The following is a 43,576-nucleotide window of genomic DNA, read 5'->3' on the forward strand; positions in this document are numbered from 1 at the left end:
GCGTGCTTTCCGTGGGATGGCGGGGCGGCGTCGAAGTGCGGGCACGCCGTGAACCCGTCCATGGGGGCTTGGCAGCCGTATCCATGCGGCTGACACCCCGCACTCCGACGCCGCCCCGCCTCTGACAATTCCCCGCGGCTGTGGGTGGGTGTCGACCTTGGTCGACACATCTTTCAGATATCGAATGAAATTCCGGGGTCAGATCCGTTTTCCTGCGGAAAACGGATCTGACCCCGAGAGTACTTCCAACAGATCTCGGGAAACTGTGTCCGCGGCATGGATGCGGCTGCCAAGCCCCCATGGCGGGGTTCACGGCGTCTCCCGCCATCGGCCCCACCCCCGCCATCCCGCAGGAATCCAGCTTCTGCTGTTGCTGGGCTGTGGCGTAGGGGGCAGGGCGCAGCCCTGCCAGCAACCCCATTCAGGCAGGTAAGTGCAGGTCACAGGATAAGCAGACGCCTTGTTGCGCGGCAGCTTCGGGTCCACATTCCTGACAGGAGACGGGCAATCGGCCCGTTGCCGAGACAACAGGAGCCCTGCATGTCCGCTGCCCCCGCCATTGCGATTTCCCTCGATCCGGCCACCGGCCAGGAAATCGCCCGCCATCCCTTCGTTACCGACGCCGAGCTGGAGGTGATCCTCGATCGAGGCCAGGCCGGCTTTGCCGCCTGGAGCGCGCAGTCGCTGGAGCAGCGCGCCGATGTACTGCGTGCGATGGCCGCGGTCCTGCGCCGCGACCGCGAATCGCTTGCGGCGCTGGCCACCGCCGAAATGGGCAAGGTCCATGCCGAATCGTTGGCCGAAATCGAGAAGTGCGCGGTGCTCTGCGAGTGGTATGCGGATAACGGCGCACAGTACCTGCGCGACGAGCCGACGCTGGTTCCCGATGACAAGGCCTACGTGTCCTACCTGCCACTGGGCGTGGTGCTGGGCATCATGCCGTGGAATTTCCCGTACTGGCAGGTGATGCGCGCAGCGGTGCCGATCCTGATGGGAGGCAATGGTTTCCTGCTCAAGCCGGCCGAGAACATCGTCGGTACCGCCCATCTGCTCGACGCCGCCTGGCGCGACGCGGGCCTGCCGGAAGGCACCTTCATCGCCGCCAACATCAGCCGTGAGGGCACCAGCCGTGCCATCGCCGATGACCGCATCGCAGCCGTCACCCTGACCGGCAGCGTCGGCGCAGGCCGCAGCATTGCCGCGCAGGCCGGGCAGGCATTGAAGAAGGTCGTGCTGGAACTGGGGGGCTCGGACCCCTTCATCGTGCTGGACGATGCCGACCTCGACGCGGCGGTGGATGCGGCACTCGCCTCGCGCTTCCAGAACACCGGACAGGTCTGCATCGCCGGCAAGCGCATCATCGTCGAGGACGGCGTGTACGACCGTTTCGTGGCGCAGTTCTGCGCGAAGGTGCAGGCGCTGACCGTCGGTGATGGCCGTGAACCCGGCAACCGCATCGGTCCCATGGCCCGGCAGGACCTGCTCGAGCAGCTCGATGCGCAGGTGCGTGCATCGGTAGAGGCCGGCGCGCAGCTGCTGGTCGGCGGTCATCAGCTGGATCGTCCGGGCAGCTTCTATGCCCCCACGGTGTTGGCCGGTGTCGAGCCGGGCATGCAGGCGTTCGATACCGAGACCTTCGGCCCGGTGGCTTCGATCAGCCGCGCACGCGATGCCGATCATGCGGTGGAGCTCGCCAACCAGAGCGAATTCGGCCTCAGCGGCAACCTGTGGAGCGGCGATCGCGAGCGCGCGATGCGGCTGGCACGCAGACTGCAGACCGGGGGCGTGTTCGTCAACGGCTTCTCCGCGTCCGACCCGCGCGTGCCGATCGGTGGCGTGAAGAAGAGTGGCTTCGGCCGCGAGCTGTCGCATTTCGGCATCCGCGAGTTCGTGAACGCGCAGACCGTGTGGTTCGACCGTCGTTGACGCACGGCTTGCATCCTTCCTGTAACGATCCACCACCAGTCCAGTGAAGAGGGACGGCATTCCCATGTCCAAGGGTTCAGATCTGCTTGTCGCGGCGCTCGAGAACGAGGGCGTCGAACGTATTTTCGGTATTCCCGGCGAAGAGAACCTCGATGTCGTCGAGTCGCTGCGCCATTCCAGCATCGAGCTGGTCATCACCCGCCATGAGCAGGCGGCGGTGTTCATGGCGGCCACCTACGGACGCCTGACCGGCAAGCCGGGCGTGTGCCTGGCCACGCTCGGCCCGGGTGCCCTCAACTTCACCACCGGTGCGGCCTACGCGCTGCTGGGCGCATGGCCGGTGATCATGATCACCGGGCAGAAGGGCATCGTCGCCAGCAAGCAGGCGCGCTTCCAGATCGTCGACATCGTCAGCACGATGAAGCCGCTGACCAAGCAGGCGCGGCAGATCGTATCGGCGCGCACCATCCCGACCATCGTCCGCGAGGCATTCCGTGTCGCGCAGGAAGAACGTCCGGGCCCGGTCCTGCTGGAACTGCCGGAGGACATCGCGGCCACTGAAGTCGAGGATGTGGCATTGATCCCGACGCATGCGGTGGATCGACCGATCGCCAGTCCCGAGGCGCTCGATCGCGCCGCGCAGATCATCCGCAATGCGAAGCATCCGCTGCTGATGATCGCCTCCGCGGCGTCACGGCCGCAGTCCAGCGAGGCGCTGTCAGCCTTCGTACTGCGTGCCGGCATTCCCTTCTTCACCACGCAGATGGGCAAGGGTGCGGTAGCGGGCGGATCGGGCCTGTACATGGGGACCGCCGCGCTGACCGAGCGCGACTATGTGCACATGGCCATCGACCAGGCCGACGTGATCGTCACCATCGGCCATGAAGTGACCGAGAAGCCGCCTTTCGTGATGCGACCCGGCGGACCGACCGTCATCCACATCGGCTATTCGCAGGCGGCGGTCGAGCAGGTCTACTTCCCGCAGGTGGAGGTGATCGGCGATATCGGCCGCTCGCTGACCCAGCTGGCCGACCGCATTGAAGGCCAGGTGGCCCATGCCGATGCACTGCTGCCGCTGCGGGCCACCATCCTCGACCATCTCGCCGACCGTGCCGAAGAGGCCGGGTTCACCCCGCAGCGGCTGGTCCACGACGTGCGCCGGGTGATGCCGCCCGACGGCATCGTGGCGCTGGACAATGGCATGTACAAGATATGGTTCGCGCGCAATTACCGCACCCAGGTAGCCAATACGCTGCTGCTGGACAATGCGCTTGCCACGATGGGTGCGGGCCTGCCTTCGGCGATCATGGCCTCGATCCTGTACCCGCAGCGCCGGGTGCTGGCGGTGTGTGGCGACGGCGGCTTCATGATGAACAGCCAGGAGCTGGAAACCGCGCGGCGGCTGGGGCTGAACCTGGTGGTGCTGATCCTCAACGATGGTGCCTACGGCATGATCCGCTGGAAGCAGGCGGTGGATGGCTTCGCCGACTATGGGATGACCTTCGGCAATCCTGACTTCGTCAGGTACGCCGAGGCCTATGGTTGCAAGGGCCACGAAGTGACGGCCATCGAGCAGTTCATCCCGACGCTGGAGGCGGCGTTCAACGAAGGCGGGGTGCACCTGGTGTCGGTGCCAATCGACTATTCGGAGAACGAGCGGGTGCTGGTGGATGAATTGCGGCAGGCGTTCCCCGGGAATGCCTGAGGTAGCGCCGGGCCACGCCCGGGGATTCCTGCCGACTGACCGCCGGGCATGGCCCGGCGCTACCGCCAAACGGGGTCAGATCCCTTTGCTGGGCAAAGGGATCTGACCCCTCTCCAGGCCGGGGCAGGGTGGTTTTGCTATGCTGTGCAGCCGGCCGTGCCGGGCGCAAGACTCCCCCAACTACACGATTCCCGCAGATCCATGAGCGAAGCTACCGAAACCCCTTCCGTCGACGAAAACAAGTTGATCGCCGAGCGCCGCGAGAAACTCAAAGCGCTGCGCGGGCAGGGGATCGCGTACCCGAACGACTTCCGTCGCGAGGACTTCGCCGGCCAGCTGCAGGACGAGTACAGCGACGCCGAAACCTGGACCGCCGAGGCCCTGGAAGCCAATGGCCGCCAGGTGCGCATGGCCGGACGCCTGATGGCCAAGCGCATCATGGGCAAGGCCAGCTTCGCCCAGATCCAGGACGAGTCCGGCCGCATCCAGCTGTTCCTGCAGGGCGCGGCCCTGGGCGATGACTACGCTGCTTTCAAGGGCTGGGACGTGGGTGACATCATCGCCGTCGAGGGCGGCCTGACCCGTACCCGCACCGGTGAACTGTCGGTCAAGGCCGCAACGATCCGACTGCTGACCAAGTCGCTGCGTCCGCTTCCGGACAAGTGGCATGGCCTGGCCGACGTCGAGCAGCGCTACCGCCAGCGTTACGTCGATCTGATCGTGACCCCGGAGTCGCGCGCGGTGTTCATCAAGCGCTCGAAGATCATCCGTGCCATGCGCGCGTGGCTGGACAACCGCGACTTCCTCGAAGTCGAGACGCCGATGATGCATTACATCCCCGGCGGTGCGGCGGCCAAGCCGTTCACCACCCATCACAACGCGCTGGACCTGGACCTGTACCTGCGCGTGGCGCCGGAGTTGTACCTGAAGCGCCTGACCGTCGGTGGCCTGGAGCGGGTGTACGAAATCAACCGCAATTTCCGCAATGAAGGCGTCAGCACCCGGCACAACCCGGAGTTCACCATGATGGAGCTGTACGAGGCCTACGCCACGTACAACGAGATCATGGACCTGACCGAAGGCGTGATCCGGGACGTGGCCAGGACGGTGAACGGCACTACCGAAGTGGAGTGGGACGGCGCGAAGATCGATCTCGGCCCGGCGTTCCGCCGCTGGCGGATGGACGAGGCCGTGCGGCACCACAATCCGGAGATCTCCGCTGCCGACTGCACCGACCGCGAAGCGCTGCTGCGGCACTGCGAGCGCCTGAAGATCAAGGTCAAGCCGTCCTACGGCTGGGGCAAGCTGCTGCTGGAGATCTTCGAAGCCACCGTCGAGCACACCCTGATCCAGCCCACCTTCATCACCGATCATCCGGTGGAGGTCTCGCCGCTGGCGCGTGCCAACGACAACGACCCCGGCTACACCGATCGCTTCGAGCTGTTCGTGAACGGCAAGGAGCTGGCCAACGGCTTCTCCGAGCTGAACGATCCGGAGGATCAGGCCCAGCGTTTCCAGGCCCAGGTGGCCGCCAAGGAGGGGGGCGATGACGAGGCCATGCACTACGACGCCGACTACATCCGCGCGCTGGAGTACGGCATGGCGCCGACCGGCGGCCTCGGCATCGGCGTCGACCGCCTGGTGATGCTGCTGACCGGCAGCAGCTCCATCCGCGACGTGCTGCTGTTCCCGTACATGCGTCCGGAGCACTGAGCCGGGGTTTTGTGACTCCCGTTTGTGCGCGCCGTCCCGAAACGGGACGGCGCAATTGACGTCTCTGGCACTCGGCGTATCGTAATTGCACTACCTTGACGCCGGCTATGGCTTGATCGGTGACGGGGAAGAGCGCAATGTGGAGAGCCCGCTTCACAATGTGACCACGATCATGAACCGGGACGCATGACACGGGAGTCAGTCCGATGCAGGGTGCCAGCGTGCGCAGCGGCAGCGTTTCCACGCCTGCTGATGACCAAGCGTGGTCGAGAAACCAGGCGGAGTACACGTTGAACATCGTCATCGTCGATGACCAGACCTCCGCGCGGACGATGCTGCGGCACGTCATCGAGGACATCGCGCCGGAACTGAGCGTGCATGACTTCGGCGATCCCCTGACCGCGCTGGCCTGGTGCGAATCGCACCCGGTCGACCTGCTGCTGCTCGACTACCGCATGCCGGAAATGGACGGGCTGGAATTCGCCCGCCGCTTCCGGCGCCTGCCCAAACATCGCGACATCCCCGTGATCCTGATCACCGTGGTGGGCGACGAGCCGATCCGGCAGGCCGCGCTGGAGGCAGGCGTGATCGACTTCCTGGTCAAGCCGATCCGCCCGCGCGAACTGCGGGCGCGCTGCTACAACCTGCTGCAGCTGCGCCAGCAGACCGAGAACGTGAAACAGCGCGCGCTGTCACTGGAACAGCGCCTGCTCGCCAGCATGCACGAGGTCGAGGAGCGGGAGCGCGAGACCTTGTCGCGATTGGCTCGTGCGATCGAGTTTCGTGACGCCGGCACCAGTGCCTACCTGGAGCGGATGGCCCGCGTGGCCGGGCTTATCGCCGAGCAGCTGGGCCTGCCGGAAGACGAGGTGCGGCTGATCGAGATGGCGGCGCCCCTGCACGACATGGGCAAGATCGCCATACCGGATGCGGTGCTGCTCAAGCAGGGCAAGCTCAATGAAGAGGAGCTGGCGATCATGCGCCGTCACCCGCGCATCGGCCATGAACTGCTCAGCGGCAGCCAGAACCGCTTCATCCAGGTCGGTGCGCTGATCGCGCTGCGCCACCATGAACGCTACGACGGCAGCGGTTACCCCGATGGGCTGGTAGGCGAAGCGATTCCACTGGAAGCGCGCATCGTTGCCGTCGCCGATGTCTTCGACGCCCTGATTTCCCCGCGTCCATACAAGGAAGCCTGGACGATGGAAGCAACGCTGGCCTATCTGTATGCCCAGCGTGGCCGCCTGTTCGACCCCCGCTGCGTGGATGCGCTGCTGCGGGGCCGCCAGCAACTGCTGGACATCTGCGCGCAGCACTCGACGGCCTCCACGCGACCGGGTGGATGAGATGCAGGACCTGTTCGCACGGCTGAAGCGCCGGCTGTCGCAGCGGCCCGACTCCGAGCACGGGCAGGTGATCGTGCGGATCGCGCTGATCTCGCTGATCCTGGTTTACGTACTGCTGTCCGGGGCCCGGATGCATCGCCTGGAGCAGTACCAGGGCGTGCTCGTGACCGTGCTGACCGGGCTGTCGATATCCCTGCTGCTGTTCGCCTGGTTGCTGTGGAAGCCGGGGCGCTCCGATGCGCGCAGGGTGGTCGGCATGGTCGCCGACTATGGGTTGATGACGGTCGGCATGGTGCAGATGGGCGAGCCTCTGGCCTGGGTCTATGCGGTGGTGATGTGGGTCACGGTGGGCAATGGCCTGCGCTTCGGCAACCGCTACCTGGGCGTGGCGATCGCCATGGCCCTGGTCAGCTTCGGTACCACCGTGCTGTTGACACCCTACTGGCGTGACAACCCCAGCCTGGCCGTGCCCCTGTGGCTGGGCCTGGTGGCGGTTCCGCTGTGCTGCTCCTCCCTGTTGCGACGACGGATGCGACATCCCCCCATGGACACTCCTGCCGTTGAATCCTCCCCGGCCCGGTCGCTGCTGGCCCGGGTGAAGCAACGGCTGTCCGGACGCGAGGACAGCGAGCACGCGCAGAACCTGATCCGCATCGTGATCACCGCGCTGTTCATCAGCTATCTCGGCTGGCGCTACCTGAGCGCGGGTGGCGAGACGCTGACCACGACGTGGCTGATCCTCGCCTTCGAGCTGGCCATCTCGGCGGGCCTGCTGGTGGCGATCCTGGTCGATCCCGGGGTGTCACACGTCCGCCGCGTGATCGGCATGCTGACCGACTACACCTGCATGGCCTGGATCATGACCATCCAGGGTGAGCCGGCAGCTCCGCTGTACGCGGTGATGCTGTGGGTCACGATCGGCAACGGCATGCGCTACGGCAGCACCTACCTGCGGGTGGCAACCGCAATGGGGTGCCTGGCTTTCCTGTGCACCGTGATGCTGTCGCCTTACTGGCGCAGCCACGACTACCTCGGCTGGGGCCTGCTGCTGGGCCTGGGCGCGATTCCGCTGTACTTCGATTCGCTGCTGCATGCCTTGACCCGTGCGGTGGCCGAAGCGCGCCAGGCCAACGAAGCCAAGAGCCGTTTCCTGGCGAACATGAGCCACGAATTCCGTACGCCGCTCAACGGCCTGGCCGGCATGACCGAAGTGCTGGCCACCACGCGGCTGGATGACGAGCAGCGCGAGTGCCTCAGCACCATCCAGGCGTCCACCCGCAGCCTGCTGGCGCTGGTGGAGGAGGTGCTGGACATCTCGGCGATCGAGGCCGGCAAGGTCCGGGTGGAATGGCATGAGTTCGCGCTGGCCGACGTGCTGCAGGCGATCAACCTGATCCTGACCCCGCAGACGCGTTCCAAGTCATTGGAGTATCGCGTCGACGTGGACGACAACGTTCCGCCACGGTTGTTCGGCGACGCCGGCCATCTGCAGCAGATTCTGCTGAATCTGATGGGCAATGCGGTGAAGTTCACCGACAGTGGCTTCGTCCATCTGCGTGTCAGCAGCCATGACGAGCGTGGCAGCGAGCGTGCCCGGCTGCGTTTCGAGATCCTCGACAGCGGCATCGGCGTACCCGTGGCCCTGCGCAGCCGCCTGTTCAACGCCTTCGAGCAGGCCGACGTCGGCCTGGCCCGCCGCCATGAAGGCACCGGACTGGGTACGGCGATCGCCAAGGGGCTGGTCGAATCGATGGGCGGGCAGGTCGGTTACCTGCCGAACACGCCGCGCGGCAGCGTGTTCTGGGTGGAAATCGCGCTGGACGTGGCGCCGACGCCGGACGTGCAGGGCGAGCTGCCGGAGGGCGGCAACGTCATTGCGTTCTCCAATCCATTCCTGCGCCATCGGGCCCGTGTACGCAGCCTGCGGGTGCTGGTTGCCGATGACCATGCCGCCAACCGCATGGTGCTGCAGCGGTTGCTCGAGAAGGCCGGCCACAAGGTCACATGCGTCAATGGTGGGGTCGAGGTGCTCGACGCTCTCGAGCAGGCCAATTACGACGCAGCCATCGTTGATCTGCACATGCCCGGCATGAGCGGCCTGGACCTGCTCAAGCAGCTGCGGGTGATGCAGGCCAGTGGCCTGCCGTATGTGCCGGTGATGGTGCTCAGCGCCGATGTCACCCCGGAATCCATCCTGCGCTGTGAGCAGGCAGGTGCACGTGCATTCCTGGCCAAGCCGGTCGTCGCGACGCGTCTGCTGGAGGTGTTGGCCGATGTGGCCGCCAACACGCGTACCGAGCCGGGCATCCAGTCGGTACCGGCCATGGAGGTCGGTGACGGCGTACTCGACACCGCCGTGCTGGACGAGCTGGCGTCACTGGGCATGGGCGATGGCTTCGAACGCAAGTTCATCGACCAGTGCCTGGTCGATGTGGACGCGAGCATGGCGCAGATGCAGGCCTGTGGCGAGCGGCTGGACTGGGAGGACTTCCGCGAACACGCCCACGCCCTGCGTGGCGTGGCGAGCAACCTGGGCCTGGTCCAGGTTGCTGCCGCCAGTGGCGAGATGATGCGCATGGCCGACTGGCAATTGAAGGCCGAGTGGACAATGCGCCTGTCCAGCCTGGTAGGTGCACTGCGCATCGGCAGGAAAGCGCTGGCGTCCCGCGTCGCAGGCATCCAGCAACGCGACGACGGGGAACGCACGCCCTCCTGACCGCGAGGTCTGTCAGCCCGCCTCGCCATTGCGGCGGGCCTGGGCGCGGACCAGCCGGTCCATGGTCCGCAGCGACTTCTCGCCCAGCTGCATGGCGGTGTCGACCCAGATCTCGGTGATGCGCATCATTTCGTGCAGCGGCACCATGGTGGCGATCTCGTTCACTTCGCGCATCGCCGCCCAGGCGTGCGGAATGCGCCGGCTGTCCCGGATCACCTGTTCGACCGCCGCAACGCCTTCGCCCACCGGCACGACGACATCCACCAGGCCCATGTCCTTCAACTGCCGGGCGGTGAAGAGGTTGCCCTCCAGCATGATCTTCTCGGCCAGCCGCGGGCTGACCCGCTGGCACAGGAAGGAGTAGGCGCCCATGCCCGGGAACAGGTCGAACAGCACCTCCGGCAGTCCCATCAGCACGCCTTCTTCGGCGACGATGGTATGGCAGCTAAGCGCGGCCTCGAAGCCGCCGCCCAGTGCATTGCCCTGGACCAGCGCGATGCTGTGGGCGCGTGCGCCCAGCCCGGCGTGGAACGCATGCACGCCGCGCACGCAGCGCTGCGCATAGTCGAGCAGGCGGGCACGGTCGCCCTCGCGGATCAGCCGGCAGAACAGTTCCAGGTCGCCGCCCAGGTTGAATACGTCACTATCGGAGGCCAGGACCACGTGAGGCGAGAGAACGTGGGCGGCACTGAGACGGTCTCCCAGTTCACGCTGATAGTCGACGATGTCGTCTACCAGGCGTGAGGCAAAGCACGGGCGGCCCGGCTGGTTGACCAGGTTGGCATGCATGTGGATCCAGTAGACATCCCGTTCGGTTTCCTCGGTGATGCGCAGGGTCGGGTGCTGCGACGGACGGGTGATGATGGGGCGTACTGCAGACATGGGTGTTCTCCGAGTGACCGTCCGGCCAACCGCAGAGCGGACGGAGAGATGGAATGTGAGGGAGTGGGCGGAACGTGCGGTGGCGAGTGATTCTATGCACCGCTCGTGAACCGCCTGCAAGCGGCCGCCGCCCGCGCTGGCCGCCAACGAAAAGGGCCCCGCCGTCGCCGGCGGGGCCCTGATCTGCGTCGAACCGTGGAAACCCTTACTGCGCGGGCGTATCGCGCAGCTCGCGACGGAGGATCTTGCCGACATTGGTCTTCGGCAGTTCCTTGCGGAACTCCACGATGCGCGGGTGCTTGTAACCGGTCAGATTTGCCCGGGCATGCTCCTTGACCATTTCGGCGGTCAGGTTCGGATCCTTCTTCACGATCACCACCTTGACCACTTCGCCGGACTTCTCGTCCGGCACGCCGACCGCGGCCACTTCCAGCACGCCGGGCATCATCGCGATGACGTCTTCGACCTCGTTCGGATACACATTGAAGCCGGACACCAGGATCATGTCCTTCTTGCGGTCGACGATGTAGAAGAAACCCCGTTCATCCATCTTCGCCATGTCGCCGGTATGCAGCCAGCCGTCACTGTCGATCGCCTGGGCGGTCTCTTCGGGGCGCTGCCAGTAGCCCTTCATCACCTGCGGGCCCTTGATGCACAGCTCGCCCACCTCACCCAGTGGCAGGATGTTGCCGTTGTCGTCCTTGATGCACGCATCGGTGGACGGGATCGGCAGGCCGATGGAGCCGTTGTACTCCGGCAGGGTAAGCGGGTTGATGCAGGCGGCGGGCGAGGTTTCGGTCAGGCCGTAGGCCTCGACCAACGTCACCCCGGTAACCTTCTTCCAGCGCTCGGCCACAGCGCGCTGCACCGCCATGCCGCCGCCCAGGGTGAACTTCACCGACGAGAAATCGATCTCATCGAAACCGGGCGTATTGAGCAGACCGTTGAACAGCGTGTTGACGCCGGTGATGGCGGTGAAGCGCGTGCCCTTGAGCTCCTTGACGAAGCCCTTCATGTCGCGCGGATTGGTGATCAGATGATTGCAGCCGCCGAACTTCATGAAGACCAGACCGTTCGCGGTCAACGCGAAGATGTGGTACAGCGGCAGCGCGGTGATGATCACTTCCTTGCCCGGCTCGATGCCGGAGGTCGACAGCCATGCCGAGGCCTGCTGCATGTTGGCGATCAGGTTGCGGTTGGTCAGCATCGCGCCCTTGGCCACGCCGGTGGTGCCGCCGGTGTACTGCAGGAACGCCACGTCGTCGTGGTCGATCTCGACCTCGGGCAGGGTGTGGCGGCTGCCGAGCTTGAGTGCCTGCTTGAAGCGGATGGCGCCCTTCACGTGATAGTTGGGCACCATCTTCTTGACGTACTTCAGCACGAAGTTGACGATCGCGCCCTTCGCGCCGAGCAGATCGCCCAGGCCGGTGGTGACCACCTGCCTGACCAGCGTGTCGGCGATGACCTGCTGGACGGTATCGCCGAAGTTGTCGACCACCACCAGCACCGAGGCGCCGGCGTCGACCAGCTGATGCTTGAGTTCGCGTGCGGTATACAGCGGGTTGACGTTGACCACGGTCAGGCCCGCACGCAGCACGCCGAAGGTGGCGACCGGGTACTGCAGGCAGTTGGGCATCATCAGGGCGACGCGGTCGCCCTTCTTGAGCTTGAGCTCACCCAGCAGGTAGGCCGCGAACTGGTCAACCAGCGCATCGGTCTCGCCATAGGTGAGGACCTTGCCGAAACTGGAGTAGGCGGGGCGGTCGCGGTACTTGGCGACGGAGGCGTCGAAGACGGAGGCTACCGAATGGAACTCGTTGACGTCGATCTCGGCGGGAACGCCTTTCGGATAGCTCTGCAGCCAGGGACGATCCAGACTCATATTCCCCCTCCAGGAATCGTGATTGTTGGGTCCGACCCTGAGCGTACTGACAGCGGCCGGTCATTGCAGCATACCCCGCCGTAGGGGAAACGCGAAGAGGGCATCGCGCGACGGCCTGTGCGATCGCGTCAAAGGCCGCCGGGCATGGCCCCGCGCCACCGCGCTGGCAGCGCAGGGCCAGGCCCGGCGGGTGTTTCAGGGTGCGTGCGGTGCTCAGCCCTGCCTGCGCACCGGCGCACCATTGGCCTTGTAGTAGGGCGCGGTGCTGCGGGGCAGCGGCGCACGGCCGCGGATCACGTCGGCGAGCTTTTCGGCGATCATGATGGTCGGCGCGTTGAGATTGCCGGTCACCACCTGCGGCATGATCGAGGCGTCGACGATGCGCAGGGCCTCCAGACCATGCACGCGGCCCTGGCCGTCCACCACCGCCATCGGATCATCGGCGTGGCCCATCTTGTTGGAGCAGGACGGGTGGTATGCCGTTTCAGCATGCTCACGGACGAACGCGTCGATCTGTGCATCGGTCTGCAGTGCACTGCCCGGCGAAATCTCGCGGCCGCTGTATGGAGCCAGTGCCGGCTGCGCGAAGATCTCGCGGGTGATGCGGATCGCCGCGCGGAACTCGCGCCAGTCCTGGTCGTGCGACATGTAGTTGAACAGGATGCTCGGATGCTCGCGCGGATCCTTGGAGCGGACATGGATGCGGCCCCGGCTGGGCGAGCGCATCGAGCCGACATGCATCTGGAAGCTGTGTGCCTTGATCGGATTGGACCCGTTGTAGTTGATGGCCACCGGCAGGAAGTGATACTGCAGGTTGGGCCAGTCGAACTCGGCATCGCTGCGGATGAAGCCGCCGGCTTCGAACTGGTTGCTGGCGCCGATACCGGTGCCCAGGAACAGCCATTCAGCGCCGATTGCCGGCTGGTTGTACAGCTTCAGCGCCGGCGCCAGCGAGACCGGCTTCTTGCATTCGTACTGGAGATACATCTCCAGGTGATCCTGCAGATTGGCGCCGACGCCCGGCAGGTGATGCACCAGGTCGATGTCGAGGCTGCGCAGCAGATCGGCCGGGCCCACGCCGGAGCGCTGCAGGATCTGTGGCGAGGCGATGGCGCCGCCGCACAACAGCACCTCGCGGCGGGCAGTGGCACGCTGCGGCTGGTCGTTGCGCAGCCACTGCACGCCCACCGCGCGCTTGCCGGAGAACAGGATGCGGTCGGTCAGCGCGTGGGTGACGATGGTCAGGTTCGGGCGCGGCCTGGCCAGATCCAGATAGCCGCGGGCGGTGCTGGAGCGGCGGCCCTTCGGCGTGACCGTGCGGTCCATCGGGCCGAAGCCTTCCTGCTGGTAGCCGTTGAGGTCATCGGTGCGCGGATAGCCTGCCTGCACGCCGGCTTCAACCATGGCTGCGAACAGTTCGTTGTTGCCGGCCTTGGGGGTGGTCACCCGCAGCGGGCCATCGCCCCCGTGGTAATCGTTGGGGCCGATGTCGCGGGTCTCGGCCTTGCGGAAGTAGGGCAGGCAGTCCAGATAGGTCCAGTCGTCCAGGCCGGGCATGCTCGCCCAGTTGTCGTAGTCCATCGCGTTGCCGCGGATGTAGCACATGCCGTTGATCAGCGACGAACCGCCCAGGCCTTTGCCACGGCCGCAGTCCATGCGGCGGTTGTTCATGAAGGGCTCTGGATCGGTCTTGTAGGCCCAGTTGTAGCGCTTGCCCTGCAGCGGAAACGCCAGCGCCGCCGGCATCTGGGTGCGGAAGTCGAGCCGGTAGTCCGGGCCACCCGCTTCCAGCAGCAGTACGCTCACATCGGCATCTTCGGTCAGGCGGGTGGCCAGCACGTTGCCGGCCGAACCGGCGCCGATGATGATGTAGTCGTACTCGTTATGGGTGCTCATGGTTGTTCTCCTTCGGGCCGGGACACGCTGCAAACAGGCGTCCCGGCGGAATGTCGGATCGGCGCGGTGGCCGGACGAGGGGCGCGGCTCAGAACACGCTGGCGTAGTCGCCCAGTTCGACCTGCACCGACTTGATGCGGGTGTAGTGGCCCAGGGTCGAGAGGCCGTTCTCGCGGCCGACACCGGACTCCTTGTAGCCACCCACCGGCATTTCGGCTGGCGATTCGCCCCAGGTGTTGATCCAGCAGATGCCGGCTTCCAGGCGATGGATGATGCGGTGGGCGCGGCTGATGTCCTTGCTGACCACGCCGGCGGCGAGGCCGAAGGTGGTGTCGTTGGCGCGGCGGACCACTTCATCTTCGCTGTCATAGGCAAGGATGCTCATGACCGGCCCGAAGATTTCTTCCTTGACGATGGTCATGTCGTCGCGGCAGTCGGAGAACACGGTCGGCAGCACATAGGCGCCCTGGGCCAGCGTGCCGTCGGTGGCACGGCCGCCGCCGATCAGCAGGCGCGCGCCTTCGGTCTTGCCGCTTTCGATGTAGCGCAGCACGTTCTCCATGTGCGGGAAGCTGGTCAGCGGGCCGAAGTTGGTGTCCGCGGCCATCGGATCGCCGATGCGGATGCGCTTGACGCGCTCGACCACGGCGGCCTCGAACGCGGCCAGCATGCCGCGCGGCACGAACACGCGGGTGCCATTGGTGCACACCTGGCCGGAGCTGAAGAAATTGGCCATCACCGCGATGTCGGCGGCGCGGTCGAGATCGGCGTCATCGCAGATCACCAGCGGCGATTTGCCGCCCAGTTCCATGGTCACTTCCTTCAGCGAGGAGGAGGCGGCTGCAGCCATCACCTTCTTGCCGGTGGCCACGCCGCCGGTGAAGGAGATCTTCTCGATCACCGGATGTTCGGTGAGCCAGTTGCCGATTTCGCGACCGGGGCCCTGCACGACATTGAACACGCCGGCCGGCACGCCGGCTTCGGTGTAGATCTCGGCAAGCCGGATGGCGGTCAGCGGTGTGACCTCGGACGGCTTGAACACCATCGCATTGCCGGCGGCCAGTGCCGGCGCCGACTTCCACAGGGCGATCTGGATCGGGTAGTTCCAGGCACCGATGCCGGCGACCACGCCCAGCGGTTCACGGCGGGTGTAGAAGAAGCTGGATTCGCGCAGCGGCAGCTGGATGCCTTCGATGGCGGTCGCCAGGCCGGCGTAATACTCCAGCACGTCGGCGCCGGTGACGATGTCCACCGTGGTGGTTTCCGCCAGCGCCTTGCCGGTATCGAGCGTTTCCAGGTGGGCCAGTTCGTCATTGCGCTCGCGCAGGATCTCCACGGCGCGGCGCAGGATGCGCGAGCGTTCCATGGCGGTCATTGCCGCCCATGCCTTCTGGCCTTCGGTAGCGCTTTCGACGGCGCGTTCGACGTCGGCCTGGCTGGCGACCTGCACCTCGGCGATGACCTCACCGGTGGCGGGGTTGACCGTGGCGAAGGTCTTGCCGCTGGTGGCATCGACCCGGCGGCCATGGATGTAGAGCTGTTGGACGGGCAGGGTGGTCATGGGGCGTACTCCTCGAAAGGGGGCGGGAAGCTGAAAGCGCTTATAGCGCGTCGGCCTGCAACTGGAAGTCGATGTAGCCGTAGGCGATGCGTCGGGCCTTGTCAGCATCGAAGGCGCCGCCGACCAGGCTGCCGCGCAGCCAGAGGCCATCGATCATCGCGGCCAGGCCGCGGGCGGCGAGGCGTGCCTGTGGGCGTGGCAGCACGCGGTTGAACTGGTGGCACAGGTTGGAGAACAGGCGCTGGTCGTTGGCATGCTGCAGGCGCGCCAGTTCCGGCTGGTGCATGCTCGCGGCCCAGAAGGTGAGCCAGACACGCATCGCGGTGCCATTGATCTGGCTGTCATCGAAGTTGCCATCGACGATGGCGCGCAGCTGGTCGCGGGGATCATCGCCGACCCCGGCCCGGCAGCGGGCGACCGCGTCCCGCAGTTCGCGCAGGATCTGCCGCATCGCAGCGTTGAGCAGGCCGTCCTTGTCGCCGAAGTAATGGGCGACGATACCGCTGGACAGCCCGGCCTTCCTGGCGATGGTGGCGACGGTGGCATCGGCCATGCCCATTTCGTCGATGGTCTGGAAAGTGGCCCGGATCAACTGTTCGCGACGGACCGGCTCCACGCCCTTCTTCGGCATTGTCTCTCCACGGATTGCGACCCGAGGCGTCGGGTTGGCCATCATTATGCTTTTTATTGATTGAACGTTCAATCAATAAACCCTAGGATGCGCTCGCGCCCCACGCCATGGGCCCGGTTTCCCGGTCCGGCCCCGCCCATGTGCTCCTTCGGACTGATGAGACGATCCCATGTCTTCCCAGGCTCACCCCAAGCGCTCGCCCCTGCGCTTGAACCGCTTTGTCTTCCTCAGCTCCTCGGTGTCGATCGGCATTCTCGGGCTGCTCACCGTCCTCTATCCCGATGCCAGCGAGCACTGGCTGCAATGGGCGCAGGCCGAGATCTCGGCTGCGTTCGGCGCGTGGTACATGCTGCTGGTCGTGCTGTGCCTGGGATTCGTACTGTGGCTGGCGTTCTCGCCCTATGGCCGTATCCGCCTGGGCCACAACGAGGAATCGCCCGCCTTCGGCTACGTCGCGTGGGTGTCGATGCTGTTCTCGGCGGGTATCGGTATCGCATTGCTGTACTACGGTGCCTACGAGCCGCTGGACCATTTCCTCAACCCGCCGGGCCAGCCGGGCGGCACGGTGGCGGCCGGGCGCGAGGCGATGGTGCTGACCTTCCTGCACTGGGGCCTGCATGGCTGGGCGCTGTACGCGCTGGTCGGGGTGGCGCTGGGCTATTTCGCCTATCGCCGCAACCTGCCGCTGGCATTGCGCTCGGCGCTGTATCCGATCTTCGGTGAGCGCATCCATGGCCACATCGGCGACATGGTCGATGGCTTCGGCATTCTCGCCACGCTGATCTCCATGGTCACCAATCTCGGCATCGGTGCGCTGGTGGTGCAGTCCGGCCTGGTCTATCTGTTCCACATCCCGGACACACCGCAGGTGCTGGTCGCGATCGTGCTGGTGATGATGGTGGTGGCCACCATCGGCGTGGTGGCGGGGGTCGAGAAGGGCATCGCCTGGCTGTCCAACCTCAACGTGCGCCTGTTGTGCGCGCTGTTGATGTTCGTGCTGGTTACCGGCCCGACCCTGCATCTGTTCGATGGCCTGGTGCAGAACACGGGCGACTATCTCGGCGCATTCGTGCGCAAGAGCTTCGACGTGTATCTCAACGATCCGCAGGGCCGCGCCTGGATGGGTTCCTGGACGCTGTTCTACTGGGCGTGGTGGATCGCCTGGGCGCCGTTCGTGGGCCTGTTCGTGGCACGCATCTCGCGCGGCCGCACCATCCGCGAGGTAGTGATGGGCGTGCTGTTGATACCGCTCGGCTTCACGCTGGCGTGGCTGTCGATCTTCGGCAACACCGCCATCGACCTGGTGCTCAACCATGGCCAGGCGGTGCTGGGGCAGGTGGCGCAGCACGATGCAGCGATGACCCTGTTCAAGCTGCTGGAGTACCTGCCCGGCGCACCCTATGTAGCCGGTGCCGCAGTGGTGATCGGTTTCGTACTGTTCCTGACCCCGGTCGATTCGGGCACGCTGATGATCGCCAACCTGTGCACCCGCCGTGTCGACGACGGGGTGGAGGATGGTCACGATGCGCCGATCTGGCTGCGCGTGTTCTGGGCGGTGGGCATCACCGTGGCCAGCATCGGCCTGCTGCTGGCGGGCAACTTCAGCGCGATGCAGACGGCCGTGGTCCTGTGCGGTCTACCGTTCTCGTTCACCCTGGCGTTCTACATGCTGGGCCTGCTGCGCGCATTGCGCACCGATCCGGACGCGCCGCGGCGCTGAGCGCACTGCCGGCCCTTGGCATTACAGGCGCAGGGCGGCTTCCAGCAGAGCTGTCGCCCATGGGGGCGTGCGCTGCAGCTGCTGCAGGTCATCGGCGGCCGGCCATTGCAGGTGGCCGTCCTCCATCTGCAGCAGCAGCTGTGGATCGGGCACGGCCTCGCCCGGCGCGGCGTCGGCGCTGTTGTCGTAGACCTGCAGCTGCGCCAGCACCGGCATCAGCCCGATCAGGTTCTGCTGCGCCAGCGGCCAGCGGCGGCGGATGTCGACTTCGGAAATGGGGTGGCCACCGGCCTGCACCCGTGCGCGTACCCGGGCGATGTGCTGCTCCGGGCTGGACAGTCCACAGAACCACATCAGCACGTGATGGGTGCGGCTGGCCTCACGCAGCAGGGCGGTGATCGAGTTGCCCCCCAGCGTGGTCTCGAAGGCATGGTTGCGGGCGTGATCCAGGGCGTCGCGGATACGGTTGACACCCTCCTGCCAGGCTTCGGCATTGGCCTCCATGGGGTCCAGGCCGGCCCGCTCGCGCAGCCCGCGGGCGAACGTATCGGGGTTGAACCATTCCAGGCCGGCTTCGCGCAGCACGTGGCCACCCACCGAACTCTTGCCGGCGCCATTGACGCCGGCAAGCACATACAGGAACGGGCGTGGCATCAGTGGCCCGTGCCCGCCTTGACCTGGCCCTTCAGGCGGGCAGGGCGACGCAGCAGCGCGCGTGCAGCATCACCGGCCTGGGCGTGCTGCAGCACCGCCAGGCGCTGGTCGAAGCCGGCACGCAGATCCGCCAGGGCCGGGTCCTGCCCACGCAGTTCCTCCAGCGAGCTTTCCAGCGCTTCGACCTTGGCCTGCAGCGCGCGGTACTGCTCGATGGAAACGATCACCGCCTGCGGTTCGTTGTGATTGGTGACCACCACCATGTGCTGGTCGCGCACTTCCTGCATGACCTTGCGCCAATGTTCCTTGACCGACGAGGCGGTGGTGTGGGTCAGCTCGTTGATCGGGTCGAAGCGGACGGGGGCGTGCAGCATGGCGGTGCTCCAGGGGACCTGTGCGATCACCTTACGCCTGTTTAATGCAAATTGCATGAATGGTGAAAAATATCAAAAATATGATTCATGGGCGATTCGGCCCCGGCGGTAACGCCGGGGCCGGGCTTCCGCCCGCCGGATGCCGCGCGCCGGGTCAGCGGGCAGCCAGCTGACGCAGCACGTACTGCAGCAGGCCGCCGTGGTGGGCGAGGAGGCGCGGTTGCGAACCACCGGTTCGCGCGCCTCCGCAGCGCCCCGGCGGTGACGCCGGGGCCAGGCTTCCGCCTGCCGGATGCCGCGCGCCGGGTCAGCGGGCAGCCAGCTGACGCAGCACGTACTGCAGCAGGCCGCCGTGGCGGAAGTATTCCACTTCCTTCGGTGTCAGCAGCATCACCGACACCTCGAAGCGCTTCTGCGTGCCATCGGCCCGGGTCGCGGTGACCGCGGCGCGCTTGCTGGCACCGTCTTCCAGGCCGGTGATATCGATGACTTCCGAGCCATCCAGCCCCAGCGACTGCGCGTTCTCACCATTGCGGAACTGCAGCGGCAGCACGCCCATGCCGACCAGGTTGGAGCGGTGGATGCGTTCGAAGCTCTCGGCGATGACCGCCTTCACGCCCAGCAGCAGGGTGCCCTTGGCGGCCCAGTCGCGCGACGAACCGGTGCCGTACTCCTTCCCGGCCAGCACCACCAGCGGCACCTTGTCGGCCTTGTACTTCATCGCCGCGTCGTAGATCGCCAGCTTCTCCGGCTGACCACCGCCGGCCGGGTAGTACAGGGTGTTGCCACCCTCCTCGCCGCCGAACATCAGGTTCTTGATGCGGATGTTGGCGAAGGTGCCGCGGACCATCACGTCATCATTGCCGCGGCGGCTGCCGTAGCTGTTGAAGTCGGCGGGCTGCACGCCCCGGGCCTGCAGGTAACGCCCCGCGGGCGAATCCTTCTTGATGTTGCCGGCCGGCGAGATATGGTCGGTGGTGATCGAGTCGCCGAACAGACCCATCACACGCGCGCCATGCACGTCGTCGATGCTGCCGGTCTGCATGGTCATGCCATCGAAGTACGGCGGGTTCTTGATGTAGGTGGAGTCATCGCTCCACTCGTACAGATTGCCGTCCGGCGAGGCGATGGTGTTCCAGCGCGTATCGCCCTTGAACACGTCGGCGTAGTTCTGCTTGAACATCTCCGGGCCGATGGTGGCGGCGATGACATCGCCGATTTCCTTGTTGCTCGGCCAGATGTCGCGCAGGTAGACCGGCTGGCCGTCGCTGCCGGTGCCCAGCGGCTGGGTGGTCAGATCGATGTCGGTGGTGCCGGCGATGGCGTAGGCGACCACCAGTGGCGGGCTGGCCAAGTAGTTCATCTTCACTTCGGGATGCACGCGGCCTTCGAAATTACGGTTGCCCGACAGCACGGAGGTCACCACCAGGTCACCGGCGGCGATGCCGGCACTGACCTCGGTCGGCAGCGGGCCGGAGTTGCCGATGCAGGTGGTGCAGCCGTAGCCGACCACGTAGAAGCCGATCTTCTCCAGCTCCTTCAGCACCCCGGCCTTTTCCAGATAGTCGGTGACCACGCGCGAGCCTGGGCCCAGCGAAGTCTTCACCCAGGGCTTGCGATCCAGGCCCTTGGCCGCCGCGTTGCGCGCCAGCAGGCCGGCACCGATCATCACCGCCGGGTTGGACGTGTTGGTACAGGAGGTGATCGCGGCGATGACCACCGCGCCATCCTTCAGGCGGACCTTCCGGCCTTCGATCTCGATGTCGGCGAAGCCCTTGGCCAGCTGTTCGTTGCCGACCGCGGTGCCGCCGCCCTCGTTGAGGAAGGAGGCCACATCGTCGCTGCGCTTGTCGCGGTTGCTGGTCAGGCCGACCAGGGCTTCGCGGTAGTTCTTCTGCACGTCTTCCAGCAGCACGCGGTCCTGCGGGCGCTTCGGTCCGGCCAGTGACGGCTTCACCGTGCCCATGTCCAGCTCCAGCGTGGTGCTGTACTGGGCATGGGGGCTGTCCGGTTCGTGCCACAGGCCCTGCGCCTTGGCGTAGGCCTCGACCAGTTCGATCTGTTCTTCGCTGCGACCGGACAGGCGCAGGTAGTTCAGTGATTCGGCGTCGATCGGGAAGATGCCGCAGGTGGCGCCGTATTCCGGTGCCATGTTGCCGATCGTGGCGCGGTCGGCCAGTGGCAGGTGCTGCAGGCCATCGCCATAGAATTCGACGAACTTGCCGACCACGCCCAGCTTGCGCAGCATCTGGGTGACGGTCAGCACCAGGTCGGTGGCGGTGGCGCCCTCAGGCAGCCGGCCGGTGAGCTTGAAGCCGACCACCTGCGGGATCAGCATCGACGACGGCTGGCCCAGCATGGCCGCTTCGGCTTCGATGCCGCCCACGCCCCAGCCAAGCACGCCGATGCCGTTGATCATCGTGGTGTGGCTGTCGGTACCGAACACGGTGTCCGGGTAGGCCACAGCCCTGCCATCCTTGTCCGCGGTCATCACCACGCGGGCCAGGTTCTCCAGGTTCACCTGGTGGACGATGCCGGTGTTGGGCGGCACCACCTTGAAGTTGTCGAACGCCTTCTGGCCCCAGCGCAGGAACCCGTAGCGTTCCTGGTTGCGCTGGAATTCGATCTTGCCATTGAGATCGAGCGCGTCCGGCTTGCCGAACACATCGACCTGTACCGAATGGTCGATCACCAGTTCAGAAGGGATCTGCGGGTTGATCTGTTCCGGCTTGCCGCCCAGCTTGACCACCGCATCGCGCATGGCGGCCAGATCGACGACACACGGTACGCCGGTGAAGTCCTGCAGGACCACGCGCGCGGGCATGAAGGCGATTTCGGTGTCCGGCTCGGCCGCCGGGCTCCAGCGGGCAACGGCCTCGATGTGCTCCTTGCCGACGGTGACGCCGCCGTCTTCGTGCCGGAGCAGATTCTCCAGCAGGATCTTCATCGAGTAGGGAAGGTGGGAGATGTCGAAGCGCTGGCCCAGTGTGGGCAGGCTGAAGTAGTCGTAGGTCTTGCCGCCGACGTCCAGCTGGCTGCGGGTGGAGAACGAATCGCTCATGCGGGATGACTCCTTCTTGCGGATGGCTTGCAGTGGCCCGTGCATGGACGGACCTGCTTGCGTATGCCGGGGCTCTCCGCCACCGGATCCCCGCCAGTATGGCGGAGCCGGCGCGGCCGGGAACGTCCTCGGCGCAGGACGCAAGGTTACATGGCTGTATGTAGTGCCGATGTCACGGCTTGCCCCGCCACTGGCTCATCAGCATCTGCAGGAAGCGTTCGGCCGTGGGCGAGAGCAGGGCACCACGGCGGCGCACGATGCCGATGGTGCGCGAGACCACCGGATTGCCGATCGGCCGGGTCACCAGGATGGGATGGTCGCCGTCCGGGGTAGCCATCTTCGGCAGCACCGACACGCCGATCCCGGCCTCGACCATGCCCAGGGAGGTGGACAGGTGGGTCACTTCGTAATGCCAGCTCAGCTTCAGGTTCTCACGGGCGAGGGCGCCATCGAGCAGGGTCCGGTTGCCACTGGTGCGATGCACGGTGATCAGCTGGTGCTGGGCAAGATCGGCCCATTCCACGCGGCGCTTGCGGGCCAGCGGATGATCGCGGCGGCAGGCCAGCACGAACGGGTCCTCGGCCAGTACATCGAAATCCAGGTTGGGATCGTTGGCACCCATGAAATTGATGCCGAACTCCACTTCGCCGCGTTCCACTGCCTGCAACCCCTCGGTGGCGGGAATGTCGAGGATGCGGAAGCGGACGTGCGGATGCGCGTCGTGGAAGCGTGCCATGACACTGGGCAGGAAGTAGAACGCCGCGGTGGGCAGGCAGGCGATGGTGACCGTGGCGCCGCGCGTGTCGTCGTGCCCGCGCAGCGAGAACAGCGAACCATCGAATTCCTCCAGCATGCGCCGTACCAGCGGCAGCAGGTTCTCGCCGACCGCGGTGGTGCTGACGCTGCGGGTGGTGCGTTCGAGCAGCGGTGAGCCGACGGCCTGCTCCAGCTTCTGGATCCGGCGGCTGAGCGCGGGCTGCGAGACGTGCAGGGTTTCAGCGGCGCGATGGAAGCTGCGCGTCTCGGCGACGAGCAGGAACGCGCGCAGATCAAGGATTTCGCAATTGATGCTCATACGGTATCAATCATCCAAAAATCAGCAATTCACAGATCAATCTGGCTCATGCCAGTATCGAATCACAGAGGGGTCATTCATCCCCTATACGCATCAATCTAGCACACGTATGTCGAACGATCTGCTCAGTATCCCCTGCGTCCTCATGCGTGGCGGCACGTCCAAGGGGCCGTTCTTCCTGGCCTCGGACCTGCCGGCCGACGCCGGCCTGCGTGACCAGCTGCTGCTGGAGGTGATGGGCTCGGGCCATCCGCTGCAGATCGATGGCATCGGCGGTGGCAATGCGCTGACCAGCAAGGTGGCGATCGTCAGCCCCGCCAGCCGCGCCGATGCCGATGTCGACTATCTGTTCGCGCAGGTCCGGGTCGAGCAGCGGGTGGTGGATACCACCCCCAACTGCGGCAACATGCTGGCGGCGGTCGGTCCCTTCGCGATCGAACGCGGACTGGTTCCTGCGCGCCACCCGCGCACCGAAGTGCGCATCCACAACGTCAACACCGGCAAGCTGATCGTGGCCACGGTGGAAACCCCGAACGGCCAGGTGGCCTATCGGGGCGACACGCGTATCGCGGGCGCGCCTGGCGCTGCCGCGCCGGTCCGCCTGGCCTTCCTCGATGCGGCCGGTGCACGTACCGGCCGGCTGCTGCCCAGTGGGCGGCCGCAGGATATGATCGACGGCATCGCCGTCAGCCTGGTGGATTGCGCGATGCCGATGATGATGGTGCGCGCGGCCGATATGGGTGTCCGCGGTGACGCCTCGCCGGCGGAACTGAACGCGGATCATGCGCTGCTGGCGCGGTTGGAAGCGATGCGCATCGAGGCGGGTACGCGCATGGGCATCGCAGACGCGGGCAGCAAGGTGATTCCCAAGCCAGTGCTGCTTTCCGCACCGCAGCAGGGCGGCGACCTGCAGGTGCGCTACTTCATGCCCCACCAATGCCACACCGCGCTTGCCATCACCGGCGCGGTCGGTCTGGCCACCGCCGCAGTCACGCCCGGCACCCTGGCCAACACTTTCGTCGGATGCCTGCCGATGCCGGGCAGCATTACCCTCGAACATCCGAGCGGCCTGCTGGAAGTGGGCCTGAGCCGCAGCTCGGACGATGCGCCGGTCGTTGCCAGCGTGGTCCGTACCGCGCGCCGCCTGTTCGAAGGGCGCGTGTTCGCGACTTCGCCCGCCACTGCCGAAACCCATTCCACCGAAGCCCGCCAATGGACCTCAGCGGCATGACCTGAAACCGGTCGGGGCCGCGCAGATGCGCGTGGCCAGGCCACTACAACGCAGATGCTTCACTCCTGGGAGGGATGATGTACAAGCAGTTCTTCATGGCCGCGCTGTGCGCGGCGAGCCTGGCCGTGTCCGGTTGCGGCAAACACGATGCCAGCGGGGCCTCGGCGCCCGGCGGCGACAATGCGCCGGTGCGGATCAGCGTCGGTTCCTACAACCTCAACAACCTGCCGTTCTTCATCGCCGACGCCAAGGGCTACTTCAAGGACGTCGGCCTGCAGGTGAAGACCGAGAACTTCGCGCAGGGCGGCTCCAAGGTGCTGCAGGCCCTGGTCGCCAATTCGACCGACGTGGCGGTCGGCTTCTACGACCACACCATCCAGATGCAGGCCAAGCACAAGGACGTGGTCGGCTTCGTGCTGCTGTCGCGCAACTCGGGCCTGGTGATGGCCGGCCGCGAGGATGCCAGCTTCGATCCGGCGCGCCCGCAGACCATCAAGGGCCAGAAGATCGGCATTACCGCCCCGGGTTCGTCATCGGACTTCTTCGTGCGCCACTTCCTGGCCCAGCACGACATCCCGGTGGACAGCATCTCGCTGATCGGCGTGGGTTCTGGTGCGGCGGCGGTGGCGGCGCTCGAGCAGGGCAAGATCGACCTGCTGGTCAACTACGATCCGGCCGCGACCCTGATCACCGAGCGCAAGGTCGGCAGGATCATCATTGATGCGCGCAGCGACGAGGGGGCACGCCAGGTGTACGGCGGTCTCTATCCCACCTCGGTGATGTACGCCAACCGCAGCTTCCTGGAAGCACGTCCCGAAGCAGCCGAGAAGATCGCCCGCGCCGAGCAGATGGCATTGAAGTTCATCGCCGACAACAGTGCCGAGGACATCGTCGCTGCGCTGCCGGACAGCTACGTCTCCGGCGACCGCGCCACCTACGCGCGCGCCGTGGAGAACGCCCGCGCCATCTTCACCACCGATGGCCACTTCACGCCCGCGGACCTGGAAACGCCGTTGAAGGTGCTGCGCGAGTTCAACAAGGACGTGGCCAACGCGGACATCGACCTGTCCCGGACCTACACCAATGCCTTCGTCGAGCGCGCCAGCGCCGCGACGCAGGCAACCCAACCGTAAGCGGAGATAACCCATGGCCCTCAATGCCACCGTGCGCCAGTTCAATGGCGCACCGCAGCTGGAGCCCGCACAGACCATGGTCGCCATCAACAAGGTGACCATGTCCTTCGGTGACTTCACCGCCGTGCGCGACGTCGATATCCAGGTCGGTGATGGCGAGTTCCTCGCCATCGTCGGTCCCACCGGGTGCGGCAAGAGCACCATCCTCAATTCCGTGGCGGGCCTGCTCAAGCCCAGCGCCGGTGACGTGAGCATCGACGGACGCGCCGTCAATGGCGTGCAGGCGTCCGTCGGCTACCTGTTCCAGCAGGACGCGCTGCTGCCGTGGAAGACCGCCTTCCAGAACGTGGAACTGGGCCTGAAGTTCCGCGGCGTCGATGAAGCCGAGCGCCGGCAGAAGGTCACCACCTGGTTGGCCAAGGTCGGCCTGACCGGCTTCGAGCACCGCTATCCGCACCAGCTCTCCGGCGGCCAGCGCAAGCGCGTGCAGATGGCACAGGCACTGATCGTGGAGCCCAAGGTGATCCTGATGGACGAGCCGTTCTCGGCATTGGACATCCACACCCGCCATCTGATGCAGAACGAACTGCTGCGCCTGTGGCAGGAAGACCGTCGCTCGGTGATCCTGATCACCCACGACCTGGAAGAGGCCATCGCGCTGGGCGACCGCGTGGTGGTGCTGTCCTCGGGTCCGTCAAGCCGCGTGGTGCGCAGCTTCGATGTGGACCTGGAACGCCCCCGCAACGTTGCCGAGATCAAGCTCGACGAACGTTTTACCGACCTGTACCGCGACATCTGGGCCTGCCTGCGCGGCGAAGTGGAGAAGAGCTATGCACGCCAGGACTGACCGTTTCATCCAGATCGCACTGGTCATCGCCGTGTTCGGTGGCTGGGAGGGCGGCATCGCGCTGGGCTGGATCGACCCGTTCTTCTTCCCCGCGCCCACGGCCATCGCCCAGCAGGCGTGGAACTGGTTGTCGGATACCTCGTTCTACCAGCACGTGTACATCACCCTGACCGAAACCGCGCTGGGCTACCTCATCGGTACCGGGCTGGGCGTTGCAGGCGGTGTGTGGCTGGGCCTGAGCCGGCGCTCGGCGCGCATCCTCGATCCCTTCATCAAGGGCTTCAATGCCATCCCGCGCGTGGTGCTGGCGCCGATCTTCGTGCTGTGGCTGGGCCTGGGGCTGTGGTCGAAGGTGGCACTGGCGGTGACGCTGGTGTTCTTCACCACGTTCTTCAATGCCATGCAGGGCGTGCGCGAAGTGAACCCGGTGGTGCTGGCCAATGCCCGCATTCTCGGTGCCAGCCGCAGTGACCTGCTGCGTCACGTGTACTTCCCGGCGGCGGCGAGCTGGATCCTGTCCTCGCTGCGCACCTCGGTGGGCTTTGCCGTGGTCGGCGCGATCATCGGCGAATATCTGGGTGCCTCGGCGGGCCTGGGTTACCTGATCGCGCAGGCAGAAGGCAACTTCAATGCCGTGGGCGTGTTCGCCGGCATCATCATCCTGGCCGCCTTCGTGCTGGTCATCGATGCACTGCTCGACGTGGTCGAGAACAAGCTCATCACCTGGCGTCCAAACGCCCAGGCCCAGGCCACCAGCTGAGCCTTCCTGGCGCGCCGCTGGAATGATCCGGCGGCGCGCCCTTCCGTAATTCCCCCGCATCATCGCAACGGGCCAGCGCCAGGCCAGGGGGCCGGCTGGCTGGAGAGAACACCATGCATAGCCATCCCGTGCTGCCGCGCGCAGCGCTGACGGTCGCCCTTGGCCTGCTGCTGGCCAGCGGCCATGCCGGAGCACAGTCCGCCACGGCCCCGCCGGCCCCGCTGAGCCAGGCCGAACTTGCCGCGCTGGTGCAGCAGCAGGCGCAGCAGATCCAGCAACTGCAGTCGCGACTGGATGCGCTGGAAGGCGTCGGTACGACCGCCGGCAACGCGGCGGCTGCCCCTCCTGCGCCTGCCCTGGAAACCCGTGTTGCGGCGCTGGAAACCCAGCAGTCCAAGGCGCCGAAGGTGTCGTGGTCGAAGGGCGCGCCGGAATTCAGCAGCGCTGACGGCAACGTGATCTTCCGCCCGCGCGGTCGTCTGTTCGTGGACGGCTCCAGCACCGACGGCTCGTCCAGCAGCGACCGCAACATCTCCGGTACCGAGATCCGTTCGGTGCGCCTGGGCGCGGAGGGCCGCTACGGCACGCTCGGCTGGGTGGTTGAGGGCGACTTCGCTGACAACGAGGTGGCGTGGAAGTCGGTGTATGCCACTGTGGACCACAGGCTGTTCGGCCTGCCTGCCGACCTCACCGTGGGCAACCGCCTCAACGACCGCGGCATCGATGGCTCCAGCAGCACCTCCAACACGCCGTTCCCGGACCGCAACGTGGTGGGCACGCTGATGCTGCCGCAGCGGGGCCTGTTCGGCGTCGGCCTCACCGAGCGCGTGTACGGCAAGGGCTGGCACGCCAGCCTGTCGGTGGCCGGCAACGACCTCAACAATGCCGGCGACAACAACGACAGCCAGACCTGGGCCACCCGCGTCCACTGGAACCCGATCGACAGCAAGGCCGCGACCGTGCATCTGGGGGCGTGGGCGTTCCACGAAGAGATCGCCGCAGGCTCCTCGGGCGTGCTGCGCAGCTCCGCCATTGCCGGCCACTTCAACGACCTGGTCAAGATCACACCGGGCACGCTGGTCGGCACCGATCGCAGCACCGCCTACGGTGTGGAAGCGGCGGGCTTCTTTGGCCAGGGCTGGGCCACGGGCGAGTGGGGCACGCGCAACCTGCGCGGCGCCGATGCCAGTGGCCGTTACGACCTCGATCACCAGGCCTGGGCGGTTTCCGCCGGCTGGTTCCTTGGCGGGGCCAGCCCGGCGTACTCGGGCAAGACCGGCACCTGGGGCCGGGTCAAGGTGGCCGATCCGGTCACCCGTGGCGGGCGGGGCGCATGGGAGCTGCGTGCGCGCTACGAAGACGTGGACTACTCGGAACTGCCGACCGGCGGCACCGGACATGCGTGGACGGTGGGTGCCAACTGGTATCTCAACGACTACAGCCGGGTGATGCTCGACGTGATCCGCTGGCAGACCGACAACCCCACCGGTGCGGTGCGCGGCAAGGACGAGGGCACGACGGTCAATACCCGGCTGCAGGTTGCGTTCTGAGTGAAGGCATCAAGCTGAACGGACAATGCCGGCCACGTGCCGGCATTGGCGTAAGGGGGGGCGGCTGGCGGTATGACGCCTTGAGTATGTATAATTCGTACATACCGAAGAGGGCCTACCCATGGAAGCCACTGTCGCCGAACGCGGTCAGATCACCCTGCCCAAGGCTGTGCGTGACGCCCTGGGCCTGACCAAGGGCACCCAGCTCAAGGTCGAACTGGACGGCAGCCGCATCATTCTGCGCAAGAGTGTTGACGACGCGATTTCACGGGCGCGCGGCAAGTTCGCGCTGGACGGCTTTGATTCCGCCGACGCCGCCGTACGCGCGGTGCGCGACGAGGACTAAGCCGTGATGATCGCCGTCGATTCCCCTGTGCTGGTCGAACTGCTGAGCAATGGCCCGCAGGCCGACGCCGTCGAGGCCTGCCTGCGGCAGAGCCTGGTCGGCGGCAAGGTGGTGGTGTGCGGGGCGACCCTGGCCGAAGTCTGCGCCAGCCTGCGCGGCGGGGCCGAGGTGCTGGAAGCGCTGGAAGAGATGGGCGTCCACTTCAACGCGCTGGAAGCCAAATCGGCATTGCGCGCCGGCGAGATGCATCGCCGCCACCGCCAGCGTGGTACCCAGCGCCGCAGCCTGGACGACTTCATGGTGGGGGCCCATGCACTGCTGCAGTGCGACGGACTCATCACCTGGAACGACACGTTTTACCGCGACTACTTCAAGGGCCTGAAGCTGATCGTGCCGCACGCCTGAGCCCGTTGCATTCCTTTCACTGTTCCATAACCGCATTACCCGGGAGTTGTCATGTTGGAAGCCTATCGCCACCACGTAGCCGAGCGCGCCGCGCTTGGCATCCCGCCGCTGCCGCTGACCGCCCAGCAGACGGCAGACGTCATTGAACTGTTGAAGAACCCGCCGGCGGGCGAGGCCGAGTTCCTGCTCGACCTGCTGACCCACCGTGTGCCGGCCGGCGTGGACGACGCCGCCAAGGTCAAGGCCTCGTACCTGGCCGCGATCGCGCTGGGCAGCGAGCAGAACCCGCTGATCAGCCGCGAGCGCGCCACCGAGCTGCTGGGCACCATGCTGGGCGGTTACAACGTGGCCCCGCTGGTGCAGCTGCTGGACGACGCCAGCGTCGGCACCATCGCCGCCGACGGCCTGAAGAACACCCTGCTGGTGTTCGATGCGTTCCACGACGTGCAGGACAAGGCCAAGGCCGGCAATGCCAATGCCCAGGCCGTGCTGCAGAGCTGGGCCGACGCCGAGTGGTTCACCAGCAAGCCGGAAGTGCCGCAGAGCCTGACCATCACCGTGTTCAAGGTGCCGGGCGAAACCAACACCGACGACCTGTCGCCGGCGCCGGACGCCACCACCCGTCCTGACATTCCGATGCACGCCCTGGCGATGCTGAAGAACAAGCGCGATGACGCGCCGTTCACTCCGGAAGAAGACGGCAAGCGCGGTCCGATCCAGCAGATCCTGTCGCTGAAGGACAAGGGTCACCTGGTGGCCTACGTCGGCGACGTGGTCGGCACCGGCTCTTCGCGCAAGTCGGCGACCAACAGCGTGCTGTGGTGGACCGGCGACGACATCCCCTACATCCCCAACAAGCGCGCCGGTGGCGTGTGCCTGGGCGGCAAGATTGCCCCGATCTTCTACAACACCATGGAAGATGCCGGCGCGCTGCCGATCGAGCTGGATGTCTCGAAGATGGAGCACGGCGACGTTGTCGAGCTGCGTCCGTATGACGGCAAGGCACTGAAGAACGGCGAAGTGATCGCCGAGTTCGAAGTGAAGTCCGAAGTGCTGTTCGACGAAGTGCGTGCCGGCGGCCGCATTCCGCTGATCGTTGGCCGTGGCCTGACCGGCAAGGCGCGCGAAGCGCTGGGCCTGGCCCCGACCACCCTGTTCCGCCTGCCGGTGCAGCCGGCCGACACCGGCAAGGGCTTCTCGCTGGCGCAGAAGATGGTCGGCCGCGCCTGCGGTCTGCCGGAAGGCCAGGGCATGCGCCCGGGTACCTACTGCGAACCGAAGATGACCTCGGTGGGCTCGCAGGACACCACCGGCCCGATGACCCGCGACGAGCTGAAGGACCTGGCCTGCCTGGGCTTCTCGGCCGACCTGGTCATGCAGTCGTTCTGCCACACCGCCGCGTACCCGAAGCCGGTGGACGTGAAGACCCACCACACGCTGCCGGAGTTCATCTCCACCCGCGGTGGCATCTCGCTGCGTCCGGGCGACGGCGTGATCCACAGCTGGCTCAACCGCATGCTGCTGCCCGACACCGTCGGCACCGGCGGCGACTCGCACACCCGTTTCCCAGTGGGCATTTCGTTCCCGGCCGGCTCGGGCCTGGTGGCCTTCGCCGCCGCCACCGGCGTGATGCCGCTGGACATGCCGGAATCGGTGCTGGTGCGCTTCAAGGGCCAGATGCAGCCGGGCGTGACCCTGCGTGACCTGGTCAACGCGATTCCGCTGTACGCGATCAAGTCGGGCCTGCTGACGGTTGCCAAGGCTGGCAAGAAGAACATCTTCTCCGGCCGCATCCTGGAAATCGAAGGCCTGCCGGAGCTGAAGGTCGAGCAGGCATTCGAGCTCTCCGACGCCTCGGCCGAGCGTTCGGCCGCCGGTTGCTCGGTGCGCCTGAACAAGGAACCGATCATCGAGTACCTGACCAGCAACATCACCCTGCTGAAGTGGATGATTGCCGAGGGTTACCAGGATCCGCGTTCGCTGCAGCGTCGCATCGAGAAGATGGAAGCCTGGCTGGCCAACCCGCAGCTGCTGGAGCCGGACGCGGACGCCGAGTACGCTGCCGTCATCGAGATCGACCTGGCCGACATCCACGAGCCGATCGTGGCCTGCCCGAACGATCCGGACGACGTGAAGACCCTGTCCGAAGTGGCCGGCGCCAAGATCGACGAAGTGTTCATCGGTTCGTGCATGACCAACATCGGCCACTTCCGTGCGGCCGCCAAGCTGCTGGAAGGCAAGCGCGACCTGCCGACCCGTCTGTGGGTGGCCCCGCCGACCAAGATGGATGCTTCGGAGCTGACCAAGGAAGGCGTGTACGGGACCTTCGGTGCGACCGGCGCGCGCATGGAAATGCCGGGCTGCTCGCTGTGCATGGGCAACCAGGCCCAGATCCGCGAAGGCTCCACCGCGATGTCGACCTCGACCCGCAACTTCCCGAACCGTCTGGGCCGCAACACCAACGTGTACCTGGGTTCGGCCGAGCTGGCCGCGATCTGCTCGCGTCTGGGCCGCATCCCGACCAAGGAAGAGTACATGGCCGACGTCGGCGTGATCGCCGCCAGCGGCAGCGAGATCTACCGCTACATGAACTTCGACCAGATCGAGGAGTACCAGGACGTGGCCAATACGGTCGCCGCCTGATGCGTTGAAACGAAAACCCCCGGCGAAAGCCGGGGGTTTTTTCATTTCACCATGACTCCAGTGCCGAATTTGATTGGTACGCGCCTAGACCCGATACAGCAGGTCTATCAATAAGTCAGGCGCATTCAACATATGCCGGTGCTTTCCGAAACCTGACCCGACTTCTCCGCCGCAGGCTCCTATGAGGCTCCCGGGAATCGGGTTGTTCCGAGGAGTCATCATGGCAAAACTCAAGCTCACCAAGTCCGCAGTCGATGCGGCACACCCCCAAGCGAAGGCTGTCGAACTGCGGGATACGCTGGTACCCGGCTTCTTGTGCAAGATTACCCCAGCGGGCCGCAAGGTATTCATGCTCCAGTACCGCACCAACGCGGGCGAGCGCCGCAAGCCCGCCTTGGGCCAGTATGGGGAATTGACGGTCGAACAGGCACGCTCGCTGGCGCAGGAATGGCTGGCCCAGGTGCGCCGGGGCGGCGACCCGGCTGCAGACAAGGCCACAGCGCGTAAGGCTCCCACGGTCAAGGTGTTGTGCGGCAAGTTCATGGAGGACTACTCCAAGCAGCGCAACAAGCCCAGCACGCAGGAAGGCTACCAGAGCGTCATCGACCGCAACATCATCCCGATGCTGGGCCGCATGAAGGTTCAGGACGTGAAGCGCCCGGACGTGGCGGCGATGATGAAGAAGATGGCCCACAAGCCCGCCGACGCGAACCGGACATTCAGCGTCATGCGCCGCATGTTCAATCTGGCCGAGGTGTGGGGCTATGGTCCCGACGGCACCAACCCTTGCCGCCACGTTCCGATGTTCCCCAACGGCAAGGCTACCCACCTCATCAGCGACCAGGACGTGGGAAAGCTGTTCCGCCATCTCAACAAGATCGAAGCCGAGGAGCTGGAGAACCACGTCATTCCACTGGCGATTCGCCTGCAATTCGAGTTCGCTGGACGCCTTTCCGAAATCGTCACGCTCCAATGGGATCGGGTGGATCTGGAGAACCGGCGCGTGGTGTGGCCTGACAGTAAGACCGGCGGCACGTCCAAGCCCATGAGCGAGGAAGCCTGCCGGTTTTGCCAGCAGGCCGTCCCCCACGTCGTCCAACTGCGCGAATCCTGCATCGTAAAGGTCTGCTCGCAGCCCTTCGCTCTGCTGCGATAGCGGAATCTCGGCCAGATTAATCCCGACTTCGGGATCATCGTCCCGGCACTTCGCCAGAAAGGCGCTCAGGCGCGGCGGCGTGATGCCGTCGGACAGGGCAATGCGCAGTTGGCCGCCATAACCGGCAGCGACCGCCTTGGCCCCTTCACGGGCTTGCTGCGAGGCGGTGAAGATGCGCGGCACATGCTCCTTGAAAACCTGTCCGGCATGCGACAAGTGCGTGCTGCGGGAGTTACGGATGAACCATCGCACGCCCAATTCTTCTTCCAGATCCTTGATGGCCCTAGAAAGCGGCGATTGCTCGATGTGCAGCCTCTCGGGCTGCACGGGCGAAATGGAGCTCCTCGGCCACAGCCAGGAAGCAGCGAAGATGACGTAGCTCCATTCAATAACTCCTGCCTCAGAGCGTCATTGCGTTGCCGCTGTTCGTGCGGCGGGGCCTTGGTCGGGATGAGAGAGCAATGCCCTGTTAGTCCCTCCCGCGCCCAGCGCCTTGTACAAGGCAATGCCGCCTTGCAACTGCGCCAGTTGGCTGAGGGCGAGCGCATCGCGTGCCTGGTTCAGGCTGCGCTGCGCCACCAGCACCGGCAAGTAGGCGCTCAATCCCCGCGCGTAGAGTTGGGTGGTCTGCTCCAAAGCTTGTTGGCTGTCGACCACTGCTTTCTGTAATGCGGCTTGCCGCTGGCGTTCGCTGGTCCATGTCGTCAAGGCATCTTCGACATCGCGCAGCGCCGATCGCACGTCCCGTTCGTAGACACGCCGTACGGCGTCGGCGTTGGCCTGCGCCGCTGTAACGCCGGCTTTGGTGCGGCCTGCGTCGTAAAGCGGCTGGCTTCCCTGTATCGCCGCCGACCACGCCAGGCTGGCGCCGGAGAACAGATCATGGATGACGCTGGCTGTCGTGCCTATTCCCAGAGGAATGCGGAATGTGGGAAAGCGTGCGGCCTCGGCTACGCCGATCCGCGCGGTGGCGGCGGCCAGGCGTCGTTCGTCCGCACGCAGGTCGGGGCGTTGGCGAATAACTTCCGAAGGCAGTGACAGCGGCAAGTCGGCCGGCATGGGCAATGCCGGTGCGGACGTGGCGAGGTCGGCATGCCAATCCCCGGGAAAGCCGCCCGCAAGCACGCCGATGGCATGGCTGAAACGGGAGATGTCCGCTTCCAGTAGAAGCGGTTGCGCCTCGGCCGTTTCGCGCTCAGCGCGGGCCTGAGTGACGTCGGCCAGCGTGCCCAAGCCGCCGCGGTGTGCCTGTTCGGCCAGGCGTTCGGCTTCGGCCAGCGTACGGATATTGTCTTGCGCAATGGCCAGACGCAGTTGCGCGGCGCGCAGCCCGGCGTAGTCGGATACCAATTCGGCCACGAGACTCACTTGCAGCGCGCGATGGTCTTCGGCGAGCGCCTGGATGCCGGCGTCAGCGGCTTCGACCGCGCGGCGCGTGCCGCCGAACAAGTCCAGTTCCCAACTGGCATCGAATCCCAGGTGCCAGGTTCGTGCCCGCCCGCCGGGCTGCGCGCTGAGTGCCTTGCTACTGCGCACCGCCTCGCCGGCGGCGCCGACCGAGACGTCGGGCATGGCGGCTGATGCGATCTGCACGCGTTCGGCGCGTGCCTGGCGCAGGCGTGCCAAGGCAATATCTAGGTCCTGGTTATATGTCAGTGTCTGATCGACCAGGCGGTCGAGCAACGGGTCCTGGAAGGCGCGCCACCAGGTGCGCAGGCCATCGTGGTCGCCATCGGACATGGCGGCGTTGGCCTCGATCCAGTGCGCGGGCACATCCAGTGTCGGCGTGCGGTAGTCCGGGCCCACGGTGGTGCAGCCGGCCAGGACGGCCAGCAGTGAGGCCAGCATTGCCTGCCGAAGGCGCGGCGGTGTGCAGGGGACGGGTGCATGCATGGCTTTGTCCTCACATCCAGCGGTGTAGCAGCGAAATCAGGCGGCTCTGCGGCACCGGCGTGCCTGCCGAAGGCGTGACCTCGATGCTGCCGGTCATGCCGGCGGCCAGCACGACCTCGTCCGGAACATGATCGAACTCGACGCGCACGGGAATGCGCTGCGCCAGCCGGACCCAACTGAAGCTGGGCTCCACGCTCGGCAGGCCCTGTGCGTCGGCCTGCTGGTTGCTATCGGTGATGCCGCGCCCGATGCTGGCCACCCGTCCTGGTAACACTTGGTCGAAGCCCATCAGGCGGATTTGCGCTGCTGCGCCGGGCTTGATGCCGCGCAGTTTGGTCTCCTCGAAATAGCCGGTAATCCAAAAGCTATGGGCGTCGATCAGGGCCAGGTTCGGCTGGCCCGCCACGGCGTAGTCGCCCTTGTTCAAGCGTAGGCGCGTGACGTAGCCATCTGTTGGCGCACGCAGTTCGGTGCGCGCCAGATCCAGCTTCGCCCTGTCCACGGTGACCCGCGCGCCGCGCAGTTCGGCCTGGGCGATGGCCACGGCCTGATTCGCTCGCTGGATGTCCTCAGCGGGCACCAAGCTTTCCATACCCCGGCGGCGCCGCGCCTCCTCACTCTTCTGGCGCAAGGACACCTCGGCCGCCGCCAGCTGCACCTCGGCCTGGGCCAGTGCCAGCGCGAAGCTGGCATTGTCGATGCGATAGAGCACCTCGCCGCGTTTGACGTACTGGTCGTCCGCGACCGAGACCTCGGCGACGGTGCCTGACACCTCGGGGGCGATGCGCACGATCTGCGCGCTGACACGGCCATCGCGGGTCCAGGGGGCGACGACGTAGGCGCGCCACAGCGCACTGACCAGAAAGCCGGCGGCAACCACCACCACGAGGGTGAGTCCTGCCCGCAGCAAGTGCTGGGCGGAAATTGAGCGTTCAGACATAAAGCACCAACAGGGAAACAAGGCAAAGGGAAATCGCGAACTCGAACAGGCCCGGATGCCAGATCCAGCGCAGCACGCCGCTGCGTGCTAACACGAAGCGAAGGCCCAGATAGATCGGCAGCGCCAAGCAGGCGTAGGCAAAGAACGGCGGCAGGTAGATGCCGGCGAACGAGAACTCACTGAGCATGGGCGTGGCCTCCAGAGTGGTATGGAACGCCGTTCGCATGACGCTCCAGCAGCGCGGCGATGTCGAACAACACGGCCGTCACGCGCCTCATTTCATCCATCGCAGCGTTGGATCGCACCGGCAAACGCGCCAGCGACGTCGCCGCACGGCGGGCATGACGAGCGGCGCTCACGGGATCACCGGCCCGTTGACGCATGTAGCGCAGCGAGCGCTCCACCACACGCGGCCATTCGGCGTCTGGAGAGGCGTGGCGCAGCCAGCGGCGAAGGCGTAGCACCTCTCGGCCCAGATGCAGACTGGTCAGTGCCTGGGCAATGGCACGATCCATCGCCTGCGGCTGCGCTTTGAGCAAGGCGCCGAGTTGCGTGATGCGGTGCTGCTGACGCCATTGCCAAGCCGGCGCATCCGTCGGCTCTGCCCGCAAGGTGTCAAGCGCCGAGTCCCGGATTCGCTGGCGCAAGCGTGTTAGGTCACGCGCCCCGTTGCGGGGCAGCACGATCCTGAAGCCGAGCAGCGTGAAACACGTCGCCAGGATCCAGGCCACGGCCCCGTTGAGGAACAGCGCAAAGTCGTAATGCATCGGGTTATCCGCCGCCGCCAGTGTCGTGAACGCCACCAGATAAGCCACGCCGGCCAAGGCATAGCGTGGTATCGTGGTGGCAAACACGCCGGGCAGCCAGAACAGGCTCAAGGTCACCAGCAGCAGCGGCAAGCCCGAGACATGCGGCAGCACGATGAAGGTGCACAGGAAAGCCATCACCACGGCGGTCACCGTGCCCTTGATGAATTCGACCGCACCCAGCGCGGGATTGGGCGCGGTGGACAGCAGCGCGCAGGCCGCCGCCAACCCCGCCAGCATCATGTTGCCTTCCGTCCAGCCGGTGGCGATCCAGAAGGCACCGCCCATCAGCACGGTCAACAGGGCGCGCACGCCGTTCTGAAGGGCTGCGGAGGTATCGCGGTGGAACGGCACGGACACGCGAGCCGGCGTCGGCCTGGGGTGGTGGAACCGTTCGATGCCTTCGAGCGCTTGCAGGTAATCGTCGAGCTGCTCGATCAAGCGGTCGCCCGCGATCATCAGCGTGGCTTGCTCGGAGGCGTCGTCGAGCGAGGTGACCGTGAGCGTGTCCACCAGCCGGGTGCGCAGATCGGTCAGAAGCTGGATGGCATGTGCTCTTTTGGCCGGGCCGGATTCCTGCCCCAGCGACTGGCCCACCTCCCGCCATACCTTTTCCCAGTCCGGTTGCAACCCGCTCAGTACGGCGAGACTGGCGCTGTGTCCGTGCAGGGGCGGCGCACCGCCCACCAACGCGGAAAACAGCGAGACCATGGTGTGCCGCACCGTGCCGGCACGATGGGCCAGGTCGGCGGATTCGGCCTTGCCCAGCGCCAGCAGATCATCCACGCCGTAGACCTCGGTGATGAGGGCGCGCCGTCCGGCATCGAGCGGCTTTGTATCGAGTCCGCCGCTTCCTTGAATGGCTTGGTGATGCGTCGCAAGCATGCCCGCCGTGGCGGCCGCAAGGCGGTCGAGCAGCGAGGCCAGGCGGCTGTGCACGCTGCGGCTGCTGAAAAGGGCCGAGACCAGCGCCAGGCAGACCACGCCGACCATCACGGATGCCCCGCGTCCCATTACTTGGTCGAAGGTGCGTTCGGGATGCTGCATGGCGCCGTAGGCCGCCAGGCCCACGGTATAGCCTGCCAGCGTGGCACCATAGGCCCGGAAATGACGCAGCAGGGTCATGCCCACCACGCACATCCCCAGCCACAGGCCGAAACCGAGCAGGAACAGCCAGGGCATTTGGCCAAAGACGCTCATCAGCACGAAGGCCGCCAACATGCCGACCAATGTGCCCAGCACCCGCCACACGCCCTTGCCGATCACGCCGCCCTGGACGGGGTTGATGACCAGCAGCACGCTGGACGCCGCCGCATAGGGCGCGTGCAGTTCCAGTAGATAGGCCGCCACCAAGGCCAAGCAGGCGGCCAGGATCGACCGCATCACATAGGTCGCGCGTGGGGTGCTCAGGTCGAGATAAGGCAGGCCACGCGCCAACCGCTCCCGCAACCGGGAGAGGCGTAAGGAGACGCCTGAATTCGCGTCAGGCACTTTCGCCAAATGCACGATGCAACCCTTCTCAAGTGATCAATACGCATCACTGTAGGCAGGGTCGATCATTACGAAAAGTGAATTTATTGCACTCGCATGATTGCGCGATACGCATGCATTTGCGCGAGCTGTTATGGCTTGGCGCGCTTGGCCGCTTGCGCCTGGCTCTCGTTGCAGAGCGTATGGATGGTCTGCCGCAGCCATTGATGGGCCGGGTCGCCGTCCAGGCGCGGGTGCCAGGCCTGGGTCAACAGCACCGTTTCCAGCGGTGTCGGCAAGTCGAACACGCGAATGCGCAGGCCTGCGGACAGCGCAGTACTGGCCAGATGCCGGGGCAACGGCAACAGCAGATCCGAATCCTGCAATGCGAACAGCGCCGTGTACGGATTGGGCAGCACCAGGGCGACGTGTCGGCGCAGCCCCTGCGCCTCCAGCGCGGCATCGACCGGCCCGGCGGCTTTGCCGCGCCGCGACACATTGATGTGCTCCCAGCGCGTGAGGCGCTCGGGTGTGATTTCTTCGTCGAAGACGGGATGGTTGATGCGCGCGACGCCCACGAACGTGGTGGTGAAAAGGGACTGCACGCGAATCTCAGGCCCCAGCTTGCGCGAGGCGCTGATGAACAGGTCGATGCGGCCGCTGCGCAGCGCCTCTTCGTCCACGTCGTCTTCCTCCGGCGAAAAGCGCAGCATCGCCCGCGGCATCTCCCGCGCCATCGCATCCAGGAGATGGCCCAGATGGATGCTCACGAACTCGTCGGTGGCGCGGATGTTGAAACGCCGATCCAGCGATTTCAGGTCGATCTCGGCATTGGCGGCGAACACCTGTGAGGCCTGTTCGACCGCCAGCCGCACCTGCTCGCGCAATGCCAGCGCCCTAGGCGTGGGTATGAGCTTGCGTCCGACCTGGACGAACACCGGATCGCCCAGCGCCTCCCGGATGCGGCTCAATGTGCGGCTCATTGCTGGCGCGCTCAGATGCATGCGGCGCGCGGCACCGATGACGCTGCCCTCGTCGAGCAGTGCATCCAGCGCCAGCAGGAGATTGAGGTCGGGACGCGACATGGCTGGTTCTCTAACGGTTTACCTTGACGCAATCATATATTCTTCTGGATAGCCCAAGAAGCACTCATTGGAAAGCGATCTTTCGCCCCACCAAGAAGAGATAACCGTCTAGGGAATCCACTTTCATGAACACTGAAATCAACATGGCCGTCGCAGTTGTGGGCCCCGGTGCGATCGGCACCACGATCGCGGCGATGCTGCATGAGGTTGGCCGTACGCCCTTGCTGTGTGGACGGACGCCCCGCGATCACCTGACGCTGCAGGAGGATGGCCGCTCCATGACCGTCCCCGGCCTGGTTCGGACGAGCCCAAAGCAGATCACTCGCACGGCTGATCTTGTGTTTCTGGCAGTCAAGGCCACGCAGATCGAGGCGGCGGCAGGCTGGCTGACCGCGCTTGTCGGGCAGCAAACCGTCGTGTGCGTTTTGCAGAACGGGATCGAACAGGTTGACAAAGTTCGCTCGCAAGCGTCACCCGGACACATCGTTCCCGCTGTCGTGTGGTTTCCTGCGCAGGCGCAATCCGATGGCTCGGTCCGCCTGCGCGGCGAGGCGCGCCTGACTCTGCCAGACACGGCTGCCGCGCGTGTCGTGGCCCAGGCACTGCAAGGCACGCGGTGCGCCGTGGACTTGGCCGAAAACTTCAGTACCCTGGCCTGGCGCAAGCTGTTGCAAAACGCAGTGGCGGGCCTCATGGCACTCACGCACCGTCGCTCGGGTATGTTCGTCCGCGCTGACATCGCCGGGCTGGCGCTGGCCTATTTGCGCGAATGCCTGGCCGTGGCAAACGCAGAGGGCATTGAACTCGGTGTGGAAGTGCCGCAAGAGATCCTCGGCAAATTCCAGTCGGCCCCTGCGGACATGGGCACCTCCATCCTCACGGATCGGGAAGCAGGCCGGCCGCTGGAATGGGATATCCGCAATGGCATCATCGCGCGTCTCGGCCGGGTTCATGGCGTTCCGACGCCGATCAGCGACATCCTGGTGCCGCTGCTCGCGGCTGCGAGCGACGGCCCAGGCTAAGGTGCATTGGGGCTTGCCCCGCCCCTCCGGACAGATCAGGTGTGACTTGGCGCTCCGCAATACTTCTGGGCTTGCCAGCGCGAAGCGCCTATGCAGCACCTGGCTCGAAAATCGGCAACGGCAAACAGTGGTCAGAATCAGACCTAACCATTTGACCTGAAATATCTTTCACGCCGCTGCATAGCGTCGCAAAGAACTTGACAGCGGACATTGTTCATGTGGTGCGGAGCGTGCGTTCGTCGCTACTGCCCGCGGGCGAGGGCGAGCAGGCGCTCGGCTATCCGTTCCAGCGGCACCTGTTCCTCGGCCGCGCCGAGCTTGAACGCGGCGCCGGGCATGCCCCAGACCACACTGGTGGCTTCATCCTGCACCAGCGTCGGAGCGCCTGCCTGGCGCATTTCCAGCAGGCCGCGCGCGCCGTCATCGCCCATGCCGGTGAGAATGGCGCCGATGGCATTGCCCCCGGCACTCTGGGCCACCGAACGGAACAGCACATCGACCGCAGGCTTGTGCCGGTTCACGGCTGGGCCGTCATCGACGCGGCAACGCCAGCGCGCACCATCGCGGATGATCCGCAGGTGCCTGCCGCCCGGCGGCAGATAGGCATGGCCGGGCAGCACGGCTTCGCCGTCGCTGGCCTCGCGCACGGCCATGGCCGAATGCCGGTCCAGGCGTTCGGCGAAGGCGCTGCTGAAGCTGGCCGGCAGGTGCTGGGTCATCACCACCGCCGGTGCATCGGCGGGCAGGCCTTCCAGCACCACGCGCAGGGCTTCGGTGCCACCGGCTGACGAACCGATCGCGATCAGGCGGTCGGTGGTGCGGAACTGTGGTGCCACCGGGCGCGATGCCGGTGCCGCATCCAGGGTGAGTTTCGGTGCCGCAGCCCGCAGCAGCGGCCGCACCCGCGAGCGTGCGGCCATCTTCACCTTGCCGATGATTTCTTCGGCATAGCCCTGCAGTCCGCGCGCCACATCGAGCTTCGGCTTGGAAACGAAATCCACGGCACCCAGTGCCAGCGCCTGCAGGGTCGTGTCGGCCCCGCGCTCGGTCAGCGAAGAGATCATCACCACCGGCAAGGGATGCAGGCGCATCAGGTTTTCCAGGAAGGCCAGCCCGTCCATGCGCGGCATCTCCACGTCCAGGGTGATCACGTCCGGAGCGAGGCGCTTGATCTTCTCGCGTGCCAGCAGCGGATCGGCGGCGGTGCCGACCACGTCGATGGCCGGATCGCTGGAGAGGATTTCGGTCAGCATCTGCCGCACGACGGCGGAGTCGTCCACGATCAGGACCCGGCAGGGGGCGTTGCCGGTCGGGGTCATTCGAACAGCTCCACGCCACCGGTGACCGGGGCCCTGGACAGACGGGCACGCACTGCCGATTCGGTGGCGGCCACTTCCGCTTCGTGGGCATGTGGCAGGCGCTGCACGACCACGCGGCCGGTATCGGCAAAGAACCAGATCTTGCGTGGATGGATGCCGCACAGATCTTCGGCGATGATCGGAATGTGCTCGGCCTGCAGGTACTGGCGCACGAACTCGGCGTTGCGGGTTCCTACTGGATTGCTGGTGAAACCCTTGAGCACGTTGGCGCCGCCGAACACCTTGGCTTCCAGGCGCTTGCGGTGCGCGCCGCGCTTGAGCATGTCGTTGATGAGAAGCTCCATCGCATAGCTGCCGTAGCGTGCAGGCGCGCCGTCACCGGCATTGCCTTCCGGCAGCAGGAAATGGTTCATGCCGCCTATCTTCAGCACCGGATCGCGCAGGCAGGCAGCCACGCAGGAGCCCAGCGTGGTGGTCAGCGCAGTGGTGTCGTCGACCACCAGGTACTGGGTCGGCAACAGCTTGGCGGCGAGGGTCTGGAAGCGCGCGTCCTGGTAGCGCATCACCTCGTCGGTGCGCAGCGAGGCGTTCATGCCCCGGCCCCCTGCGCGCGGCGGTACAGGGTGCGGCCACAGGGCTGAATCAGATCGGCCGCGTGCAGGTAGTTCTCCGAGTGGCCGGTGTAGAGCAGCCCGTCATCGGTGAGATGCTGCACCAGCCGGCCAAGGATGGCGCGTTGGGTCGGCTTGTCGAAATAGATCATCACGTTGCGGCAGAACAGCGCATCGAACGGGCCGCCAACGTCGTAGCGCGGGGCAAGAAGATTCAGCGGGCGGAACTCGATCAGTTCGCGCAGTGCGGGCAGCACCCGGCACTGGCCCTCGTTGGGGCCACTGCCACGCTGGAAATACCGTCGGCGGAGCTCCGGATCGAGGCTGGCGACGCGGTCGATGGCGTACACGCCACGGCCTGCGGTGGCCAGGACCTGTGTGTCGACATCGGTGGCGATGATGCGGACCGGCGGCTTCAGGCTGCCGAACGCCTCGCAAGCGGTGATCGCCATGGAGTAGGCTTCCTCGCCGGTGGACGCGGCGCAGGACCACAGCAGCAGCGGGGCGTGGCCGGAGCGCTGCCGCAGTTCCTCGCGCAGCTTGTCGAAATGGTGGGGCTCACGGAAAAAGGAGGTGAGGTTGGTGGTCAGGGCGTTGGTGAACGCCTGCCATTCGTCACCGCCCTCCTGTTCCAGATGGTCGAGGTACTGCTGGAAGCTGCGCATGCCGAGTGTGCGCAGGCGACGCGACAGGCGGCCATAGACCATGTCGCGCTTGGCGGGCGCGAGGGCGATGCCCACCCGCTGGTAGATCAGGTCGCAGACACGGCGGAAATCGCGGTCGGCGAACTCGAACTCGCGCGGACCGGTGACGATGGGGCTGGGACTATGCACGGGGGACGTGTCCATCGGCGTGGGCGGTGGCCGCAGCCACCGCGGGTTCTCAGAATTCCTGCCAGTCGCTGGCGACGACGGGGGGAGTGTGGGCGCGGCGGACCGGCGCGGCCGGCGCATGCGCGCGTGCCGTGTTGGCGGTCACCGTTGGTTCCACCCGTGCGGCCACCGCCTTCACTGCGGCGGCCACTTGGTTGTCGAGGCGGAAGATCGCCACGGCATCGGCCAGCTGCGCGGCCTGCTCCTCCATCGCCCGTGCAGCGGCGGTGGCTTCCTCCACCAGCGCGGCGTTCTGCTGGGTGGTCTCGTCCATCTGCACCACGGTCTGGTTGACCTGCTCGATGCCGGCGCTCTGTTCCTGCGAGGCCGCGGAAATCTCGGCCA

Annotated in this window: 32 protein-coding genes and 3 pseudogenes; 16 read left to right on the forward strand and 19 right to left on the reverse strand. The window is 66.0% G+C overall.

The features are described 5' to 3' along the window. Nucleotides 1-540: 540 nt before the first annotated feature. The 5 genes from IMX13_RS17740 to IMX13_RS17765 all read left to right on the forward strand — a co-directional run bounded on the left by IMX13_RS17740 (nt 541) and on the right by IMX13_RS17765 (nt 9,406). Nucleotides 541-1,926: an NAD-dependent succinate-semialdehyde dehydrogenase gene (locus IMX13_RS17740; protein WP_193396849.1), complete on the forward strand. Its 1,386-nt coding sequence runs from the start codon at nt 541-543 to the stop codon at nt 1,924-1,926. 64 nt (nt 1,927-1,990) lie between these two features. Beyond that, a complete protein-coding gene (locus IMX13_RS17745) occupies nt 1,991-3,631 on the forward strand; it encodes an acetolactate synthase large subunit (RefSeq protein ID WP_193396850.1) in 1,641 nt (546 codons plus the stop codon). 201 nt (nt 3,632-3,832) lie between these two features. Then, entirely contained in the window at nt 3,833-5,344 is a 1,512-nt protein-coding gene (gene lysS, locus IMX13_RS17750) for a lysine--tRNA ligase (RefSeq protein WP_053520221.1), read from the forward strand. 206 nt (nt 5,345-5,550) lie between these two features. Continuing rightward, nucleotides 5,551-6,690, forward strand: a complete 1,140-nt coding sequence (locus IMX13_RS17755) for a two-component system response regulator (RefSeq protein WP_053520222.1) — start codon at nt 5,551-5,553, stop codon at nt 6,688-6,690. A gap of 1 nt (nt 6,691) precedes the next feature. Then, a complete protein-coding gene (locus IMX13_RS17765; protein ID WP_227255503.1) occupies nt 6,692-9,406 on the forward strand; it encodes a response regulator in 2,715 nt (904 codons plus the stop codon). 12 nt (nt 9,407-9,418) lie between these two features. Here the strand turns inward: IMX13_RS17765 and IMX13_RS17770 are convergent, their stop codons facing one another. From IMX13_RS17770 to betI, 5 genes are all read right to left on the reverse strand, one after another. Then, nucleotides 9,419-10,288 carry a crotonase/enoyl-CoA hydratase family protein gene (locus IMX13_RS17770; RefSeq protein WP_053520223.1) on the reverse strand — a complete coding sequence of 290 codons (870 nt, stop codon included), beginning with the start codon at nt 10,286-10,288 and terminating at the stop codon, nt 9,419-9,421. Between the two features lie 205 nt (nt 10,289-10,493). Continuing rightward, entirely contained in the window at nt 10,494-12,170 is a 1,677-nt protein-coding gene (locus tag IMX13_RS17775; RefSeq protein ID WP_193396851.1) for a long-chain fatty acid--CoA ligase, read from the reverse strand. Nucleotides 12,171-12,383: 213 nt separating this feature from the next. After that, a complete protein-coding gene (betA, locus tag IMX13_RS17780) occupies nt 12,384-14,066 on the reverse strand; it encodes a choline dehydrogenase (protein WP_053520386.1) in 1,683 nt (560 codons plus the stop codon). Nucleotides 14,067-14,154: 88 nt separating this feature from the next. After that, complete coding sequence (gene betB / locus IMX13_RS17785; RefSeq protein WP_193396852.1) at nt 14,155-15,627, reverse strand: betaine-aldehyde dehydrogenase; 1,473 nt, start codon at nt 15,625-15,627, stop codon at nt 14,155-14,157. 40 nt (nt 15,628-15,667) lie between these two features. Then, nucleotides 15,668-16,258 (reverse strand): transcriptional regulator BetI, encoded by a 591-nt coding sequence (gene betI / locus IMX13_RS17790; RefSeq protein WP_053520388.1) that lies wholly within the window; start codon nt 16,256-16,258, stop codon nt 15,668-15,670. Nucleotides 16,259-16,427: 169 nt separating this feature from the next. On the opposite strand from betI, the gene IMX13_RS17795 reads away from it, so the two are divergent. Further along, nucleotides 16,428-17,978, forward strand: a complete 1,551-nt coding sequence (locus tag IMX13_RS17795; protein ID WP_193396853.1) for a BCCT family transporter — start codon at nt 16,428-16,430, stop codon at nt 17,976-17,978. Nucleotides 17,979-17,999: 21 nt separating this feature from the next. Here IMX13_RS17795 and IMX13_RS17800 read toward each other — a convergent pair whose 3' ends face one another. The 4 genes from IMX13_RS17800 to IMX13_RS17815 form a co-directional block, all read right to left on the reverse strand. Next, nucleotides 18,000-18,632, reverse strand: coding sequence for an AAA family ATPase (locus IMX13_RS17800; protein ID WP_193396854.1), 633 nt, complete (start codon nt 18,630-18,632; stop codon nt 18,000-18,002). Then, a complete protein-coding gene (locus IMX13_RS17805) occupies nt 18,632-19,006 on the reverse strand; it encodes a type II toxin-antitoxin system Phd/YefM family antitoxin (RefSeq protein WP_053520391.1) in 375 nt (124 codons plus the stop codon). The genes IMX13_RS17800 and IMX13_RS17805 overlap by 1 nt, the downstream gene beginning before the upstream one ends. 307 nt (nt 19,007-19,313) lie before the next feature. Then, nucleotides 19,314-22,067: an aconitate hydratase AcnA gene (gene acnA / locus IMX13_RS17810; protein WP_193396855.1), complete on the reverse strand. Its 2,754-nt coding sequence runs from the start codon at nt 22,065-22,067 to the stop codon at nt 19,314-19,316. Between the two features lie 172 nt (nt 22,068-22,239). Then, nucleotides 22,240-23,142 (reverse strand): LysR family transcriptional regulator, encoded by a 903-nt coding sequence (locus IMX13_RS17815; RefSeq protein ID WP_053519987.1) that lies wholly within the window; start codon nt 23,140-23,142, stop codon nt 22,240-22,242. Nucleotides 23,143-23,251: 109 nt separating this feature from the next. Here IMX13_RS17815 and IMX13_RS17820 point away from each other — a divergent pair, with 109 nt between their 5' ends. The 9 genes and pseudogenes from IMX13_RS17820 to IMX13_RS17860 all read left to right on the forward strand — a co-directional run. Beyond that, the gene (locus IMX13_RS17820; protein ID WP_164152603.1) at nt 23,252-24,373 is read left to right on the forward strand and encodes a 4-oxalomesaconate tautomerase; all 1,122 of its coding nucleotides are present in this window, start codon (nt 23,252-23,254) and stop codon (nt 24,371-24,373) included. Between the two features lie 77 nt (nt 24,374-24,450). After that, nucleotides 24,451-25,506 (forward strand): ABC transporter substrate-binding protein, encoded by a 1,056-nt coding sequence (locus IMX13_RS17825; protein ID WP_193396856.1) that lies wholly within the window; start codon nt 24,451-24,453, stop codon nt 25,504-25,506. Between the two features lie 13 nt (nt 25,507-25,519). Beyond that, nucleotides 25,520-26,353: an ABC transporter ATP-binding protein gene (locus IMX13_RS17830; protein ID WP_053519989.1), complete on the forward strand. Its 834-nt coding sequence runs from the start codon at nt 25,520-25,522 to the stop codon at nt 26,351-26,353. After that, complete coding sequence (locus IMX13_RS17835; protein ID WP_053519990.1) at nt 26,337-27,113, forward strand: ABC transporter permease; 777 nt, start codon at nt 26,337-26,339, stop codon at nt 27,111-27,113. The genes IMX13_RS17830 and IMX13_RS17835 overlap by 17 nt, the downstream gene beginning before the upstream one ends. A gap of 113 nt (nt 27,114-27,226) precedes the next feature. After that, nucleotides 27,227-28,663 (forward strand): porin, encoded by a 1,437-nt coding sequence (locus IMX13_RS17840; RefSeq protein WP_193396857.1) that lies wholly within the window; start codon nt 27,227-27,229, stop codon nt 28,661-28,663. Nucleotides 28,664-28,784: 121 nt separating this feature from the next. Then, nucleotides 28,785-29,009, forward strand: coding sequence for an AbrB/MazE/SpoVT family DNA-binding domain-containing protein (locus IMX13_RS17845; RefSeq protein WP_053519992.1), 225 nt, complete (start codon nt 28,785-28,787; stop codon nt 29,007-29,009). A 6-nt stretch (nt 29,010-29,015) separates the two neighbouring features. Next, nucleotides 29,016-29,414, forward strand: coding sequence for a type II toxin-antitoxin system VapC family toxin (locus IMX13_RS17850; RefSeq protein WP_053519993.1), 399 nt, complete (start codon nt 29,016-29,018; stop codon nt 29,412-29,414). A 51-nt stretch (nt 29,415-29,465) separates the two neighbouring features. Further along, nucleotides 29,466-32,057 (forward strand): bifunctional aconitate hydratase 2/2-methylisocitrate dehydratase, encoded by a 2,592-nt coding sequence (gene acnB / locus IMX13_RS17855; protein ID WP_193396858.1) that lies wholly within the window; start codon nt 29,466-29,468, stop codon nt 32,055-32,057. 220 nt (nt 32,058-32,277) lie between these two features. After that, nucleotides 32,278-33,117 (forward strand): annotated as a pseudogene (locus IMX13_RS17860) (integrase arm-type DNA-binding domain-containing protein); the annotation flags it as partial. 3 nt (nt 33,118-33,120) lie between these two features. Here IMX13_RS17860 and IMX13_RS17865 read toward each other — a convergent pair. The 6 genes and pseudogenes from IMX13_RS17865 to IMX13_RS17890 all read right to left on the reverse strand — a co-directional run. Continuing rightward, nucleotides 33,121-33,598: pseudogene (locus IMX13_RS17865) on the reverse strand (LysR family transcriptional regulator); the annotation flags it as partial. Between the two features lie 23 nt (nt 33,599-33,621). Beyond that, nucleotides 33,622-35,106, reverse strand: a complete 1,485-nt coding sequence (locus tag IMX13_RS17870; RefSeq protein ID WP_193396859.1) for an efflux transporter outer membrane subunit — start codon at nt 35,104-35,106, stop codon at nt 33,622-33,624. Nucleotides 35,107-35,116: 10 nt separating this feature from the next. Further along, nucleotides 35,117-35,992 carry an HlyD family secretion protein gene (locus tag IMX13_RS17875; RefSeq protein ID WP_319637201.1) on the reverse strand — a complete coding sequence of 292 codons (876 nt, stop codon included), beginning with the start codon at nt 35,990-35,992 and terminating at the stop codon, nt 35,117-35,119. Nucleotides 35,993-36,038: 46 nt separating this feature from the next. Further along, nucleotides 36,039-36,233: a DUF1656 domain-containing protein gene (locus IMX13_RS17880; RefSeq protein ID WP_193396861.1), complete on the reverse strand. Its 195-nt coding sequence runs from the start codon at nt 36,231-36,233 to the stop codon at nt 36,039-36,041. Further along, entirely contained in the window at nt 36,223-38,358 is a 2,136-nt protein-coding gene (locus IMX13_RS17885; RefSeq protein ID WP_319637202.1) for an FUSC family protein, read from the reverse strand. The genes IMX13_RS17880 and IMX13_RS17885 overlap by 11 nt, the downstream gene beginning before the upstream one ends. 116 nt (nt 38,359-38,474) lie before the next feature. Next, nucleotides 38,475-39,407 (reverse strand): LysR family transcriptional regulator, encoded by a 933-nt coding sequence (locus IMX13_RS17890; protein ID WP_193396862.1) that lies wholly within the window; start codon nt 39,405-39,407, stop codon nt 38,475-38,477. Nucleotides 39,408-39,532: 125 nt separating this feature from the next. Between IMX13_RS17890 and IMX13_RS17895 the strand changes: the two genes are divergently transcribed. After that, entirely contained in the window at nt 39,533-40,429 is an 897-nt protein-coding gene (locus tag IMX13_RS17895) for an oxidoreductase (RefSeq protein ID WP_193396863.1), read from the forward strand. 242 nt (nt 40,430-40,671) lie between these two features. Here IMX13_RS17895 and IMX13_RS17900 read toward each other — a convergent pair whose 3' ends face one another. The 4 genes and pseudogenes from IMX13_RS17900 to IMX13_RS17915 form a co-directional block, all read right to left on the reverse strand. Further along, nucleotides 40,672-41,748: a chemotaxis response regulator protein-glutamate methylesterase gene (locus IMX13_RS17900; RefSeq protein WP_180876045.1), complete on the reverse strand. Its 1,077-nt coding sequence runs from the start codon at nt 41,746-41,748 to the stop codon at nt 40,672-40,674. After that, nucleotides 41,745-42,341, reverse strand: coding sequence for a chemoreceptor glutamine deamidase CheD (cheD, locus tag IMX13_RS17905; RefSeq protein WP_053519995.1), 597 nt, complete (start codon nt 42,339-42,341; stop codon nt 41,745-41,747). Before cheD ends, IMX13_RS17900 begins: the two co-directional genes overlap by 4 nt. Beyond that, nucleotides 42,338-43,207, reverse strand: coding sequence for a CheR family methyltransferase (locus IMX13_RS17910; protein WP_193396864.1), 870 nt, complete (start codon nt 43,205-43,207; stop codon nt 42,338-42,340). Before IMX13_RS17910 ends, cheD begins: the two co-directional genes overlap by 4 nt. Before the next feature lie 34 nt (nt 43,208-43,241). Further along, nucleotides 43,242-43,576, reverse strand: a pseudogene (locus IMX13_RS17915) (chemotaxis protein); the annotation flags it as partial.

Source organism: Stenotrophomonas sp. B2, from assembly GCF_014947095.1.
GTDB classification, from domain to species: Bacteria; Pseudomonadota; Gammaproteobacteria; order Xanthomonadales; family Xanthomonadaceae; genus Stenotrophomonas; species Stenotrophomonas maltophilia_P.

Excerpts from the sequence above, each read along its gene's own strand:
- IMX13_RS17740 (WP_193396849.1), top strand. The coding sequence starts at position 541 with ATGTCCGCTGCCCCCGCCATTGCGATTTCCCTCGATCCGGCCACCGGC.
- IMX13_RS17745 (WP_193396850.1), top strand. The coding sequence starts at position 1,991 with ATGTCCAAGGGTTCAGATCTGCTTGTCGCGGCGCTCGAGAACGAGGGC.
- lysS (WP_053520221.1), top strand. The coding sequence starts at position 3,833 with ATGAGCGAAGCTACCGAAACCCCTTCCGTCGACGAAAACAAGTTGATC.
- IMX13_RS17755 (WP_053520222.1), top strand. The coding sequence starts at position 5,551 with ATGCAGGGTGCCAGCGTGCGCAGCGGCAGCGTTTCCACGCCTGCTGAT.
- IMX13_RS17765 (WP_227255503.1), top strand. The coding sequence starts at position 6,692 with ATGCAGGACCTGTTCGCACGGCTGAAGCGCCGGCTGTCGCAGCGGCCC.
- IMX13_RS17770 (WP_053520223.1), bottom strand. The coding sequence starts at position 10,288 with ATGTCTGCAGTACGCCCCATCATCACCCGTCCGTCGCAGCACCCGACC.
- IMX13_RS17775 (WP_193396851.1), bottom strand. The coding sequence starts at position 12,170 with ATGAGTCTGGATCGTCCCTGGCTGCAGAGCTATCCGAAAGGCGTTCCC.
- betA (WP_053520386.1), bottom strand. The coding sequence starts at position 14,066 with ATGAGCACCCATAACGAGTACGACTACATCATCATCGGCGCCGGTTCG.
- betB (WP_193396852.1), bottom strand. The coding sequence starts at position 15,627 with ATGACCACCCTGCCCGTCCAACAGCTCTACATCCATGGCCGCCGGGTC.
- betI (WP_053520388.1), bottom strand. The coding sequence starts at position 16,258 with ATGCCGAAGAAGGGCGTGGAGCCGGTCCGTCGCGAACAGTTGATCCGG.
- IMX13_RS17795 (WP_193396853.1), top strand. The coding sequence starts at position 16,428 with ATGTCTTCCCAGGCTCACCCCAAGCGCTCGCCCCTGCGCTTGAACCGC.
- IMX13_RS17800 (WP_193396854.1), bottom strand. The coding sequence starts at position 18,632 with ATGCCACGCCCGTTCCTGTATGTGCTTGCCGGCGTCAATGGCGCCGGC.
- IMX13_RS17805 (WP_053520391.1), bottom strand. The coding sequence starts at position 19,006 with ATGCTGCACGCCCCCGTCCGCTTCGACCCGATCAACGAGCTGACCCAC.
- acnA (WP_193396855.1), bottom strand. The coding sequence starts at position 22,067 with ATGAGCGATTCGTTCTCCACCCGCAGCCAGCTGGACGTCGGCGGCAAG.
- IMX13_RS17815 (WP_053519987.1), bottom strand. The coding sequence starts at position 23,142 with ATGAGCATCAATTGCGAAATCCTTGATCTGCGCGCGTTCCTGCTCGTC.
- IMX13_RS17820 (WP_164152603.1), top strand. The coding sequence starts at position 23,252 with ATGTCGAACGATCTGCTCAGTATCCCCTGCGTCCTCATGCGTGGCGGC.
- IMX13_RS17825 (WP_193396856.1), top strand. The coding sequence starts at position 24,451 with ATGTACAAGCAGTTCTTCATGGCCGCGCTGTGCGCGGCGAGCCTGGCC.
- IMX13_RS17830 (WP_053519989.1), top strand. The coding sequence starts at position 25,520 with ATGGCCCTCAATGCCACCGTGCGCCAGTTCAATGGCGCACCGCAGCTG.
- IMX13_RS17835 (WP_053519990.1), top strand. The coding sequence starts at position 26,337 with ATGCACGCCAGGACTGACCGTTTCATCCAGATCGCACTGGTCATCGCC.
- IMX13_RS17840 (WP_193396857.1), top strand. The coding sequence starts at position 27,227 with ATGCATAGCCATCCCGTGCTGCCGCGCGCAGCGCTGACGGTCGCCCTT.
- IMX13_RS17845 (WP_053519992.1), top strand. The coding sequence starts at position 28,785 with ATGGAAGCCACTGTCGCCGAACGCGGTCAGATCACCCTGCCCAAGGCT.
- IMX13_RS17850 (WP_053519993.1), top strand. The coding sequence starts at position 29,016 with ATGATCGCCGTCGATTCCCCTGTGCTGGTCGAACTGCTGAGCAATGGC.
- acnB (WP_193396858.1), top strand. The coding sequence starts at position 29,466 with ATGTTGGAAGCCTATCGCCACCACGTAGCCGAGCGCGCCGCGCTTGGC.
- IMX13_RS17870 (WP_193396859.1), bottom strand. The coding sequence starts at position 35,106 with ATGCATGCACCCGTCCCCTGCACACCGCCGCGCCTTCGGCAGGCAATG.
- IMX13_RS17880 (WP_193396861.1), bottom strand. The coding sequence starts at position 36,233 with ATGCTCAGTGAGTTCTCGTTCGCCGGCATCTACCTGCCGCCGTTCTTT.
- IMX13_RS17890 (WP_193396862.1), bottom strand. The coding sequence starts at position 39,407 with ATGTCGCGTCCCGACCTCAATCTCCTGCTGGCGCTGGATGCACTGCTC.
- IMX13_RS17895 (WP_193396863.1), top strand. The coding sequence starts at position 39,533 with ATGAACACTGAAATCAACATGGCCGTCGCAGTTGTGGGCCCCGGTGCG.
- IMX13_RS17900 (WP_180876045.1), bottom strand. The coding sequence starts at position 41,748 with ATGACCCCGACCGGCAACGCCCCCTGCCGGGTCCTGATCGTGGACGAC.
- cheD (WP_053519995.1), bottom strand. The coding sequence starts at position 42,341 with ATGAACGCCTCGCTGCGCACCGACGAGGTGATGCGCTACCAGGACGCG.
- IMX13_RS17910 (WP_193396864.1), bottom strand. The coding sequence starts at position 43,207 with ATGGACACGTCCCCCGTGCATAGTCCCAGCCCCATCGTCACCGGTCCG.